General features: G+C 48.5%; 41 protein-coding genes and 1 riboswitch (2 of these 42 running past the window's edge). Of the genes, 16 read left to right on the forward strand and 25 right to left on the reverse strand.

Features of this window, described 5'->3' with window-relative positions:
* The 7 genes from B7990_RS11180 to B7990_RS11210 form a co-directional block, all read right to left on the reverse strand.
* Positions 1-334, reverse strand: partial view of a hypothetical protein gene (locus B7990_RS11180; RefSeq protein ID WP_088641025.1) — the start only. Its footprint begins 374 nt before the window's first position; 334 of the gene's 708 nt are visible here — the first part of the coding sequence; its start codon is at positions 332-334; its stop codon lies off the left edge, out of view.
* Positions 335-348: 14 nt separating this feature from the next.
* Positions 349-1,743 (reverse strand): restriction endonuclease subunit S, encoded by a 1,395-nt coding sequence (locus B7990_RS11185; protein WP_088641026.1) that lies wholly within the window; start codon positions 1,741-1,743, stop codon positions 349-351.
* A gap of 124 nt (positions 1,744-1,867) precedes the next feature.
* A complete protein-coding gene (locus B7990_RS11190; RefSeq protein WP_088641027.1) occupies positions 1,868-4,318 on the reverse strand; it encodes a class I SAM-dependent DNA methyltransferase in 2,451 nt (816 codons plus the stop codon).
* Positions 4,319-4,564: 246 nt separating this feature from the next.
* Entirely contained in the window at positions 4,565-5,266 is a 702-nt protein-coding gene (locus B7990_RS11195; RefSeq protein WP_088641028.1) for a hypothetical protein, read from the reverse strand.
* Positions 5,267-5,337: 71 nt separating this feature from the next.
* Complete coding sequence (locus B7990_RS11200) at positions 5,338-7,473, reverse strand: ATP-dependent RecD-like DNA helicase (protein ID WP_088641029.1); 2,136 nt, start codon at positions 7,471-7,473, stop codon at positions 5,338-5,340.
* A gap of 1 nt (position 7,474) precedes the next feature.
* On the reverse strand, positions 7,475-11,287 hold the full coding sequence (locus tag B7990_RS11205) for a UvrD-helicase domain-containing protein (RefSeq protein WP_088641030.1): 3,813 nt from the start codon (positions 11,285-11,287) through the stop codon (positions 7,475-7,477).
* A gap of 2 nt (positions 11,288-11,289) precedes the next feature.
* Positions 11,290-14,964, reverse strand: a complete 3,675-nt coding sequence (locus B7990_RS11210) for an exodeoxyribonuclease V subunit gamma (RefSeq protein WP_088641031.1) — start codon at positions 14,962-14,964, stop codon at positions 11,290-11,292.
* Between the two features lie 99 nt (positions 14,965-15,063).
* On the opposite strand from B7990_RS11210, the gene B7990_RS11215 reads away from it, so the two are divergent.
* Positions 15,064-19,563, forward strand: a complete 4,500-nt coding sequence (locus tag B7990_RS11215) for a response regulator (protein ID WP_088641032.1) — start codon at positions 15,064-15,066, stop codon at positions 19,561-19,563.
* Here the strand turns inward: B7990_RS11215 and B7990_RS11220 are convergent.
* Positions 19,556-19,909, reverse strand: coding sequence for a hypothetical protein (locus B7990_RS11220; RefSeq protein ID WP_088641033.1), 354 nt, complete (start codon positions 19,907-19,909; stop codon positions 19,556-19,558). The genes B7990_RS11215 and B7990_RS11220 overlap by 8 nt on opposite strands.
* Positions 19,910-20,030: 121 nt before the next feature.
* Here B7990_RS11220 and B7990_RS11225 point away from each other — a divergent pair, with 121 nt between their 5' ends.
* Genes B7990_RS11225 through B7990_RS11240 form a run of 4 tightly spaced genes read left to right on the forward strand, consistent with a single transcriptional unit; the run spans position 20,031 to position 27,843 of the window.
* Positions 20,031-21,161, forward strand: a complete 1,131-nt coding sequence (locus tag B7990_RS11225) for a DNA recombination protein RmuC (protein ID WP_088641034.1) — start codon at positions 20,031-20,033, stop codon at positions 21,159-21,161.
* Between the two features lie 52 nt (positions 21,162-21,213).
* On the forward strand, positions 21,214-22,545 hold the full coding sequence (sbcD, locus tag B7990_RS11230; protein WP_088641035.1) for an exonuclease subunit SbcD: 1,332 nt from the start codon (positions 21,214-21,216) through the stop codon (positions 22,543-22,545).
* Positions 22,546-22,554: 9 nt separating this feature from the next.
* Positions 22,555-26,142, forward strand: a complete 3,588-nt coding sequence (locus B7990_RS11235) for an AAA family ATPase (RefSeq protein WP_088641036.1) — start codon at positions 22,555-22,557, stop codon at positions 26,140-26,142.
* A gap of 54 nt (positions 26,143-26,196) precedes the next feature.
* A complete protein-coding gene (locus B7990_RS11240; RefSeq protein WP_088641037.1) occupies positions 26,197-27,843 on the forward strand; it encodes a hypothetical protein in 1,647 nt (548 codons plus the stop codon).
* A gap of 77 nt (positions 27,844-27,920) precedes the next feature.
* On the opposite strand, the gene B7990_RS11245 is transcribed toward B7990_RS11240, so the two are convergent.
* The 9 genes from B7990_RS11245 to hisE all read right to left on the reverse strand — a co-directional run bounded on the left by B7990_RS11245 (position 27,921) and on the right by hisE (position 34,767).
* A complete protein-coding gene (locus tag B7990_RS11245) occupies positions 27,921-28,538 on the reverse strand; it encodes an OmpA family protein (protein WP_088641038.1) in 618 nt (205 codons plus the stop codon).
* Between the two features lie 167 nt (positions 28,539-28,705).
* A complete protein-coding gene (gene pyrC / locus B7990_RS11250) occupies positions 28,706-29,707 on the reverse strand; it encodes a dihydroorotase (RefSeq protein WP_088641039.1) in 1,002 nt (333 codons plus the stop codon).
* An 8-nt stretch (positions 29,708-29,715) separates the two neighbouring features.
* On the reverse strand, positions 29,716-30,549 hold the full coding sequence (locus tag B7990_RS11255) for an ABC transporter ATP-binding protein (protein ID WP_088641040.1): 834 nt from the start codon (positions 30,547-30,549) through the stop codon (positions 29,716-29,718).
* Between the two features lie 3 nt (positions 30,550-30,552).
* On the reverse strand, positions 30,553-31,431 hold the full coding sequence (locus B7990_RS11260; protein WP_254917503.1) for an ABC transporter permease: 879 nt from the start codon (positions 31,429-31,431) through the stop codon (positions 30,553-30,555).
* Positions 31,412-32,065 carry a ribosome biogenesis GTP-binding protein YihA/YsxC gene (gene yihA / locus B7990_RS11265; RefSeq protein ID WP_088641041.1) on the reverse strand — a complete coding sequence of 218 codons (654 nt, stop codon included), beginning with the start codon at positions 32,063-32,065 and terminating at the stop codon, positions 31,412-31,414. Before yihA ends, B7990_RS11260 begins: the two co-directional genes overlap by 20 nt.
* Positions 32,062-32,700 (reverse strand): recombination mediator RecR, encoded by a 639-nt coding sequence (gene recR / locus B7990_RS11270; protein ID WP_254917504.1) that lies wholly within the window; start codon positions 32,698-32,700, stop codon positions 32,062-32,064. Before recR ends, yihA begins: the two co-directional genes overlap by 4 nt.
* Entirely contained in the window at positions 32,655-33,518 is an 864-nt protein-coding gene (locus tag B7990_RS11275; protein ID WP_088641042.1) for an EAL and HDOD domain-containing protein, read from the reverse strand. Before B7990_RS11275 ends, recR begins: the two co-directional genes overlap by 46 nt.
* 152 nt (positions 33,519-33,670) lie before the next feature.
* On the reverse strand, positions 33,671-34,510 hold the full coding sequence (gene hisG / locus B7990_RS11280) for an ATP phosphoribosyltransferase (RefSeq protein ID WP_088641043.1): 840 nt from the start codon (positions 34,508-34,510) through the stop codon (positions 33,671-33,673).
* Positions 34,507-34,767 carry a phosphoribosyl-ATP diphosphatase gene (gene hisE / locus B7990_RS11285; RefSeq protein ID WP_014545870.1) on the reverse strand — a complete coding sequence of 87 codons (261 nt, stop codon included), beginning with the start codon at positions 34,765-34,767 and terminating at the stop codon, positions 34,507-34,509. The genes hisG and hisE overlap by 4 nt, the downstream gene beginning before the upstream one ends.
* Before the next feature lie 252 nt (positions 34,768-35,019).
* On the opposite strand from hisE, the gene B7990_RS11290 reads away from it, so the two are divergent.
* A complete protein-coding gene (locus B7990_RS11290) occupies positions 35,020-36,648 on the forward strand; it encodes a hypothetical protein (protein WP_088641044.1) in 1,629 nt (542 codons plus the stop codon).
* An 88-nt stretch (positions 36,649-36,736) separates the two neighbouring features.
* Entirely contained in the window at positions 36,737-37,951 is a 1,215-nt protein-coding gene (locus B7990_RS11295; RefSeq protein WP_088641045.1) for a hypothetical protein, read from the forward strand.
* 72 nt (positions 37,952-38,023) lie between these two features.
* Here the strand turns inward: B7990_RS11295 and B7990_RS11300 are convergent, their stop codons facing one another.
* From B7990_RS11300 to B7990_RS11320, 5 genes are all read right to left on the reverse strand, one after another.
* Positions 38,024-38,845, reverse strand: coding sequence for a tRNA (guanosine(46)-N(7))-methyltransferase TrmB (locus B7990_RS11300; protein WP_088641046.1), 822 nt, complete (start codon positions 38,843-38,845; stop codon positions 38,024-38,026).
* Entirely contained in the window at positions 38,845-40,122 is a 1,278-nt protein-coding gene (locus B7990_RS11305) for a carboxypeptidase-like regulatory domain-containing protein (protein ID WP_254917505.1), read from the reverse strand. Before B7990_RS11305 ends, B7990_RS11300 begins: the two co-directional genes overlap by 1 nt.
* 29 nt (positions 40,123-40,151) lie before the next feature.
* Positions 40,152-41,018 (reverse strand): TIGR02147 family protein, encoded by an 867-nt coding sequence (locus B7990_RS11310; protein ID WP_088641048.1) that lies wholly within the window; start codon positions 41,016-41,018, stop codon positions 40,152-40,154.
* A 160-nt stretch (positions 41,019-41,178) separates the two neighbouring features.
* Positions 41,179-42,045 carry a patatin family protein gene (locus B7990_RS11315; protein WP_088641049.1) on the reverse strand — a complete coding sequence of 289 codons (867 nt, stop codon included), beginning with the start codon at positions 42,043-42,045 and terminating at the stop codon, positions 41,179-41,181.
* A gap of 66 nt (positions 42,046-42,111) precedes the next feature.
* Positions 42,112-42,660 carry an NUDIX domain-containing protein gene (locus tag B7990_RS11320; RefSeq protein WP_088641050.1) on the reverse strand — a complete coding sequence of 183 codons (549 nt, stop codon included), beginning with the start codon at positions 42,658-42,660 and terminating at the stop codon, positions 42,112-42,114.
* Between the two features lie 201 nt (positions 42,661-42,861).
* On the opposite strand from B7990_RS11320, the gene B7990_RS11325 reads away from it, so the two are divergent.
* Positions 42,862-44,526: a putative transporter gene (locus B7990_RS11325; protein WP_088641051.1), complete on the forward strand. Its 1,665-nt coding sequence runs from the start codon at positions 42,862-42,864 to the stop codon at positions 44,524-44,526.
* Positions 44,527-44,711: 185 nt separating this feature from the next.
* On the opposite strand, the gene B7990_RS11330 is transcribed toward B7990_RS11325, so the two are convergent.
* On the reverse strand, positions 44,712-45,710 hold the full coding sequence (locus B7990_RS11330; protein WP_088641052.1) for a bile acid:sodium symporter family protein: 999 nt from the start codon (positions 45,708-45,710) through the stop codon (positions 44,712-44,714).
* 121 nt (positions 45,711-45,831) lie between these two features.
* The gene (locus B7990_RS11335) at positions 45,832-47,109 is read right to left on the reverse strand and encodes an O-acetylhomoserine aminocarboxypropyltransferase/cysteine synthase family protein (protein WP_088641081.1); all 1,278 of its coding nucleotides are present in this window, start codon (positions 47,107-47,109) and stop codon (positions 45,832-45,834) included.
* 309 nt (positions 47,110-47,418) lie between these two features.
* Between B7990_RS11335 and B7990_RS11340 the strand changes: the two genes are divergently transcribed.
* The 7 genes from B7990_RS11340 (at position 47,419) to B7990_RS11370 (ending at position 55,596) form a co-directional block, all read left to right on the forward strand.
* Positions 47,419-48,003, forward strand: a complete 585-nt coding sequence (locus B7990_RS11340) for a hypothetical protein (RefSeq protein WP_088641053.1) — start codon at positions 47,419-47,421, stop codon at positions 48,001-48,003.
* A gap of 119 nt (positions 48,004-48,122) precedes the next feature.
* Positions 48,123-49,235: a hypothetical protein gene (locus B7990_RS11345; protein WP_141099271.1), complete on the forward strand. Its 1,113-nt coding sequence runs from the start codon at positions 48,123-48,125 to the stop codon at positions 49,233-49,235.
* Between the two features lie 56 nt (positions 49,236-49,291).
* Positions 49,292-50,254, forward strand: coding sequence for a DMT family transporter (locus B7990_RS11350; protein WP_088641082.1), 963 nt, complete (start codon positions 49,292-49,294; stop codon positions 50,252-50,254).
* Positions 50,255-50,350: 96 nt separating this feature from the next.
* Positions 50,351-50,544, forward strand: a riboswitch (cobalamin riboswitch).
* A gap of 65 nt (positions 50,545-50,609) precedes the next feature.
* Positions 50,610-52,655 (forward strand): TonB-dependent receptor, encoded by a 2,046-nt coding sequence (locus B7990_RS11355; RefSeq protein WP_176407301.1) that lies wholly within the window; start codon positions 50,610-50,612, stop codon positions 52,653-52,655.
* Positions 52,656-52,721: 66 nt separating this feature from the next.
* Positions 52,722-53,783 carry a hypothetical protein gene (locus B7990_RS11360; RefSeq protein ID WP_088641056.1) on the forward strand — a complete coding sequence of 354 codons (1,062 nt, stop codon included), beginning with the start codon at positions 52,722-52,724 and terminating at the stop codon, positions 53,781-53,783.
* Positions 53,784-53,980: 197 nt separating this feature from the next.
* Positions 53,981-54,718 carry a hypothetical protein gene (locus tag B7990_RS11365; RefSeq protein WP_088641057.1) on the forward strand — a complete coding sequence of 246 codons (738 nt, stop codon included), beginning with the start codon at positions 53,981-53,983 and terminating at the stop codon, positions 54,716-54,718.
* Between the two features lie 26 nt (positions 54,719-54,744).
* Positions 54,745-55,596 (forward strand): fibrobacter succinogenes major paralogous domain-containing protein, encoded by an 852-nt coding sequence (locus tag B7990_RS11370; protein WP_176407303.1) that lies wholly within the window; start codon positions 54,745-54,747, stop codon positions 55,594-55,596.
* 12 nt (positions 55,597-55,608) lie between these two features.
* On the opposite strand, the gene B7990_RS11375 is transcribed toward B7990_RS11370, so the two are convergent.
* On the reverse strand, positions 55,609-56,748 hold the full coding sequence (locus B7990_RS11375; protein WP_088641059.1) for a sigma-54-dependent Fis family transcriptional regulator: 1,140 nt from the start codon (positions 56,746-56,748) through the stop codon (positions 55,609-55,611).
* Positions 56,749-57,114: 366 nt separating this feature from the next.
* Between B7990_RS11375 and B7990_RS11380 the strand changes: the two genes are divergently transcribed.
* Positions 57,115-57,671, forward strand: the 5' portion of a protein-coding gene (locus tag B7990_RS11380; protein ID WP_173468109.1) for a glutamine synthetase III. Its footprint extends 1,501 nt past the window's final position; the window shows 557 of its 2,058 coding nt (coding positions 1-557); its start codon is at positions 57,115-57,117; its stop codon lies beyond the right edge, outside the window.

Consider the following 57,671-nt stretch of genomic DNA (forward strand, 5'->3'; position numbering starts at 1 on the left):
CTTTTTTTGAAGGGTATTTCAATTTGATTTCTTGTATTAACTTTGCTCCTTCATATTTGCTATTGAGAAATTTACCTACTCCTCTAATGTCGCATAATATTATATCATATGCGGCAACATCGTTTACGCTATCTAAATCTTTCTTTTCTTCCATTTGATATCCATACTTTCTTAACGCCTCTATCAAAACAAAACCAGAGTCATCAATAACAAGAATGTTTGTATTCCGCCTCATTTCAGGAATTTTCTTTACATCTACAATTGTTTTTTGTGGTAACCCATCAATTGTATATGGAATATGGTATAAATTAATCTTTTTCAATAAATCACACATGTTTATCTCCTTTTTTATAAAAGTCTGATTTTTCCGGTGAGGAGTTGTTGCATCATGCCGGTTTTGAGTTTGCGGTATTTTGCGAGTTTGGTTTCGAGGGCCGAGATTTCGGTGTCCATGTCGCTGAGGACGTTTGCGATGGCAGTTTGTTCGGCGAGCGACGGCAATAAAATCAAAATCTTACGCAATTTACTAATACTTGTTCTTTGCCTTGTACTTCCTTGCGTATTATCTGAAATCTGCTTCAAGTATGCATCTGATTTAGAAGTATAAACAAAATACTTTGAATTCAGTTTTTCATTTGCTGTTATACGAATTACATCTGAGCCGAGAACATATTGTTTTTCTTTTTTAGGACAAATAATTGCACGCCCCGCAGGCATCATTTTTGCAACAAGTATTGACTCTTCTTTTGGTACGATACAACGAGCGATTGTTTTCGCATGTTCAAAAGTCGTATATTTCGTATTTTCATCTTCCCATCCATTTTCTCCAATGTTGGAAAGTTGAATAATTCTGGTCTGAGGATCGGATGTATAGTGTTCTTTTTTCAGATTACTGCCAAAAGGGCCATCTGCCATATCCTTCGCTAATTCACTAACAGGAACAAATTCCCAATCGCTCGGTATCATTCCGAGTTCGGTCATTTTGTAGCCACTGGATTCTTCGACTTCGCGCTTTGCGCTTCGCTCAGAATGACACTCCTTTCGTCTTTCGTCTGTAGGGTGTGAGCCCGTTCTTTCGTCTGAGCCGAATCCGGGGAGGCGTTTCTCGCCGGTGAGGAGTTGTTGCATTGCGCCTTGTTTGATGTTTTTCTTTTTGGCGATGAGTTTTTCAAGGTTCGCGATTAGGGAGTCAACGTCGGAGAGGGCGTTTGCAATGCGTTGTTGTTCTTCGATTTTCGATGGTAAAGGAATCGTATAATTTCTAATATCGGCAGGGCTAATATGAGGAATAGCCGAGTTTGTTTTTAACGAATCAATATATGCGATAAAATTGTTTGATGATATAAAATAAAAAAGATACGATATCGGTTGTTTTGAATTTTTCACTCTTAATCGAGCGACTCGCTGAACTAATAAATTACCACTTTCATTTTTATGTATGATTGCAGAATTTTTTCCAACTTTAGAGCCATCCATTCCTATGACTAAATCGTCTTCACGTAGTGCGTATTCTCTTAATGACTCTATATTCCCAGAATAGAAACGATCAATATCATCCGAGTGTCTAATTTGACCTTCCGTAATATTAACCCCTCTAAGTAATCTTACATTTCCATTTTCAAGGATTGTATTTCCAGGAAATGGGAAACCCGTTAGCACATTTGTAAGTTGACCAACAGACTTTACTTCCCAATCGCTCGGTATCATCCCGACTTCAGTCTGTTTGAATTTCGTTTCTTTCATAAATTAAGCCCTAGATCCTTCGACTCCGTTACACTCCGCTCAGGATGACACCAAGAAACACCGGTCACTTCGGCAAGCTCAGTGACCTTTTCTTTCGTCATTCTTCTTTCATCTCTTGTCTTGATCATACCTCAAATCCCATTTCTTTGAGGTGGTTCTTGACTTTGGTTTCGTAGTCGGCGACGGATGCTTCGAGGTCAGGGAGCGTGTTTTCGTAGCGGTCGGCGAGTTCGGTCACGCGGGTTGCAATCTTGTGGCTGGTGGTGTCGTAAAGGCTTTTGATTCCTTCAAAGATGTCAAAGCTCCACTTCTGTTTTACGAGCAGGTCCTTGATTTCTTTTTCGGTGAGTTCGGCATACTTGTTCTTGACGGATTCGTCCAGCGCCTTGTTCAGTTCCTTGACAACGCCTGCCTGATTTTTCGCGGTGGTGGCAAGTTCGGTGTATTTGGCAAGCACATCGAATTCTTCGCCGGTCGTTTTCTGCTTTTTCAGTTCCTTCAGCTTGGCGGCAATTTTCTTTGCGTCCAGGTCTTCGCTTTCTTCCTTCACGTAGTCGGCCAGCACGCTGCCTTCGCCGCTGTTTTCTTCCACGAATTCTTCGAGTCTGGATTCGCTTTCGGCGACAACTTGTCCGGCACGCTCGATTTCGGCTTGTTCCTTGGCAAAGTAAACGCGTTCGATGACGGTCTTGGGCAAAAGTTTGCCTTCCCAGCCGATTTCCTTGGGCTCGGCCTTTTTCTTGCCGTCGTCCTTTTTGGATTCTTTCTTGAAAATTTTCACGATTTCGGCACCGGCCATGTAGCCGTCGTACTTGAGCACGAAAACGTCGTCGCTCATGGTCTCTTGCCAGTAGGCGAGCAACACCTGGTAAACGTCGTAAAAGTCCACGAGTTCAATGTGGCGGAATTCGTCTATCAGCGATTCCGAAAGTTCTATGATAAACTTCTTCACATCTACCGTGCCGTCGATGTTCATCAACTTCTTGGAAGACTTCTTGAGCCATGCGTCAAAGGCATTGTCAATCTGTTCGGCGTAGGCCTTGAATTCTTCGTCGTTGAAGATTGCGCTGCGGATTTCGTCTTTTTCTACCTTGAGCTGGTAATAGCCCGCACGGAATTTCTTGAAGAGTTTGCTCTTGAGGCCCGGGAAAATATCCCAGTAGCGTTTTAAGGAATCCACGTCGCCCGCGGGGATGCCGCCGTTCAAATGGGCGTCAATGGACTGCTCGTCTTCGGCGTCGCCGCTGTCGATGTAACGCGGGATGTTCAGGTTGTAGCCGTTCTTGACCTTGATTTCTTCCATCGGGACAAAGCGCGCGTACTTGGGGTCGTCTTCGATGCGGTTCACGAAGGTCTGCACAATCTTGTGGATGTCGCGTTCGCGCAGGCGGTTCTTGGGGCCGTCTTTCACAAAGTCGTGGCTTGCGTCAATCATGAATATGCCGCCGCCCATCCCCTGGCGTTCGGCAGCGTCTTCCTTGTCCATCACGATGATGCAGGCGGGAATGCCCGTGCCGTAGAAAAGGTTCGCGGGGAGCCCGATAATGCCCTTGATGTAGCCGCGGTCGATGATGTTTTTGCGGAGGGTTTCTTCGGCGTTGCCACGGAAAAGCACGCCGTGGGGCAAAATCACTGCCGCCTTGCCGGTGGGCTTGAGCGACTTGAGAATGTGCAAAAGCCAAGCGTAATCGCCGTTCTTTTCGGGCGGGCGATCGTCATAGCCGTCGAAGCGGCCAAATTCCTGCAAGCCGTCGGTCCAGTTCTTGAGCGAGAACGGAGGATTCGCGACCACAAAGTCGAAACGTTTCAGTGCGCCGTTGTCCAGGTATTGCGGGTTCGAGAACGTGTTGCCCGACTTGATTTCGCCACTTGCCTTGTTGTGAAGAACCAGGTTCATTTTTGCAAGGCCCGCCGTCGTGGTTTCTTTTTCCTGACCGTAAATGGCGATGTCGAAGGGAGCCTCGTCGGCTGCGCGAATGAGGAGCGAGCCCGAACCGCATGCGGGGTCGTAAATGGTGGTGTTTCTGTTCTTGACTTTCCCAAGGCCGATGACTTTCGCCAAGATGCGGCTCACTTCTGCCGGGGTGTAGAACTGCCCCTTGCTCTTGCCGCTTTCGGTGGCGAAGTTGCGCATCAGGTATTCGTAGGCATCGCCCAGAATGTCGTCGCCGCCCGCCTTGTTGTTGCTGAAATTGAATTCCGGGCGTTCAAAGATAGATACAAGGCCGGTCAAGGTATCGACCATGTCCTTGCCGTTACCGAACTTGGAATTGTCGAAGAACTTTGCGTTGTCGATGACGCCTGTTAGGTTGTTCGCTTCGGCGAGTTTCGCGATGGCCTTGTCCATCTTTTCGCCAATGTCCTTGTTGTTCTTGAGCGCGACGAGGTCGTCAAAACTACCGCCTGCCGGGACGTTGATATCGGCGTATTTTTGCCCCTTGAATTTGTCGGTCACGTACTTCACAAAAAGGAGCGTCAGAATGTAGTCCTTGTACTGGCTTGCGTCCATGCCGCCGCGCAGTTTGTCACAAGATTCCCAGAGAGAAGAGTAGAGTTCGTTCTTCTTGATAGCCATATAATAAACAGAATGTCGTTAAAGGGGCGGATCAATCGTTTTTGCGAGATGATGCGTTAAGCGAAATATATAATTATAATGGAATGTAAAAATGCAGCTTAGAAAAAATTCGCCCGCATGTGTGCGGGCGATGTGCTATCTAGAAATAACTGGACCCTTCACTTCGTTCAGGGTGACGAGAAGTTGTTCAAGTCTGGGACGAGAACGCCTTCGCGTCAGGATGACGAGAGCGGGGTGACGCTTTAATTACTTCTTCTTTGCGGTGCTCTTTTTCGGAGCGGTGAAGTAGTTCTTCATGAATTGTTCGAATTCTTCGTCTTCGATTTTGTGCATTACGGAGAGTTTGTCGAAAATCCAGCAGAGCTGTTCGTCAGTTTGGATGGCGACGTAACCATCTTTGCGGAAAACTTTGAGTTTCAAGAGGCCGCTGTCCCAACGGTTTGAAAGTTTGAAGTCTTCGAGCAGGCGAGACTGTTCCTTGCAGATTGCGAGTTTGTCTGCAAATGAATAAATCGGGGCGTAGATGTTTGGGTTGCAGAGGTGTAAAAGTCCGTTACGGGCATTTGCGGGGTTCTTGGCGAACTTCTTGGAGGCAAAGTCTTCGAGCTGTTCCTTGATTTCGGCGACGGTCTTGCCGCGCGTGGCTGCCGGGAGGGTGGAGAACTGGTTCAGGATGCCCTGCAAAAAGCTCAAGTCCCAGTTTTTGGAGGACGTGCCGGTGCCTGCTTTCCAGAGGCCTGCGTTGCCTTTGCCGGTGTTCGCGATGGCGTAGAGGGCGAGAGCCTGTGGGGCGAATTCGTCGTTGGCCGGTGCTGCGGGGATGGCTTCGACGGTTTCGCCGAGGAAATTCTCTGCGAGGAACTGGTCGAATGCGTCGTAGATTTCTTCTTTGCCCGGGACTTTAAAACGGGGGGCGCCATTTGCTTTGAGTTCTTTGATTGTTGCCATTTTTCTTCCTTTATTTTTTTCTTACTTAAATATACACAGAAATGTGGGCGCAGGTACAAAGAATTGTAAAACTATAGCGAAATTCCCGTGTCGCGCTCGCTGACTGTGGTGACTGCGGCTTTGAATGTGTCGTCGCTTGCGATGATGGTGACGCTCTCCTTGGCGCGGGTGATGCCTGTGTATATGATTTGGTTGGTGAGCAGGGGGTGGCCGATTTTTGTCGGCAGGAACATGGTGACGTGTTTGTACTCGGAGCCTTGCGACTTGTGGATGGTGATGGCAAACGCGGTGGTGATGGAATCTTCGGGGAGGACCGAGAGCGGGTAGAAGACGAAGTCGTCGCGGGTTCTTTCGCTGCCTTGGGGTGGCGCTTTTTTGAGCATGAGGCAGGGCGTGTTGCCGTCGAAGACGACGATTCCCGTGTCGCCGTTGTAAAGCTTAAACATTTCTTGGTTGCGCGTGATGATGAGGAGTTGGCCCGGGAAGTAGCCTGAGTCATCCCATTGGACGGTTTCGCCTTGCGATTTCTTTTTGGCGCGCCAGAGGCTCTTGATTTTGGAACAAACTTTTTTGTTGATGTTTTCGATGCCGCGGAGGCCACGTCGCTCGGCACAGAGGATTCGCTTTGTCAGCGAAAGTTGCCAGATTTGGTTGCGTCGAGCGGTTTCGCTGAGGTCGGGGTCGTCTGCTTCGGTGCCGGTGCGTTGCGGATTGATTTGTTCGGCAAGTTCGGGGAGCTTGGCAAAATCGCGGGACCATTCGGCGATGAACGATTCGATGCGCTTGTCTTCTTCTTTTTTTGTAAGCGGGGTGTTGTCGGTTTCGATCCTTCTGTAGAAAACTTTGTCTTTGAAGGTCGCTGCACTTTCGTTTGCAATGTCGCTGTTTTCGTCGAGGTTGCGCGCATTCCCAATTTCGTCGGAATCGTGTACGAATTTGTGCGGGACGAACTTGTTGTTGTCCTTGCTCTCGGCGACTTCCTTGATTTCTGCGGCGAGCTTACCGATGTTTGAACGATCGTCAAATCGGTTGGATTCGTTGAGCTTGACGGAAAAATCCTTGCCGGATTGCACTTTCAAGATTTCGCCGAGGACGGCGCCGGAATCAACAGATGGGAGCTGGAACGGGTCGCCGAGAATGAATATGCGTGCGCCTTCGGGGATAGCTTCGAGAAGTGCTGCGAACATTTCGATGTCGATCATGCTCGCTTCGTCAATGACGAAGATGGAATTTTTTGGAAATTGCTCTTCGTGATTGTACATGAAGCCGCCCGTGCTTTTGGAAAATCGGAGCAGGCGGTGGATAGTGCTGCTTTCGGGTTCGTTCAGCTTGCGGAAAATGCGCTCGTTGTCGGTCTTTTGTTCGTCGCGGATTCTGGCGAGACCGTCGATAAGGCTTTCGCGCATGCGATCGGCGGCTTTGCCGCTCGGGGCGGCGAGATAGATGTTCCAGTCGAGCATTTCGCTGTGGCTTGCGAGTAGATTCCACAGAATGTAAAGAACGACGGTGGTCTTGCCGGTGCCCGGGCCGCCTGTGATAACGAGGTTTTCGGATTGCCCGCGAATGATGGCTTCTGCTTGGCGCTTCTTGATGGTGAAGGGTTTGTCGCCGAAAGGATTACAGATGCTTGCAATTTTTTCGGTGCACTGCGCGATTTCTTCTTCGCTTGGCTTGCTTCCGTTTTTGAACAAGATATTCGCCGCTTTTTCAATCACGCATTTGGCGTCGAAATGCTTGGTGAAATAAAGGTGCGTACCGCTTTCGCGCTTGGCGAGAATGAATGGCTTGCTCAAAGAATCTTCGGCGGATGCGGTGTCGGTTTCGCGGCTTTCCATGATGGCGGAAAAGTCGTTTGTCAAAATATCTTGAATGCCACCTGTGATGATGCTTGCGAAATCGCTTGCGGTTGCAAATGCGTTTTCGTCGATGTCTTCTTCGGCGGTGCTAATGCGGAGCATTACGAGACCGTTCCATTTGCGAGTCCACATATCCGTGAACTTCGATGCTTCCAGCGGAACGCGTGTGTTTCCGTCGTCGAGGAGCGACATGCTGAGTGTCAGGAATTTTTGTGTATGGAGCGAAATGTCGTTCTTGATTTCAAAAAGCAAATGGAGCAAGTGCTTGTCAAGCGGAACGAGTCCGCGCATTTCGATAAGCGCGTCAATGAATTCGTCAATTGATTCTGTAGCGAGTATTTTCTTGTCCATTTTAGTTTTCCTCCTTAACGATGGAGGGCTTGCTCATGAGACCTTTCACTTTTTGATAGGCGCTTGCAAGGTCGGTAAAACTGTTCCAAGTTTGTGCGTAAATGCCCTTGGGTGTGCCACCTTCGGTGCCGCGAATAAACGCGTAATAGATACCGCCAAAGTGCTTTTCAAAAATTTCAGATTCGCTCAAGTTCTCGGCTGTACCTTCGCCGTAGAACTGCTTAAGCCATTGAATCAGACAATAGCTGTAAAGTACGCGCTGGATGGAGTAATCGTTATCGACTTTTTCCTTGAGTGCATCGGGCGTGTAGTTGTTGTTCTCTAGCATGTCCGATTTCCAGTCGAGAATGGAATAGTACTTTTGACCGTTTATAGTGCGGACGAAAAGCAAGTCGATGAAGCCTTTGCAGAAACGCTTGAGAATGTCGCCGCTTTCGGCGCGTTTTTCATCGCTTGCGTTATTTTCAGAGTTTGCGCGATTCTCGTTATGGGAGTTCGCCAGAATCTCGTCAGTGGCGTTCTGGTTGAACTGTACTTCGGGTTTGTGGTCGCTTAGTGGAATGTCAACCAGCGCGAACGTTTGCGGCGCATCTTGTTTGGCGTTCCCTGCGGAATCTTGCTCTGTGTATTGCACGGAATTGCCCGCGATTTCTGGCAGCCTTGCGTTCAACGTATTCCACGTGTAGCGTGTGGCGATATCAATCCAGGCGTCGCGATGATTCCAGATGGGGAGCGATTCGCGCTTGAATTCTTCTTCGATGATGTTTCTCGTTTGCGGATTCGCGAGCGCATCTTCGAGCGTCTTGTTTTCTAGACCGAACTGCTGGAACTTGGTGCATTCGAAAATGCGGTGGAGCGCGTTACCGGCATGTGAACCGCGCGGGAACTTGTGTGCACTTTCGTTCAAATGCGTCTGGTAATCAAGCGAAGCATCGGCTGTGATGGTGCAGTTGACAGCTGCGGTATCAATGTCGCGAATCTGGACTGTTGACGTACGCGCTGTTGCGATTTCTTCGCCCTCGCGATTCGTGCGGTTGCCATCATCGGCGTCTACAGGCGAATCCGCTTTGCCCGAAAGTGAGCTGTAAGAATACTGCATGATGCTTGCGTCGGCGAGCTTGTTTTGCAAATTTGCCATGGCGCATTTTTGTTGGATGATGTTGTCTCGAATTTCGTCAGCGCTTAATGCTTTCCCGATTTCGGAATTTTCATTGAGCGGTTTTAAAATGCGCTCCTTGACGGTTTCGCTGAGCTGTTGCGGATTCCAGTTTTCTATTTTCGGTAAAATCGTCGTCAGATCCGATGCGTTTTCGATGAGACCATTGATGGAACTTTCAAGGAATGCGTATTCCGGCTTGACTCCTTTGGTGTTTTTCCATTTCTCGTAACGCGGCAACATGAGAATCGAAGATGCACGTGTGAAATCGACGTAGAAGAGTCGCTTCCATTCTTCAAGTTCTTCGAGTTCGCGTGTGGTCTTAGCGTGTTCACTGAAGCCAAGACGAATTTCATCGTTGTCATGATAAAGGAACGGTCCTGTTGCGGGGCGCTTGCCCTTGAAACCTGCGACAGAAATCACGACAGGGAATTCAAGGCCTTTCGAGGCGTGAATCGTCATGACTTGCACGGCGTCGTAATCGCTGCTTTTTTCGACGAGGTTGCCGTCTTCATCATCGGCGTTTTCGCTGTAGCTTGCGAGCGCTTCCAAGTGGCGCACAAGATCTTCGATGGAACAGTTGTGATTATAAAGATATTCGATGGCGTAATTGCCGATTTGGCGGAGCCTTGCCAAATTTTGCAATCTCGAAATTTCGGTCAAGCGTTCTTCGACTTGCGTGTCGCTGTAAATGCGTTCGAGCATTTCGGCGTAACGGCGCTTTTGTGCCAGTTCCGTCCATGCGTTTAATTTTTGTCGCACGGGATTGTTCGGGTCGTCGAACGCTTTGCTTTCGGCGTAGTGTATGTCCTGGCGTACAATCCTGAAAAAGTCCGTGATAAGCGCTTCGCTTAAAAGGCGCCTGTTCCATGCCGAAAAATCAGGTGCGTTGATTGCCTTGAAAATGGCGATCCATTCGGCGCATTCACGGCAACTGAAAAGATTGCTGTCTTTGTAACGGCTGAACGGAACGCCAGCAGAACGCATCGCATCTTCGATGGCGTCCATTTCACCACGGCTGCGGGCGAGGATGGCAAAGTCCTTGAAGGTCACGTTTCGGTATTGTGTGCAGTCTTCTTTTTTGAAAACTTGCAATACGGTTTTGCCATCGACAAAAGTGCACCAGTCAATGATTTTTTGAACGGCGGCGCGTGCAAAATCGACTTCGTTGATATCTTGTTCGCTAATCCAGATGGGAGCTACTTCATTGTTGTTAATCTTAGGCGGAGCCTTGATTTGCTTTTCGTTTTGCGGCGGGAGCGATGGCTCAAAATCGACGAGTTTTGTCGCCCCTTCGTTCGGTGTGAAAAAATTGCCTTTGAAAAGTTCGTTACAACCGTTGATGATTCCCGTGGTGGACCTGAAATTTGTCTGTAGCGACATGCCGTTTTTGATTTCGTGAATCGCTTTTTGATAGACGTTCACGTCGGCACTCTGGAAACTGTAAATAGATTGCTTGGGATCGCCCACGACAAAAATCTTGTCGAAAATAGCGCTGAAAATATCCCATTGCAATTGGTTTGTGTCCTGAAATTCGTCAATGATGGCGTATGTGTATTGTGCGCGGAGCCTGCTCTTGAGCAAGGAATCGCCCTTGCTCGTGTCAAGCGCTGCGCGGTGCACCGAGAGAATCATGTCGTTGAACGACTGGCATTTCTTTTCGGTCTTGTGCTTTTGCCATTCGTCAAAAACGGTGGCTGCTTGCGGAATCAAGAAATTGTTCAGCAAAACGCTATTGATGGAAGGGAGCAATTCTTTTAACGATTTGAATGTCAAAAAAGCTTCGTAAGCGTCGGACGGCCAAGTTGTCCGAATAAAATCGCTATCCTTGAATGAAACGCCAGAAAAGAGCGTCTTGTCTTTTTCCCAAAGCTTGAGCGCATTTAAAAAATCGCTGATGCAATTTTTAGATGTTTTGCCAAATTTTTCAGACGGGTGCTTTTCGAGTGTCGAAAAAGCGTCTTGGAAAATGGCAATGTTGAGAATGTCGTCAAATGTTTTTGCAACGGCAATGGTGCGGATGTCGTCATCGCTTAAAGCCGTATCTCCGAATGTGATTTGCTCTGGCTTGTCGAGAGGAATGATTTCGCAGTCGCCTTCACTACCGCGATAGACGTTGACGATATTTTCGAGGCTAGTTGCAACTTTGTTCGCGATGGACTGCGCAGAATCGGTCTTGAGCAAAAACTGGAAATCGCTATTGTCGCTCCACTTGTCGCGAATGAACTGTTCAACGAGATCGTGAACTTCGCTATCGTCAATCATCGACATGTCAAATGGTCTGCCTGCATCGTAGGCGTATTCCTTGAGCGCTTTTTGGCAGAACGAATGGATTGTGAAAATGGCGGCGTTGTCTACATCTTGGTAAGCCTTGGAAAACAGCGCAAGCGTAGCGTCGTTGAGTTCTTTTTCGGTTTCGTTTGTCTTGTCGAGCTTGCGGCTTACAAGGACTTCGTCAATTTTTTTGCGGATGCGGTCTTTGAGCTCGCCGGCCGCCTTCTCGGTGTACGTGACGATGAGGATTTTCTTGAGCGGTGTGCCAAGGCTGATAAGCTTTGCGACCATCAACTGGATGGTGTACGTTTTGCCAGTGCCTGCGGAGGCTTCAATGAAAAGGCTTTTGGAAGGATCAAATTTTTGGAGACTGAAATTTTCCATGATTATGCCTTCCTTTTCTTTGCGTTTTCGGTGACTGTAATTTGCATGAGGCTGCGCATTTTCTTTATCGCCTCACTCCACTGGTATGTAAAGTTGTTGGCTTCAAAACCGACATCGGTGATGGGATCGAATAGGGACTTTTTGTCGAAATATTTCCAGCAGTCTAAAAGCTTGTCCTTGAATGCGCGGATATTTGTAATGCCTGGCGTGTCGAGTAAACTGGCGGGAACGGCCTTGGAATAGGGACGCTCTGTTTCGTTACCGAATGCTGCGGTATAGATTTCTTGCAAAGTCTCTGTTGCCTTTTGCGGTGTCATGGAGACTGTCGCTGTTGTCGGTTCTGCGGTAGAGTCGGTGTTGTAAATGGAAATTTTTACAGTTTGTTCTGCATTGGCATCAATAGAGCCTGCTCTTTGTGCAATGACGGCTAGCGCCTTGACGTAAGGCGATAAGAACTTGTCCAAAGTCGTCTTGCTGTAAGACGAAGAAACGGTAATCATCTCGGAAATGTTGTCGAGATTTTCGCTATTGCACCAGTCGAGCGTTCCCGAAAGAGTCCACTTGCTATCGGCGCTGCGGTCGATTTGAATGTCCTGGATTTTTGCTTGATAGCTCCAGGATTCCTTGATTTGCGAAACGAGATTTTCGCCCATTTTTGCAAGGATCAAGTTCTTTTGCGATTCCATTTCGGCGAGAAGCTTTTCACCGAAGATGCCGTCGGGCATGTTGCCCTTGAGCGCGGATTCCTTCTTGAATTTTTCAAGCTCTTCGGACTTGTGCGAAAGTTCTGCGGCAACCATCATCTTGAGAAGTTCGCTCTTTTGCAGAGGCTCGAAATGAATCGGCTCGAACAGTTCCTTTTCCGGATCGTCAGATTCGGAGGCGGCGAGCATCTGGCTGATGCGGAATTCGAACGGGTCTTTCAAGAAATCGCTGAGCATGTAAAGCGGGACGCGTTCGGGCAATTTGACAGCGACGTTTTCGTCGGCGGTTTGCATCGCGCCAGTTGCAGGGTTCACGTGTGCAAATCCGTCTTGCATCATGTTCAAAAATGCGCGCTTGTTGCGGAGGCTCTTTTGCGTGAAAAGTTCCGTAAAGTCTCGAGTCTCGTCGAGCGAAATCTTTTTTTCGGGCCACGCTTCGGAAAGTCCGATTTTTTCGGCGGGCGCGATGTTCTGATCGCGATTAATGGCATTGACCAAAAACTTGCGGATGTCATTCACGACGGAGGTCGGGTAAAGTTCAGCGTCCTTGCGGATGTCCTGATTTACGTAGCTCACGTGGAAACTTTCGCTTGTGCTCATGAGCTGGCAGAGGAACGCGTAACGGCGCTTGGCGATAGGCGAATCGTCGCCCGGCCACGGGCGGCAAGACTTGCGGAGGTCTAGTGTGTTGTGCTGTTTTGCGCCTGGGAAGTTCATGGAATCGCCACCGATAAAGAACAAGTGCTTTACAGGGATAATGCGGTTCGGGATGAAGTTCATGAACGTGACGCCGTTGACGAAAAGCGTTCCGCAACTGTAAGCAGATGACTGTGCGGCGGTGAGAAGCGTCTGCTTGACGACTTTCCACGAGATGCTTTCAAGTCCCGCGTCCATCTGGTTGCGGAGACCTTCGATGGCCTGCATCACGTTGTTGACGATAATCGTTTCGCTGGCGAAGCCATCGGGCGCGCCGGACATCGTGATCCATTCGCTGATGAAGTCACTGAGCTTGTCGAGGTCCGCGACTTGCCCGGCCTTTCCGAAATCCATCCACTTCTTGAGCGATTCGATGCATTCTACGAACTTGCAAAGTGAGCGGTTGTCGCTTGTCGCCATGTCGGCATACGGCATGAGCGTTTCGCTAGAATCTCCGTGTGAAAATACAACGGGATTCTTCGTCATTTTTGCAAGGAGCAAACGGCGAACGCCGCCGAGCCAGTCCTCTTTTTTGTGCTCGCGGTCGCGATAGACGTTCGTCTCTTCAATCCAGCTTTCCCAATTGTTTACATCGTCTTCGCTGATGTGGCGCGTCTGCTGTACGACCGGATTGCGCAAAAGAGCAAAGAATGTCGGGCGTGTAATGGTGCCCTGTTCCAAAATCGAGAACAAGTTGTCCAGTACGTTTTCGGTCTGTGAACTTCTGGCGGGTGAATCGACAATGGCAAACGGAATGTGCAAAAATCCATCCTTGTCGTTTTCGCTGGCGTACTTTTTCTTTTCGGGAGTCTGGTCAAAAATCGTCTTGATGGCCGTGCGGTAATCGTCCAGTGCGGGCGATACGACGAGAATGTCGCTCACGCGAGCGCCTTCTTGCATGAGCTTGCAGATGCTCGTGTGGAGCGCTTCGATTTCGCGAATCTTGGTCGGCGCTGCGGTCACATCTAGGCTAAAGTCTTTCGCCTTGCAATCGCTTGCGGTAAAGTCTGGCAATGTGTTGATGCGGTTTGCAATCGCGTACTGCACCTTGTGCAAAAGCGTATCGTGCGGGAGTTCGCTTGCATCGCTAATCTCGTTGGCGGATGAGTCTCCGCGACCGCTCGTGCTGAAGTCGAAATCGTAATTGGCGGCTTGGCACCAGAGCTTGATGTTGTCGCGTCCGGAACGTCCCCAGTTGCAGAGCAGCGTGTTTTCGGATTCTGCTTCTGCGCTTGTGTATTCGGGGATGTCATCGACATCGTTGCTTTCGCCCGCATCCGAAATCCCAACGGACATTTTTTCGCGGACCTTGTCGATGTCCCCATTTTTGTCGCTCCACTGTCCACTGCGTGAAATCCAGTTTCGGTGAATCGTTGCGTTTTGCCTGTGAACGGTTGAAGTGTCTTCCCAGAATTCCATACAGGGATTCTGGATGTAGGCGTAAACGTCGTGCGTCTCGGCGTACTTCTGCAAAATTACGCGGTAAAACTGGCCCATGCCTCCGAGGCCAAAAATGAATAGCGGCGTGTTGCCTGTGTGTTCCGTGTGGAATTGAACATTGCCATTTTTGTCGTGGCATGCAATGTAGAGGTACGGGATCGTCATGTATTCCGTGCGTTCGATTCCCTTGCGCTTTGCTTCGTTCTCGAAGACTTCGGAAAGCAGCGAAGGCTTCCCTTCGTGGGCGTGGAAAATGGCGGAGTACAGCTTGCGCTGCCAGGCTTCACGCTTTGCAATGTCGTGGTTTGATATTCCAAAAAAGTCATCCAATTGACCTTGCTTCCACTTGTCGAGAATGCCCGGTGCAGACTTTCCGTCGGTGCCGCGAATGAAATCGCTCGGCCTGCTTGTCTCGTATTCCAAGAACAGCGAAGCCATCTTGCTTGCAAAATCGAAAAGATGCGTCTCGTCGAGCGCTCCGTCGATCACCAGGTAACGCGTGACTTCATCGTCCATCAGCATGTAGTTCGGCGTACCGTTTGTCTCCTTGACGAGGTGCGCGAGAATCACGTTCCGAAGCATATCGGAATTCAGCTTTTGCTTGTGCGGGTCATCGCCAATGAGAATTTCCATGAGGAAACGGTCAATCATCATCGAATTGAACCCGACGAGGGACTTTTTTTTCTGTACCCATTTTAGCCTGAACCATTGTTCCAGTTTCGGGTCCGGGAACAGGACTGCCGGGGCTTCAAACGGGTTTGTCCATGCTTTGGATACCGCCTCGATCAGTTCGTCGGCGAGGTTTTCTAGGTTCAGCGCAAATTTCAGGTAAAGCATGGCTACAATATATTAATCTGTGACACGAATCGCATGTTTTTGATGGATTCATTTTAATTTTGGGGATTTTTCATATATTTTGATGGAGACGGGGCAAGCATGATAAAAAAAGATATAAACCAACAATCTTGGATCGAAAAAAGTAACGCAATTATTGAATCGATTGCGGATGAGTTTGATTGTGTTTGCTATGTGGACTTGTCTAAAAGTCCTGAAGAAGATGATGTTGAAATCTTTCATGCCAGTCAGTTTCTCGTGGCTCGAGTTCCCGCTCTCCGTGGAGAGCGCAATCTCCGTAAGCGTTTAAAACTCATTTGTGATAATTTCGTTTGCTCCGAAGATCGTGATGATTTTCGTGAACGAACCCGTCGCGAAGTGATTACGCAAAATCTTGAAAAAGCCACTCAATATATAGTCCCGTTTAGATGTGAACTGGATGGTGCCGAAGTTTATTTTCAGATGAACTTCTTCGCTGACCGCGACAAGTCCGGCAAGTTTAAGGGCTTTACTTTAAGACTGCGCAATGTGGACCGCGATATCCGTTCCAAGCAGCGTTACGAACTCGAACGCCACCTCAATGAAAATATCGTCATGAAGTTTGGCGAAAAGGTGGAATCCGTTTTTGTCTTCAATCCGACAAAGAACACGTTCAGGACTTTGTATTGCAAGGATGAACTCAAAGGTCTTTTTCCGGTCGAAGGTAAGCTCGATGGAATTGGTGGGCTTGTTGTCATGGACGTCATTCATCCCGCTGATCGTGAGATGATGATGAAAGGCCTTGATATAAACAATGTCCTTGACCGCCTTTCTCGTGAGCATAGTTTCCGCTACCTGTTCCGTGATATTGCTCTTGGTTATGCTCGATGGTACGAAGCGCGCGTGATGCGCTTTGATATTGGTGACGATAATGAATTTTTGGTGGGCTTTGTCAACAAGAACGATGAAGTCATCAATAAAAAAATTAACGAAAAAGTCAGTGAAGAATTTGCAAATATTGACCTTATCAACCTGGAAGAGGATATCATACAGGTTATTCGCAGGTCAAAGTATTACAATGGCGTAAAAGAAAAGGATATTATTCCTTTTGAAGTCGGCTTCAAGAACGCGTCAGCATTTGTTCATGAGGAATTCAGGGAACAGTGGAATGAGTTTGGAAGTATTGAAAACTTGAAACGTATTTTTGCGACTACAGATAGCCGGGAAATTGTTTTCAAGCATTTGACGGGTGACGGCTCGTATTTTTGGTGCCGCAACGTGTTTCGTGTCCTGGATAGGATTGATGGTGTCCCGGTAACGCTTGTCATGACGGCCACGGTTGTGGATAGGGACCAGTCCGAAAAGCTCAGCTTGAACGAAAAGCTCGTGCAGCAGAAAAAGGAACTTGAACGAAACCTTTCGATCATTGATGTCTTGGCGTCTGAATATTCGTCGGTTATGTATGTCAATCTTTTGACCGAGGAAATGATCCCGTATTCGATGAATGAAATTTCAAGACCTTATTACGAAATAATGAAGAAGAACGGCATTAAGTATATTGATGCCTATTTGCGTTTTGTAAATGAACGGGTCTATGATGCGGATAAGGAGAAGATGCTTGAGGCTGGCAATGTCAGCAATATCAAGGCATTCCTGAAGAATAACAAAACATATGTGGTCCTGTTCCGTTCGGAATCGTCGGGACATATGCGCTACAGTGAAATGAAGTTTGTGAAGGTCGGCGCTGACAACGAGGAACCGAAAGCAATAATTGTGGCCTTTGCAAACCGCGATGATGAAGTGAGTACCCGCTTTGTGCATGACAAGATCATGGCGGAGTACGAGGCGATTCTCCTTTGTGATCTGTCGAATGATTCTGCGCGTGAAATTTTGCCTTCGAATAAGGTGGACTTTGGCAACGAGCAACAGCGCAATACATGCTCCTATCGCGCAAGCCGAATGGTGCAGATTGTCGATAGCGAATACAAGGAAGAATGGATGAGCCTTGCAAGCCCGCAATATATCCAGCGCCTTCTTGCGCACGATGATCGTCGGGAACTGCTTTTTAAGGCGTCGATTTTCAAAAATCCGTGGGTGAGTTTTGTCATGCAGGTCGTGGAACGCCGCAATGGCGTTGCGACTCTCGTGATTATGACTTTTGCTGCGGTGGACAAGAAACGCGCCGAGAAAATCCAGCTGAACAAGAAAATTGCGGAACAGAAAGAGGAACTGGAACGTAACATTTCCATCATCGAAGCGCTTTCCGCAGAATACACGTCAGTGTACTATATTGATCTTGATTCCGAACAGATAACGCCTTATTCCATGAACAAGGCGACTGCAAATTCGTTTGGTGAAACATTTAAGCAAAATGTCAAATATTCCTTGGCGTACTCCGTGTATGTCGATAAGTTTGTGAGCGGAATCTACAAGAACCGAATGCTCCAGGCGGGTTCCATTAAGAATATCCGGGAACAGCTTGCCAATCGCAAAAGCTTTAACACGATGTACGTGAACTTCCTCAATCGCTATTGCGAGATGAAGTTTGTGAAAGTCGGCGATTCCGATCACCCCCAATATGTGGCGCTCGGCTTTGCAGATAAGGATGATATTCTTCGCAAGGAAATCCAGCAGCAGTCTGTAATCCAGGGCCTTGCCGAAGACTTTGACTTGGTCTGCTATGTCGATACCGTTTCCATGCACGAGAATGTTTATCGCTGTACGGATGTTTTCCCGCGGATCATCAGGAATTGGCAGGAGATTCAGGGTTTCAATAAAAGGTTGAATTTTATTAAGAATGAATTTGTTTGTGAAGACGATCGGGACCAGTTCTACGCATCGACGCGCCGTGAAATCATTCTTGAAAATTTGAAGAACAAGAATGCCTATTATGTGAATTTCAAGGCGAATGTCTTTGACCATGTTGAATACTGGCAAATAAAGTTTGTGCTGACGGCGACGAATCCTGTGCAGATTGTCGCTGGCTTCCATAGTGTTGACGAGGAAACCCGCAAGCAGAAAAAGGATAAGGAGGCTTTGGAGCAGGCCCTTCGGATGGCTAATTCTGCAAGCCGCGCGAAGACGACATTCCTCAACAACATGAGCCATGATATTCGTACGCCGATGAATGCCATCATTGGTTTTACGGGCCTTGCTGCAGAGCATATTGACAACAAGGAACAGGTTGCAGATTATCTTGCGAAAATTGAGCAGTCTTCGGAGCATTTGCTGTCGCTTATCAATGATGTCCTGGATATGAGCCGCATTGAATCGGGCAAGATGAATATTACGGACCGTCCAGAACGTCTTGCGGACATAATCCATACGCTCAAGGGGATTGTTCTTTCGGATGTTCGCGCTCGGCAGCAACAGTTCTTTATTGAACTTGAAAACATTAGCAACGAGATGATCATGTGCGATAAGCTGCGCTTGAATCAGGTGTTGCTGAATGTTGTCTCGAATGCCATCAAGTATACGCCTCAAAAAGGTGTCATCTCAATGAATGTCAAGGAGGTTCCTGCTGAACCGGGTTATGGAATTTACGAGTTCCTTGTAAAGGATAATGGTATCGGCATGAGTGAAAATTTCCTGAAGCAGATTTTTGCGCCGTTTACCCGTGTGAATTCTTCGACGGTAAGCGGTATTCAGGGAACAGGCCTTGGCATGTCCATCACGAAAAATATTGTCGATATGATGGGCGGTACGATCCGCATTTTGAGCAAGGAAAATGTTGGCACCGAAGTCATTATGACTTTTAAATTTAAGCTTTGCGATGAACCCAATAGAATTGCTGCTTGCAAAAAGTTCAGGGGCTTGCATTGCCTGATCGTAAACGATCGGCCGAGTGTCTGTAGAACGGTTGATACCGCCGTGAAGCTTGAAGAGTTGCGGTATGACTTGTGCTCCTCTGAAGATGAGGCCCTGGCTTATATAGAAAAATCGAGAGCCTTGAACGATGAATACCGTCTGTTCCTGATTGACTGGAATGTGCAGGGGATGAAGAGCATTCAAATTGCACGGAATATTCGGAAGCTCGTAGAATCTAGAATCCCGATTGTTGTGCTTACTTCGTATGACTGGCTGGATATCGAAAAAGAAGCGCTTGAAGCTGGTGTGACGTCGTTCTTTGCAAAGCCTTTGTTCCCGTCGGATTTGCAGCAGATGCTTGAACGGTTCTGCGGAAATGTACCGGGGAATGTTGCTGAGTCGGAACAGTTGATTTCGCTGCCCAAATCGTTTGATTTTACTGGCCGCAAGGTGATGATTGTCGAGGATAATGTGCTCAATCGGGAAATTGCTACGGAAATCTTGGAAGACCGCGGCGTAGAAGTCACTGCGGTGGAACGTGGCGACTTGGCTGTTGAAAAATTGCGTTTCTCGACAAATAAGTATGACGCTGTCCTGATGGATATTCAGATGCCTGGTATTGACGGTTACGAGGCGACCCGCCAGATCCGCAAGCTGAAAAATAACGATGTCGCAAATGTGCCGATCATTGCGATGACTGCAAATGCGTTTGATGAGGATAAACGTGCCGCGATGGAGGCGGGCATGAACGACCATGTGGCAAAACCCGTGGATGTCAATGCCCTCTGCGCCACCCTCGCGAAATTCTTTAAATAAGCTTTTGAATGCCGTTGTCGAACTCGACCTTAAACCACTTTTCTTCGATGATTTCGTAATCAGAACCGCCATTAAAGACGTTCGCGTTTCCGTAGACTTCGTAGCCTTTGCGCATGGAAACAGGGCACACGAATTTTATGGATAGCTGCTTGCAGACTTCCTTGACGTCTTCTTCCGAGATGTTTTGACAGTCGGTGCTGTTGCAGAGCCTTGCGCTGATCTGCTTATTGAACTTGCGGAGCAAAAACGTGTAGCTCTTGAACGTGAATTCGGAGGATTCTTTTTCTTTGGCAAGGGCGTCCTCGCTACAAGAAATTGAACCTATGACGCTGTATTCGTAATCCATCGTCTATAAAGATAATAAAAAAGCCTGCTTTCGTTTTAGATCGATTGGGTGTATGCGAATATTTTTACTTCTTGTCAAAAACAGACATTATCTATTTGTATATTTGCAATGAGGTAAAAAGATGGATATTTCTTTGATTGTTGCGGCTGTTGCTGTTATTGCCTTTGCGTTTGGTGCGTTGGCGGGGGCGCTTGTGATGCACAAAGTAGGGCGCTCGGTGCATGATGATCGCGAAGCTCTGTTCAATGCTGAACTTTCTGCGATGAAGTCTCAGTTTGAGGCGGTGTCGGCACGGCTCCTCAAGGAACGCAGTGAAGAATTTAAAGGAGAAAACCGTGAGCACATGGAAATGATCACGAAGCCTTTGTTCAAGGAACTCGACAACATGCGCGAAATGCTTGGCCGCGCGAAAGAAGGCAATGACAAGAATATAGCGGAGCTGAATGGCGCTATCAAGACGATGGTGGAACAGTCCAGAAAACTCGGGCTTGATGCCGAAAACTTGGCCGATGCGCTCAAGAACCGTGGCAAGGTGCAAGGCGACTGGGGCGAGGTGGTGCTTTCGAATATTTTAAGCGATAGCGGTCTGCGTGAAAATCAGGAATATTTTGTGCAAAAGAGCTACACTGACGAAAATGGGCGCGAGTTGCGCCCGGATGTGGTTGTGAAGTGCTCCGACGGTTCGAATGTCATAGTCGATTCGAAGGTCTCGCTGACAGCTTATTCGGAATACGTCTCGGCGGAAAATGACGAGGCTCGTGACGCGGCATGCAAGGAGAACTTGGCAAGCATCATGAAGCATGTCGATGAGCTTGCTGAAAAGAACTACCCGAAGGTCGTGCCGCATGCGGTACCGTATGTGCTCATGTTTGTGCCGAACGAAGGAAGCTATATTCTTGCGGTGAACAAGGACCCTGCCATTGCACAAAAGGCGTATCGCAAGGGCGTACTGATTATCAATCCGACAAATCTGATGCTTGCGCTGAACTTGATTTTGCTGACCTGGCAGAATACGCGCCAGGAAGAAAATTGCGTAAATATCATGAAGACAGCCGAAGGGCTTTACGAAAAGTTCTGCGGTTTTACGGACAACTTTGTAAAGGTTGGACGTCAGTTAAATACGGTGCAGACGGCTTATGCCGATGCGCTTGGGCAGCTGAAGGACGGCAAGGGCAATATTCTAAGCCGTTTTGAAACGATGAAGCAACTAGGGATCGCAAGCGCCAAGACAGTGAATGAAAAGTTGAAATAATATATTGGGCGATTTAAAAAAGTATCTTTGTCTTGAGTAGAGGCGTTTTTACATGAAATTTATCCATACCGCAGACTGGCATCTTGGCAATACGATGCATGACATTGACCGCGCAGAAGAAACGGGCGCATTTTTTAATTGGCTGAAATGTGAAATTGAATCTGCCGGTGCGCAGGCCCTTGTCATTGCGGGCGATATCTTTGATGTGGTAAATCCTTCGAACATTGCAAAGACGCAATATTACCGTTTTTTGGCATCGCTCTTGAATACTCGCTGTACCAATGTGATTGTCGTGGGCGGCAATCATGATTCCGGAACGCTTCTCGATGCGCCGGCGGGCATTCTTGATGCGCTGAACATAAAAGTTGTGGGTTCCATTAACAATCGCAAGGTTGAAGATCTGGTGATAGAACTCAAGGATGGCGGCGGCGATATCATTGGCATTTGCTGTGCCGTGCCGTTCATGCGCAATCTGGAACTGGAACAGTTTTATAAGGCGAGCGGGCAACGCGGATCTGGCGAAAGCGCCGATGCTGTATCTGACGAGGATTTACTGAAGCGCCTTTATGCAGATGCGTACCGTTGTGCACTTGAGTTGCGTGGCGATCGTAACATCCCGATTATTGCAACGGGGCATTTGTACGCATCGAAACTTTCAGGTCGCGAAAACGATGGGAGTGAATCTGCTGCGGAACTTGCAAATGTTGAAAATGTAGCGCTTCCTGAAAATTCTGTTGACGATGGCGTTCGCGAAGTGATTGGAACACTTGGCAATGTCGATGTTTCGACGTTCCCGGACGGGCTCGATTATGTGGCGCTGGGGCATATCCATTATACGTCAATGGTCGCCAAGAATCCGAAAGTGCGCTATTCGGGTTCTCCGTTCGTGATGGGCTTTGATGAATCGTATTGCAAACGCTATGTTCTTTGCGTTGATGCTCAACCGAATGTACCCCCGGCTGTCGAAAAAGTTTTGGTGCCGCAGACGATGCGGTTTGAACAGTTCAAGGGAAACGTGGAATCGCTCAAGCGCGACTTGCGCAATCTTGAAAAGGAACTGCTTCAAAATCCGGTGGAAACGTACGTTGATTTGCTTTTGACCTCTGGCGATTTTGTGAGCCTGAATGAAGCGCTCGAAGCCGAAGAAGCCGGCAAGCATTTTGTGGTCAAGCGCCACCGCATTTCGCGTGATGTTTTGCGCAGCGCGAATGCGTTTGATGAATGCGTGGAATCGACAAAGCAATACACGAAAGAAGATTATTTCAGAATGCTAATCGCCTCGAATGCAGAAGAAAGTGACGATTCCGAAGTTGTGAAAAGCCAGTACGACAAGTTTATTGGTCTGTTTAACGAAGCTGTGGCGAAAGCGCATGAGAACGCATAAGAGGGACCGATGAAGATTAAGAAGATCGAGTTTTGCAATATTAATTCCCTTGCGGGCGAATGGACGATTGATTTTGAATCTCCTGATTTTGCAAATAGCGGCATGTTCTGCATTTCGGGCCCGACAGGTTCTGGAAAGACCTCGATTCTTGATGCAATTTGCCTTGGACTTTACGGCAAGACGCCGCGCTTGGGCGCCATCGTTGGTGATTCCAACGAGGTGATGACCTATGGTTCCAAGAGCTGCTATGCAAAGGTAATTTTTGAATGTGGCGGAAACATTTATTCGGCGCACTGGAGCCAGCACCGCTCTTCGAGAACGAATAAGCTGCAAAAGTATTCCTGGGCGCTCTCGAATGAAACGACGCACACCGTAGAAGCGTCTTTTTCAAAGCAGTCTGAAATTGAATCGACGATGACGCGCGTAATCGGGCTTGACTTTGGACAGTTCACCAAGTCCATGATGCTTGCGCAAGGCGAATTCAACAAGTTCTTGAAATGCAATGAAAATGAACGTGCTGCCATTCTCGAAAAGCTGACGGGCGATAGCATTTACAGAAAAATTGCCGTCGCCGTTCACGATTTGTACGCAAACGCCAATAAGGCTGTCGAAGATGTTGAAAACAAGATGGGTGCGGTCGCCTTGCTGAGTGAAGAAGAACTTGCTGAACTGAATTCAAAAATTGAGACAGCCTCGTCGCAAAAAGAATCGCTTGCTCTTGATGAAAAACGCTTTGGCGATATTTGCATTTGGTTCGAGAATCTGCACAACATTGAATCGCTTTTGCAAAAGGCGAAAGGCGGGCTAGAAATTGCCGAACGCGAAAAGGCGGGATTCGAGCCGAATCGCGAAAGGCTCGAACGCGCCTTGTGCGCGCAGGAAGTTGAATCGTCGTATGCCGAATTCAATTCCGTGCGCGGAAATCTTGAACGCATGAAAACGCAACTCGGCGAATGCAATGGTAAGCTCCCGGTTGCTGGAGCCAATCTCGAAAAAGCTTCGAAGGATAGCGGTGAAAAACAGGCTTCGTTCGAAAAGTGCAAAGCGGACTATTCTGCGAGTGAAACCCTCTGGCAGCAGGTTTCTACGTTGGATGGCGATATTCGAAATGCCCGTGCGCAGTTGAAAAATGCAGAGACGGATGCTACGAAAGTTGAATCGGAAATTGTGGCGATTCAAGCGAGAATCAAGGAGTTCGGCCTTAGAATTTCTGAAAATGAAACGGCGCTAAAGAGAGTCGAATCGTATATCGCAGAAAACGGCAAGGACGAAACGATTGATGGATTGCTTTCGCTCCTGAAATCGCAGGTTGCGGAATGGAAAGCCGAAAAATCGACGGTTGCCGAAGCTTTGCGAAAGCTTGAATCTCAAAAAAATGCATTGCAAGAGTTTGACGGTGCTTGCGAACGGCAAAAGCAGAAACTGGGCGCATTGCGAAATTACCTGACGGAGCACCAGATTGATGCGGATCTTGTGAACCTTTTGCCCGAATTGAACGGCTATGCCAACGATGTGGAACGTCACCACAATGAATCGTCGCGTTTGCAGGGCGAGATTGAATCTAGACAGGCTGAAACCTCAAACCTCTCTGGCGAACGTGAAAAAATGCAAGCGAGTTTAGCGGCGCTCCTGAACGAAAAGGAGACCGTTATTCAAAGCGACATCCCGGTTGTTGTTGCGGAACTTCGCCGTACCCTGAAACCGGGCGAGCCTTGCCCTGTTTGCGGTTCGCGGGAACACCTGTCGTGCGAGGATTCGGCGGCGATTGAAAATGGCGCTGACCGCCTAAACGATTTTGCAGATAAGTTGCGTAAAATCAATGGCGAAATGGAAAAAGTCCAGCGCTTGCTAGATGGCCTGGCTGCACGTGAGCAGAACCTCAATGATGCGCTTTGTGAGCTTGCCGAAAGACAGAAAGTCGAAAAGGCTGCGGAAGCGTCTGCGATTAAGCTTTTGGATTTCAGGCTTGAACCGTGGCGAATCTCGGCGAATCTCGAAAGCGCGAATCTCGAAAACGACAAGGCGAATTTTGAAAATGCGACTCCTGAAAACATTCGCGGAATTTTGCAGAACTTGCAGACGCTTAAGACAACGTATCTGCAAAAAAAGGAAAGCGCGGATGACTTGCAGAACAAGGTCAACAATGATGTGGTTGATCGAGCAAAGCTTGCGGGCGAGTTGAGCATCGTCGAAGATGCGGTCAAGAAATCGCAGGACAAATCGCAAAGCCTTTCGCAGAAAATCGAAGCTTCGCTTTCGCCGTGGTTCCCGGATATCCACATGGAAGATGTGGATGATTCGCTTCTCGAACTTGAAAAGAAGAATACCTGGTGGAAAAAGGCGCAGGAGAAAAAAGTCAGGGTTGAAGGCGAATTGGAAAAAGACCGCTCAGGTGTGGATCAGCACAAGGAACATCTTGAACAGGCGCAGTCGAGACTCGATGAATCCAAGCGCAAGCTAGACGGCCTTCGTGAAAATCTCGCCACGCTCGAAAAGAACCGCAAGGAACTCTTTGGCGAAAAATCTGTGGACGACGAACGTCACAAGGCGAGAACTTTGCGGGATTCTGCTGAACGTATGGCCAATGATGCCCGCCGCCTAGAACAGCAAATGCGCGAAGCGAAAATTGCGCTTGACAATTCCATCGCAGAACTGAACCGCCACATTGCAGATGTTGAACCGAAACTTGCAGAACTTCACAAACAGTTCCTCGATAATCTCGCATCGAAATCTTTTGCAGACGAACAGGAATTCTTGGCATCAAAGCTCCCGGAATCGGAACGCAAAATGCTCCAGCAAAAGCAAAAGTCTGTGGACGATAACTTGACAACGGCGCAAACGTCGGTCAAGAATTTTAAGGACCAGCTGGCAGAACATTTGCAGAAGCGCAACTTCGAGGAATCCGAAGATGCGGCAAAGCAGAATTGCGATGATGCGAAATCCAAGCTGAACGAATGCACCGTCAATCTTGCGACCTGGATAGCGCAGAAAAATAGCGATGTGCAGCAACGCCGAAAGTTTAGCGATATGCAGGCGGAACTTTCTCTACTCAAGTCCAAGCGAAACGACTGGGAACAGATGCAGCGCTGGTTTAACGGCAACAGGCTCGATACAGGCAACGGCGATGTGTTTGTCAAGTTTATCCAGACCATCACGCTCCGCAATTTGCTGAAAATTGCAAACGGCTATTTGCGCGACATGTTCCCGCGTTACGAGATGGTGACTGAACCCAATACGCTCAACATCCAGCTCGTGGACCATGACAATAGCGATGCTGTTCGCCCGATCGACAACATCTCCGGTGGCGAAGGATTCCTCGTGAGCCTCTCCTTGGCGCTTGGAATTTCGACGCTCGCGAGTCGCAATGTGCGCATCGATTCCATGTTCCTTGATGAAGGCTTTGGAACGCTTGATGCCAAGATGCTCCAGGAAACGGTCATCGTGCTCCAGAAAATGCAGCAGGAGAAAGGCAAGCTCCTGGGAGTCATTACGCATGTTGATTTGGTCAAGAGCGAACTGCCCACACATATTGAGGTCACTCCTTGCGGAGGACGGAGCGTTCTCTCTGGCGCGGGTGTCGTATCATCCCGGCCTTAAGCCGGAAACTGTGAAATTAACTATAATATATTTGAATTTGTCGGGAGCATTTTTATGAATTTTAATGGTTTGATTAAAGGCGCTTGGTCGAATGGCATCGCCAAGAAGCTCTTGATTTTGCTTGGCTTGTCCTTGATTATTTTTGTCGTGGGCGTTTTGCTTGGCTCATGGGTGCTTGGCGAAAAGACGCTTGGCTGGAAGGGGTTCCTGTCTGGCTACGTTGTTTTTGCGGTGCTCTTTATCAGCGTCATCATCAATGTTTTCAAGAATACGTCCGAGTCTATGCGCGAGGGGAAAAAACATGTTGATGTGCGTGGCCATGTGCTTGTGCTTGGCGCAGGACACCAGCTCAAAAGTATCTTGCGTGTGCTCAAGGGCGATAAGCGCCCGGTTGTTGTCGTGAGCCGCCGTGATATCGATGGGCATTTTATCCATTACAAAAAGGATTACGAAAACGAAGAGGATTTGCTCTTTGCTGGGGCGCTCCTGGCGGATCAGATTCTTGTGATTGGCGAAGACGGCCCGGAACGCGATTCCCGGAATTTACATTGCATCGAGGTGCTGCGAAACATCACGGAAAAAGCTCCGCGCGACATCCATTGCCATCTGTTGTTGAGTGAACCGTCGTCTTCTGAAATCTTGTGGTATTTGAAGGCGCCTGAACAGAGCAAGGGCCATTTGCTTGTCGATGTTTTTAATGAATATGAATTCATGTCGGAACAGTTGCTTGTGGGCACGGATTTTTTGCCGGCTATCCGCGAGCCGGAAAATGAACGCTTGCATGTGGTGCTGATTGGCACTGGGCCGATTGCGCAGGCGGTTGCCTTTGAGGTCGCGAATATTTGCCATTATCCGAATTACAGCCGCACGAATTTAAAGACCTGCATCACGTTCGTCGATGAAGATTGCGAAAAGTGGGTGGACCGCCTTGTGGTTTCGCGCATGGGGCTTTTCAGGCTCTCGAAGTACACCTATGTCGATGCGAATGGTAACAAAGTAACTCACGAGCCGGAGACTGCGCGTGGCGACTATCTCGATGTGGAATGGAACTTTGTCGATGCCTACTGCGAAGCGGACTTGGCACGTAACTTTATTGCAGCCGTCGCCGCAAGCCCCAAGGAACGCCTTGTCGTGTGCATCTGTAAGGAAGACGCTTCCAAGGCTATTTCGACGCTTGTGCATTTACCACGTGCCGTTTATGACAATGCCGACATTGCCGTCTATTGGCGCGAAGCGAATGACGATATCATCAAGCGCATCAACGAAAGCGGGATGTATGGCTATGTGCGCATCATGGGTGACATTGATGAAATGAAGGAGTTTGTGCATTCCAAGCGTGTAGAACGCGGGCAGCGCGCAAACTACGTCCGCGAACGCCACCTGAATCCCGATACGCGTGATACCGAAGAGAAAATGTGGTATCGCTTGAGCGAGGCGGATAAGACCTCCGCCATTTACTGTGCGAACGCACTCCCGCTCCGCAAGCGTTGCTTTGAAATTTTGGGCGATGACTACCTCATCCGCGAAGCGGAACATCGCCGTTGGATGATGTCCATGCTCTTGATGGGGTACCGCTCGGGGCCTACCGATGAACGCACGTTTACGCGTCACGATATCATCCCGTTCGAGCGCTTGCCGGAAGATCAAAAGTCAAAAGATTCGTACATTCTCGAGAATGCCGAATACATTATGAACGGTTAGTTTGCAACAAAAAAGCCTCCGCTTTTGCGGAGGCCTTTTCAAATACTTGCACGTTTATGTCTGTGCAATCCTGAGAGTTACTGGATGCGGATGTTCACGCGGCGGTATTCTTCTCTGGAACCGTACTTGAACTTCTTGAACATGCGCTTGCCATACCACTTGGCCGTGATCTTGGAAGCCGGGATGTACTTCGAGAATTCAGCCTTGACGGTTTCAGCACGGCGCTGAGAGAGTTCGTCGTTGTAAGCGACAGAGCCGAGGTCGCAGGTGTAGCCTTCTACGAGGAGAGATGCTGCATCGACGTTGGTCTGGGCGAACTTGGAACCGAGTGTAGCGATGACTGCACGGCCTTCGCTGCTGAGTTCGGCACTGGCGAGTTCGAACATACTGCTTACGTTCGGGAATTCGATTGAGGTGGCCTGGCCGTTTTCAACCTTGGCGAATGCGTCGTTGAGGAATGCTTCTACTTCGCTGTTGGTGGTCAAGAATACCTGAGAGTTGTTCTTGGCGGCTGCAAACTTGGAGAAGTCAAACGGTGCCGGCTGTTCTGGTTCCGGTGCCGGGGCTTCGACCTTGGCCGGTTCCGGCTGCTTGACCGGAGCTGCCTTTTCAGATTTCTTGTCGCCGCAGGCAACGAGCACAGCAAGCGAGATGGCGACCGGAAGAATACGACCAATTGTTTTTACCAGATTCATTATAAAACCTCCGATTGAAAAGTGGTATAATCCTTGGATCGCTTTTTAATATAAGTAAAAAAAGCTGAAGAGGTAATTTTTTTTTATTTGTACAAAAAAAATTCGCCTTTTTAGACGAATTTTTATATGAAATTTGGGCGTCTTGTTAGAAAAAGTAGCCTAAAACGTTATTTAAGTTTCCATTCGAGCGTTTGTCCGGCCGCAAGCGGTACGACGCCGTTTACGACGGCAGGGACGGTCCACGATTCCTTGACAACTTCAATTTGCTTTGTTGTACGCGGGAGGTGGTAGAAGTCTGCGCCGAATCCTGCGATGAAGTTTGGAAGCTTGTCGAGGGCGCCAACGCGGTCAAATTCCTGCACCAGAAGCGGGATGGCGACCGGTGCGCTGTAGACGCCTGCGGCGCCGCACGGGCATTCCTTTTTGCCCTGCTGGTGCGGGGCGGAATCGGTACCGAGGAAGAACTTCGGGTTTCCGCTGAAGGCGGCTTCGCGGATGGCTGCACGGTCTTCCGGGCGCTTCGGGAGCGGTTTGCAGAAGTGGTGCGGGCGGAGCGCGTCACCGACGATATCGTCGAGAGTCATCATCAGGTGGTGTACCGTGAATGTGGCGGCGACGTTTGCGGGGAGGCGCTTTACGGCTTCCACAGATTTTGCGCTGCTCAAGTGCTCAAAGACGATGCGGAGCTTCGGGAACTTTTCGGCGAGCGTTTCGACGCGCTTGATGAAGGCTGGTTCGCGGTCCAGGCAGAACTCGCCCGGCTCTTCGCCGTGTACACAAAGTACGAGGCCGAGTTTTTCCATCATCGCGACAACCGGGAAAACAGCTTCGAAATCGCTGATGCCGTCTGCGCTGTTGGTTGTCACGCCTGCGGGGTAGTACTTGCCTGCGACAACGCCAACGGCCATCATGTCCTTCAAGTCCTGTTCCGTGTAGTTCGGGTTCAGCTTGAACGTCATGAGCGGCTCGAAGTCCGGGCGCACCGGAGCGGCGGCTTCGAGAATCTGCTTCTTGTATTCTGCAATGGCTTTTGCGCTTGTCATCGCGGGGACTGTGTTCGGCATGATGATGGCGCGGCCAAACTGGGCTGCGAGATCGCGGACGTAACCGGGCATAAATTCGCCCTGGCGCAGGTGCGCATGAAAATCGTCTGGTAATGGAAGGAACATAACTGTAATCAGGTGTTGGGTGAAACGGATTGAAGATCGCGGAACTGGTCTTTGGAAATTTCGCTGTCCGAACGGAGCCAGTAGTCAAAGGAGTGCGGCTCGGTGAGCTTTTTCTGGTGTAAGAATACGAGGTTGCAGTCCAGTTCCTTTGCAATCATGAGGTCGTGCGTGACGATGATGATGGATGTCTTGAACATCGTTCGCATGTTGTCGATCAACGGCAAGAGGTTTCTGCGGTTGTAGTTGTCGAGGCCTGCGGTCGGTTCGTCCATGAGCAAGAGCTTTGGGTCCATTGCCCACGACCTTGCGATGGCGACGCGCTTTTGCATGCCCACGCTGAGTTCATGCGGGTACATGTATGCGAAGTTGCGGACGCGCATCAGGTCCATGGCCATGTTGACCTTCTTCGTGATTTCTCCTTCGGAACCCATCTTGTGGTAGCGAAGTGGTAATGCGATGTTGTCTACAACTTTTAGGTTTGAAATCAGTGCTGCATTCTGGAGCACGTAACCCACCTGGCGCTTAGCGACTTCAAGTGCGGTGAGTCTTTCTGACGGAATGTATTCGCCAAAATAATAGATGTGCCCCTTGAGCGGACGCGCAAGCCCAGCGATCATGCGGAGGATGGCGCTCTTTCCTTTGCCGGAGGGGCCTGCAATGCAAATCGTCTCGCCAAGTTTTAGCGTGAGGTTTGCCCCTGCGATGAGCTGGTAGTCCTTGTTGCTTTCGCTGGCCTTAATATTCTCGAAATAGCTGACAGCCCTTGGGATCGAAAACATCGTTCCCGACAATTCGTTGGTAGAGAGGTAAACATCTTCAAGTCTGAGGGCTTCGTCTAGCATATTTTAGATAATTGCTGAAAGGTTCTGCATATAATCGTTAACGAAGTACATCAAGAATAAGGCGTCAGTAAAAACGATATAGAGGAAGGACATGATGACCGAGCGGGATGTGGCCTTGGGGACTTGGCGGATATCACGCTTGATGTTCAGCGCCTGGTAGCATGCGTTGATCGTAATGATGATGCCGAATACGAGCGGCTTTATGATTGCAAAAACGAAGTCCGGGACGGTAAGCGCCTTGATAATTTCGGTAGAGAGGATGCTCCATGTGATTTGCAGGTTGGACAAGTTTCCAGTAACGAAGACGATTCCTTTCGTGACGAGGAACCCTGCACCGATAGCGCATGCGCTAAAGATGATGTTCATGATGATCATGGCGATGGTTCCGCCGATAACGCTTGGCATGACAAGGTAACGGATTGGGTTAATGCCCATGGTCGCAAGAGCGTCAACTTCGGAATCGATAACCATGCTGCCAATGTAGGTGGTCAGGGAGGATCCTGTACGGCCTGCAATGAGGAACGCCGTGAAGATGGGACTCAGTTCGCGGATGATGATCACCACGATGAGGGTACCGATGTTGTTTGAAAAGCCCATCTTGCCCATGAGGGAGAATAGGTAGATAATGACAACGGTTCCGAACAACGTGGCTACAGCAAAGAGCGGCGGAAAAATTTCAACGCCGGTGAAGAACGTCTGCAAGATGATGTTGCGAGAGTCGCTCTTGAAGTTATGGCTTTTGTCGAAAAGGGATGCAACTGTGCGGAGAAACAGGGCGACGAGTTGTCCCATTCTTCTTTTCAAGATGAATATCCCGAGCGTATGGAATAAACGCCCGACGGGAGTCATCTTTTGCCAGTTCTTAAGTTGCGTCTTTTCCATTATCGCTATGTATTGCCTCTAGGATTTCGGTCCAGAGTTCGTCGAGTCCTGTTTTCTTGAGCGAACTGACGCAAAGCGGCTTTTGGTCGAGGTCCAGGCGCTGCTGGATGTCCCTGAGTCCCTTGGCGAGTTCGGACTGGTTCACCTTGTCACGCTTGCTTGCGACAACCAGCACGGGGCAGCCCGTGGCTCGGATGCTTTCGACGGTCTCGATGTCGATCGGCGTTCCTCCGTGGCGGATATCTACGAGGTAGATGAGCCCTTTGAGGTCCTTGCACTTCTCGACGTATTCACGAATAAAGTCGGACATCTGGTCGCGCTTCGCATTGTTGACTTTGGCGAACCCTACACCTGGTAAATCTACAAGAAAAAACTCGTCATTGACTTTAAAAAAATTCAATTCGCGCGTTTTTCCGGGGGTCGAACTGATTTTCACGAGCTTTTTCTGGCCCATGAGGGTGTTCATGAGCGAGGACTTGCCTACGTTGGAGCGTCCGAGGAACGCAATTTGCGGAAGGTGTTCTTCGGGGAGGCCTTTGAGACTCACGGCGGCCTTGACAAACTTTGCCGAACGGACTGTGTAACCGCCAACTTCGACGGGAGCCTGGTGGACGATTTTTTCTTTTGTACTCATAAGGATACTCTCCCTTCGAATGCGCGAAGCATGGTGACTTCGTCGATGAATTCCAGGTCACTGCCCATCGGGATGCCGCGGGCAAGGCGGGTGCGCTTGACGTTGACGCCGGCGAGCATGCGGTCGATCATGAGCGCGGTACTGTCGGCTTCGGGGCTAGAACCCAAGGCAAGGACAAGTTCTTCGATGTTTTCTGCTTTGATGCGTTCCACGAGTTGCGGCAGGTGGAGTGCTTCGGGGCCGATGCCGTCGAGCGGTGAAATTACGCCGCCAAGGACAAAGTAAAGGCCCTTGTGCACGGAGGATCGTTCAAACGGCAGAATGTCCGAATTCTTTTCGACAACGCAAATGGACTTGGCGCCTTCGCGGGCTCTGCATGTGGGGCAGATGTCTTCGTCGGTGAAGGCGTGGCAGCGCGGACACGGGTGGACCTTTTCGGCAGCCTGCATCAGGCTATCGGCAAACCGTTCGACATCGCCTTTCTTGCGTGAAAGCATATGATAGGCGAGGCGGCGGGCCGTCTTTAGTCCAATTCCCGGGAGGGAGGCGAATTCAGAAATCAGGTTTTCCAGACTTTGCGGTTCTACGTTCATGAGCGGGTGTCCAAATGTGCGTACAGCATGATCGTCAGCCATTCCTGGATGTGCTTCATGCCGACCCAGACGATGGCGCCTTTGACGTTTTCGATGACGGGCTTGTTGCGAATGTCGGAATTCACGAATTGCAAAAGGTTCGCCGAAATGTCCGGGTGCTTGTCGAATTCATCACAGAGGCTTTCGAGCGTCGGGCGTGTGCGCAAGAGCTTGATGATCTCTAGGATAGCGGCCGATGTCGCGTCGATCTTTTGGCCTGTTACGATTTCGGGTTTTGCAAAATAGAATCCCTGGAAGTAATCGTAGCCGATGTCCTTGCAGTGCCTGTATGTCGGTTCGTCTTCGACTTTTTCGGCGAGCAGCTTGATATTTCTTGCCTTGAAGAACTGCGATGCTTTCGCGATGTCCTCAGGCGAGTTATCGACCAGGTCCATCTTGACGTAGGAGACGTATTCAAACAGCGGTTCAAAGCGGCGGATGTATTCGTCGCTCATGATAAAGTCATCGAGTGCAAGCTCGAAACCGAAAGACTTGTGGCGCTGAATGGCTCGGATGAGATTTTCGTCTACGGCGACGTCTTCAAGAATCTCGAGGACGAAACGGTCGGGGTTCAAAAGCCCGAACAAGTTGTCGAGAAGAATCTCGCGACTGCAGTTGATGAACGCCTTACTCTCACCGACGAGGCGTGTAAGCCCGATGCTGTTCAAAATGTTCTCGAGCACCTGGGCGGTCGCCTGCAAGTCGCTAGCAATTATTGCGGTATCGCTGCTTGGCGAGTCCCGGAATAGCAATTCGTACGCGAAGATTTTTCCATCGCGGTCGAGAATCGGTTGACGTGCCAAGTAAGCGAGAGATTGCATGGGCAGTTGGGGGTGTGGGGTATGGGCTCGGTCGCCCTATCGCGTAGCTCAAGGGCTCCCTTTGAGGTATGAGCACATTCACCCAAAGGTGCGTAGCACCGTCCTCAGAGCGGAGCGAGCTCAAAGCGAGTTTACGAGCGACCTCATAGCTCTTAAATTCTAGCGCTTTCTATGCCGAACAGGAGGATGCTACGGGCGCCTGCGTCCCAGAGCTTGTCCATGATGGCGTTGGCTTCTTCGCGCGGCACCATGGCCTTCACGGAGTACCATTCGCGACCGTGGAGCTTTGTGACCGTCGGGGCGTCGAGACCCGGAGTCATTTCGCATGCCTTGGCCAAGAGTTCGGAGGGGCAGTCGTACTCGATCATCATGTACGTCTGGGCGACGAGCTTGCCCTGGATGCGACGGATGAGCGTGTTGACTTCTTCGAGTTCGGTCTTCTGCGGGTTGCAGAAAATGGCGGCGTTACTGCGGAAGAGCGGTTCGCCGATAATGCGGAGGCCGGCCTGCTTTAAGGTCGTGCCTGTTTCGACAACGTCCACGATGGCGTTTGCAACACCGAGGCTTACGGAGATTTCGACGGCGCCTTCGAGCACCACGAAGTCCATCTTCTTCTTGTAGTAGCTTTCTACGATGTTCGGGAAGCTCGTTGCAATTGTTGCGTCCTTGAGTTCTGCAAGGCTCTGGATCGGGCTTTCGTTCGGCACTGCAGCGCAGAGCTTGGAAGCGCCAAAGGGCAAGTCCAAGACCTTCACGGCCGGGCTTTTTGCTTCGGCGTTGAAGTCGATACCCGTGATGCCAGCGTCGATGATGCCGCGACCCACGTACATCGGGATGTCGCTCGGACGGAGGAAGAAGAATTCGATACCGTTCTTGGAATCGATCTGGGTCAAAGTCTTGTAGGGCTTCGATGCCTTGTAACCGCAGGCCTTGAGGAGTTCCTGGGTCGGTTCAAAGAGCATGCCCTTGTTGGGGAGAGCTACCTTAATCATAGTTTAGCGTACACTTCTTCGAGGGTGAGACCTTTTTCTGCCATCATGACGGCAACATAGTAGAGCACTTGAGAAAGTTCGAGGCACTGGGCGTCGCGCGATTCAAAGCGAGCTGCCATCCAGCTTTCGGCGGCTTCTTCGACGAGCTTCTTGCCGATGCCGTGCGGACCCTTCTTGAAGAGTTCCGTGGTGCCCTTGCCTTCCGGCATGTCTTTCTTGCGCTGGCAGGCCAGTGCGTACATTTCTTCAAACGTCATAATTAGACCTCTTTAGTTTTACACGCCCAAAGATAAAAATTTTAATTAGCTTCGCTTGTGAAGCTCTGCTTTTTGAACGCAAAAATGTACGTCATGCGGGCGGGGCCCCAGCTCGGAGTTGCGAAGGCCGCACGGGCCCCTCCCTGCACCCTCCCCATCCTTGGCCGACGCTTTTATTCTCACGATGACAAATATTCATTTTTAATAACTAGTTGATCTTCTCACGTTTCGTATTTTATTTATATTCTCACTATGAGTTGGTTTGATCGTTCGGTATTTGGGGTGAGCCTGTTCGGGGCTTGTGTGTTCTCTGCGTCTTTGGCGTGGGCAGAAACATCATCTGAAGAAAACATCGTGATGGAAAAAATCATCTACACCGGTGATATGCTTCCAGCGCGCACTCCAAGCGGAATGTCTAAAATCCGTTCCAGCAACGATGCCGAGGTGTTTTCGTCTGGTGAGCGTTATTTCCCGGTGATGCTTGTATCGACGGCCGACTACAAGGCTCTGGATTCATCGTTTATCTCGCGCTTGTTCAATGAAGAGGGCTTTAAGGATAATGGAGTCTATGGCAGTGTACGGGATTATTTTGTTGCAAGTTCTGCCGGACAGTTTAAGCCAACGTATGATATTTACCCCATAACGCTCCCTAAGAATTTTAGCAGTTATGCTAGCGATAGCGCTCTGATTTTACCTTCGCTGGATATCCTTATTGAACGGGACGATTTTAAATCCCGGGCCGTGAAGTACGAAAGCGTAATTCCGTTTGTTATTTTGCACCCCTTGTCCAGGGAAAAGGCGATTTCATATAATTCGAGCTTGTTTAACCATCAGTACAAACTACAATATAGCGCAAAACGGGTCTATTCGAAAAATGGCTATAAGTTTAACAGCTATGCGTTTGTCTCGCAGAAAGCAGAAAGCAAGGCTTCTTCGACAAGTACAAAGGATGTCAACATGCTTGGCACTTTTGTCCATGAATTTAGCCATGTGATTGGACTTCAGGACCTGTACAGCAACGATGCGAACGGTTACGCGACTATTGGACCGTTGCCCTATGACGTCATGGCGCTTGGGCTTCGCAATTGGGGTGGCTGCTATCCTCCGACATTTTCCTCGTTCGAGCGTGAGGCGGTGGGTTGGCTCAAGCCCACAGAAATTCTGAATCGCGATACCGTCTATGAACTCAGAAATATTTCTGGAATGCAGGCGTATGCCGTATCCAACCCGAATCATCCCGATGAGTATTTTCTCATTGAATACCGCCCAGCGGTTGGATTCGATTCGAAAATTGGGAACTCGACTTACAGCGGTAAGCAGGGCAAGAACGGCGTTATGATCTGGTACATTGACTATGACTTCGACGCCTTTTTCAGCAATGACCCGAACGGAGATGTAAACCACCAGCGCGTTGAAGTGCGCTCTGTGCTTAGCAAAGACCAGGAATCTTTTGCTAAGTTCAACTTTGTCAACAAAAATGGCAAAGCTTCTATTGATGGCATTTTCAATGTGGTCTTCGACGGAAACGACCGCGTGTGCTTTACGGTGAACCCTTCCAGGAGTCTAGACAAGTGTCCCGAAAAGATTGCGGAGTCGTCGAGTTCTGTAGCTTCGAGTTCATCGGGAACCGTGAAATTGCCTACAGAAAAAACAGTATCCCCAATGCAGATGCGCGTTGATGGTAAAAAGTTGGATGTCGAGGTCTTCCAGGAAGGCAAGAAAAACCTTCGTTTTTACGATGCGCTTGGAAACTTGATCGGTTCGCATTCCTTTGAAGAACATTTGGCGTCGATCGATATTTCTGGGTGGAATCGTCCCGTATTTGTGCAACTCGATGTCAATGGAATACTGTTGCTTTCAAAACGAGTCTTGCGCCGCTAAACTTTCTCTATCCTCCAAAGAGGAGTTAATTATATTTTAAATGTTGAATAGATACCTAGCCGTGGTGCATTAGCAGGATGAGGAATTGATGAAGAACATTTATTTGTTGGGGAGCGCGTTTGCTCTTGCGTTGCTTGGATGTGCATTTACAAGAGGCGACAGCGTCTCTAAGGCGGAAAATTTTCAGGGTAAAACAGGCATTATAGGCGTGTTCCGTCAGCCTGCCTATTACTGTGGCGAAGGTATTCCGCATACAATGACGCTTGGCGGCAAGTCCATCATCGTGAAGCCGGCCTTTAGCAGCGAGCAGGAAAATGTGTTCTTCAGCGAAATGAAGCCCGGTGTGGCAACACTTACGGAATACAATTACACATGCGGCGAAAACGAAAACAAGATGGCGCTTGATACGGCTGGTGCCGGGAACGAGCGCTTCCCGACGTCGGTTGTGATTCCCGAAAAGGGATTCTGCAAGGTTGTCATCTCCTTTATGGAAGGCGACAAGCTTTTCTCGTATAACGGCGAAATTTTGAGCGAACAGTTTGCAAAGGCTGATGTTGCCGTGAATACCGATAGCATCCCGTATTGCGAAATTCGCGACAACAGGGGTAAAAAGGTTTCGATGGCGAACCGCGATTCCATTTTGGATGTGAAATTTGCGGCTGCGGTGAAGGATGCGTCGGAAGCGCTGGAAGAAGAGAAGTTTACGATTGTGACGCTGGATGAGTACAGTGACAAGGTCACCTGGAATGGCGACAAATCCAGGCTGCTCGTGGTGACGCTCACGTCGGACCCGGAAACTTATAAGGATGGCGAACTTGTCAAGTCCGATAGCGTAGTCTGGGCCGTGAGTGAAAAGGAACTTTTGACTTGGTTCCAGGATCATAAGGACGGAGTTCGCAACTGGGATTTGAGATTCAAGCAGCTGTTTGGCGAACCTAGAACTTCCAAGGCGACGCACATGGCTTTCTTGTGGGTGAAACCTGAAGACCTGATGCGCCCTGCTTATGTGCCCGACGTAAAAGCCTTCGATATGCGCACTGCGTTTGAAGGGGAACTGAGTAACGATGCCGAAATCTCGGAACGCATGATGTGGTTCAAGAACTGGTTTGACGCCCGTGCTTCTAAAATTTATACAGGACCGGATGCCCGTCCGTGGACGCGTTTAGGTTATACGTACGACTGGGGCAGCAAGGGCGACAAGTATGGGCTTACGGAATTTATTGTAGTGCCCGGAGCTTCGATGGATGTGCGCTTTACGCGTAACCTGAAGTTCATTGCCAACTGGATGAAGGACCGTAAGTAAGTTACTAGTTAATAGTTGTTAGTTACTAGTGATTCAAGAAATGAAATTCTCTAGTAACTAGTAACTTGAAACTCATAACTGTGGCAACGCCACAAGCACTCGCCACAGCTTTTGGCGGGCTTCTTTGTACTTGCGTTCGAATGCCGTTTCAGGATTCTCGGGGTCGAAACTTTCGCACTTAATTGTCATTCCCGCTGTATCTGTCATTCCGGCCGGAGCCTGTGCTGAGCGAAGTCGAGGTAAGCGGGAATCACCTTTTGCGATTGCGTCGGCAGACATCGCGCGTTCTTCGTATGCAATCCTTGTGGCTTCGGCAAATTCCCGGGCGTAGATTTCCCAGTTCGTACGGAGTTCTATTGTTTTTCCGAGCGCAAGGAGCGTCGGGAATATCGGGTGCATGTGGAAGCGTCTCGTGGCCTCGCTTTGCTTGGGCCACGGGTTCGGGTAATAAACAGCATGGTACGGAATAGTCCACTGGCCCGATCTGACGCGCTCCAGGGCGAGCCGCCAAAAGTCTAAGAGTTCAGCGCGGATCCAGAACGCGTTTGCAGGGACTTCTTCGCCCGCTGTTTGCGATGGGTTCCCGGCCTTGTTCAGGCGGGCGTAGGACTTGTCTATCCCGATGACGGGAATGCCCGGAAAGCGGCGAGCGATGTGGATCGTGCTTTCGCCTGTCCCGCAGCCAGAATCTAGAATGACCGCTTGCGGCGCAATCCTATGGGTGTCATTTCCTGCATAAAACATCCGCACGAATTCTTCGACTTCCGCAAATGCTTCTCGTGTGTGGTCTGCGATAGGGCGCAAAAAAGTTGTCCGCACGTACTTGCGGACAACTTCTTCAAGATCTTTGTGCAGAGCTTCCTGGTTCGATGTTACAGAATTTGCGCCTGGCATTATTCCTTTGTTTTCCAGATGTTGAGCAAGTCCTTGCCGATGAATTCGAGATTGTCAAAGTGGAATTCTGCATCGCTATGGAATACAAATGCAAGCGAGCTTACGTTTTTGCGGTCAATCTCGTTCGGGAAAAGGTCGGAGAATGCAAGCTTGTACTTTGTCTTGGTCTCAGCAAGTGTAATGGTGTAATTTCCGGCAGTATATGTAAGTACTCCTGGTGGCGGATTTTCTGGCTTGCGATTTTCGTCGGATATCTGGATTTCTGCGGTGCCTTTTCCCCAGGCTTCAAAAGCGATGGAGTCTACAGAACTCAAGTCATAAGTCCGAGATAGGTTGCCGATAGCCATGCTGACGCAAAGCCAGGACTGTTTAACCAGCGTTGTATCCGGGAATCCAAAGGTGAAGTTGACTTCCTTGCCTCCGTTTTCTGAATCCTGGATGCCAAGATTAAACGGGTGACCCGACACAAATATTGGAAGTTCTGGAATTATTTTGAAATCGTACAGGCTGGGGTATGTGCTTATATTCCACATGCCGTCCAAAGCGCTGGTTGCATATTCGGGAGCAATAAGGTTGATATTGTCTCCGTCTTCGAAATCGTCGATGAGGAGAGTCTCGTTTTGAGATTCGGGAGCCTTTGGCTTGAGAGTCGTAATCGAGTCGCCGGCGTCCGTTTCGACAGAAATCTTTACCGTGTCCGTTACGCTTTCTGGAATGAACACCATGTTGATGGTGCCTGCCGGGAGTCCAAAGACCTGGAACTTGCCGTTCGTGATGGCGGCAGAATGGTCAAGACCACGGAACTTGACAAAGCCGTTCATGTTCTTAAAGCTTTCGCTGCTGGAATCGTCAATAAAGTCGGCAATCGAGCCGCCGATGAAGACGGATTTCTGCAAGCTCTGTTTACCCAGGTCGATGTCGTTCACTGTATCCTTGACATTGACAGGGAGCTGGAGCGAAAGTGCGGAATCGTCAATGATGGCTTCCATCGTGTAGTTGCCAACGGCGACTTTTTCAATGGTCACGATGCCGCTGTCGTTTGTGACCGCCGTGTAGCCTTCACCGTCGAGACTGTTTTGCTCGACGAGCTTCACTTGGGCGTGTGCGGCAGGTGCATTTGCAATAAGGATCTGTGCGGTGATAGCATTACCGGCTTCTGTGCCGCTCGGTCCGCCACCTGCAACCTTGTCAGAACCGCAGGCGCAAAGCGAGAACCCGATTGCAAGCGGGGCAATCAGCGAAAGCATGCGTCTGTACTTGTTCTGTTTCAATTCCATACCCTTAATATATAATTTCTTTCTGAAAATCATTTGGCACCTCCGTTGTTTTCGGGCGAGGTAGGGCCTGTTGCCGGGTCGTCCACCTTGTCGGAGAGGGGGTACATGGCGATGTTCAGTGCGTAAACGCGGTCGGCGCGTTCGCTCTTGCGGGCAAATTGCAAAAGCCCGCGGCGAAATTCTTCGATCTTGTGCTTGATTTCGGGCAGGTCGGATTCATCAGCGGTAAATACCACGCTCGAAATGTCGCGCTCTTCGGGCTTGTGGCGGTCGAGCGATTCTTGCGCAAGTTCCATCGTGTGTCTGTGAAAACTGCGGACTGCGGAACTCTTGACTTCGCCGCCGGTGCTGATGATCTGGTCGGTGATATTCCAGCCGCCAGTGCCGTCTGGAACGACGAGTCCAAGCTGCTTCAAGATGCCGAGCGCGTTGCGGGCGTCATCCTGCGAAATAGGCGGGTTCAAGTGCTTGCCGAGGCCAGCGATATCGCTCGTGTCCTTCGTAATGCCGATGAGGGCGCGGAGGGCCGCGCATGCCCAGCTGCCAAAGTAGGCAAGTTCCGGTTCCGAAAGCACACGCGTTTCAAGCGAGCGGAGTTCCAGGAGCTTGTAGTAAAGCTCGGAGAGCGTCTGCTTCGCCTTGGTCTTGTTGAACCTGTAAAGGGTTTTGAAATACTCTGCCCTTCGATCGTCTAGGCCGCAAATTCTGATGAACACGGGGAGTGTGCTCTCGTTCAGATGGCCTTCTTTTTGGAAAACACGAACAAGCCAGGCCGGGTCCACGCCGGTTTTCTGGCCGAGATAGCGGTACGATGTGAACGGGTTGTCTTTCTTGGTCTCGACAAACCAGTCTTTGAGGTACTCTCGATATTCCAGATAGTCTAATACTTCGGGCATACCCTATAATCTATATTATTATAGGGACGTGTTGCGAAAACGTGTTGAGAAACCGTGCTTCGCGTTGTAAAATTTTCAACGAGCGTTGTAAATTGCCGTTTTTTCGCTAAAAAAGGCTATTCAGAAGCGTCATCCCGAGCGAAGTCGTGGGATCCAGTGACTATCCCTCTAAAAACTTCAGCAAATCCGGTATTTTATTGTGCGCGTCTTCCTTGCCGAGCTCGTAAAGTTCCGCAATTTTCTTCTTGTTGCTCTCGATGTCCGAAATCTTGATGAGGCGGCTTGGGCGGTAGATGAAGACCTTGCCCTCAGATTCGAGTTTGGCCAGTTTGTCCAGCGCCTGGTTGTAGCGGATATGGCGCGTGGCGACCGCTTCGACGAATTTCGGGTAATGGCGGAATACAAGCTTGACGAGCGGGAGCGCCTTGTTGATCTTTTTGCGGTAGCCGAGCGGGCGCGTAAGGATCACCACGGCGCGTTCGAAACCGCTTTTGAACATGGGTTCGAACGGGATGCTGTCGGCAACGCCGCCGTCCAAGAATTTTCTCCCGTGAATCTCGACGATCTTGCTCAAAATTGGGAGGCTTGCCGATGCGCGGATGCTATTCATGTCGTCTTCGTTGCGGTAGTCCAGAATGCGCGGGTATTCGGCAAGACCTGTCTCGACATCTGTCATGCAGACACGGAATTCGGTCTCTTGGCATTGGGCTGCGAACTTGTCAAATTCAAACGGGTCAATTTTATACGGAATCTGCTTGTAGCAGTAGTCAAAAGCAAAGTAGTCGCCCGTGAAAAGCAGATTCCTGAAGCTCATGTATCGCGGACTCTTGGAATGTACGGTATCGACGCGAAAATTGCGACCGATTTGCCCCGAAAGAAAACTGCACAGGTGCGTGGCGCCTGCAGAGGTGCCGCATGCCCCACCAAACTTGATTTCTTTGTCGGCGAGTACGTCAAGAATGCCGCCGGCATACGACCCGCGTAAACCGCCGCCCTCGACAACGATAGCTGTGTTTTTGTACTTCATAAAATTAACCCGAACCTGATTTATTAATCTACATTAATTAGTTTGGCTTTTAAACAACTTTTAAACTTATTTTTGCGTAATTTGTATTGACTGTATCCAAGCGTAATCTTTGGGGTGGTCCACAAATTTTTCGGGATTTTGGGTGTGCATGGCCAAAAATTCTTCGCGCGTCATCAAAATGAAGTCATCCACTTCGCCTGGCTGCGGAACAAGTTTTTTCACCTCTTCGTCAGATAGTGTTATTTTGTACGTGTCGTAATATTCGTTGTCGAAATACGTTCCGTTGTTCAGGATGTTCTCGTGGGTCGCTTCGAAAAGGTATTCCAGATCTTCGGGACGCTTGGTGACGCCCATTTCCTCGCGGAGTTCACGGACGCCGGCGTGACGGCTTTCGTCGCCTGCCGAAATGTGCCCTGCGCAGCTCGTGTCGAGTAGGTTTGGGTTGTTTTCCTTGAGGTGGCTCCGAAGCTGAAAGACAATTCTACCGTCGGGTGCAAATGCCCAGATGTGGACGGTGCGGTGCCAGAGACCCTTCGCATGGACTTCTGTTCGACCGCGGGAATACCCCGCCGGAGTCCCGTCGCTATTCAAAATGTCAATCATCTCTTCTGCCATGTTCGCCACCTGTGGTTTGAGGAATTGTTGAAGAATATAGCAATGTTCCCTGAAAAAGTATTATATTACCTATAGCAGGGGAGCAATGCTCAGAATGATAAATATTTATCATTTTTTATGATTAATCTAATATGAATAATCTATTAGTCATTATTAATCTCCTATGCTACATTTGGGTGCGAAAAAAAGAAGGTGTATAAAATGGACTGGCTAATTGACCTGTTTGCAAAGCCCTCCGTAGGGCAACAAGTACTCGCGCTATCCTTGACGGCTGCCATTGGCATCATGCTGGGCAAGGTCAAGGTGAAAGGCGTGAGCCTTGGGGGAGCTGGCGCTCTTTTCGTAGGAATCCTTCTCGGTCATATCGGAATGCGAATCGAGCCCAGCGTTCTCCATTTTATGCAGGAATTCGGTCTCATTCTCTTTGTCTATACAATCGGTATGCAGGTAGGCCCGGGCTTTATTGACTCCATAAAGCGACACGGTCTGGTGCTCAATATTCTTGCAGTGAGCATTGTCCTCCTGGGTGTACTTGCTACCGTTCTTATTTACTTCACGACGAACATGCACGATAACGTGCCGGTGCTGATCGGCATGCTTTGCGGTGCCGTGACGAACACTCCGTCGCTCGGTGCTGCAAATTCGGCGCTTTCGGCGGCTGGCGTGGACGCTTCACTCACGGGTGTTGGCTATGCGGTGGCTTACCCGTTCGGCGTGATTGGCATTATCCTCGTGATGATTCTTGTGCGCATTTTCTTTAGGCAAAAGCCGGACACCGCTGCTGCAGAATACCAGAAAGAAATTGCGGAACAGTCCAAGGAAATCGTCTCTTGCACACTCCGTGTGGACAATGCAAATCTTGTGGGCTGCAAGATCAAGGACATTCCGGGGCTTACTTCTTCGGGTGCCGTGGTGACGCGCCATGCTCGCGACCAGGTGATTAACATGCCGAAGGGCGATATGACGCTTGAACTCCATGACTTGGTGCATGTCGTCGGGATGCCGGACGCGATTGAAAGCTTGCAGAAGATTATTGGCGAAAAGCAGGAAACTCCGATTACGCTCCAGAAGTCGAATCTGGCAGTCAAGACGATTCTCGTGACGAACAAGAAAATTCTTGGCAAGAGCATCCAGCAGCTTGCGCTCAACGACCGCTTTGGCGTGACCGTGAGCCGCGTGACGCGAGGCGGATTCAAGTTTACCGGGCGCCTCGATATTCGCGTGAAGTTTGCAGATAAGTTGCTCGTGGTCGGTACGCCGGAAAGCATTGCCGCTGCAGCAAAGGAACTGGGTGACTCGCTCACTGCGCTTGACCATCCGGAAATTCTCCCCGCATTCCTCGGGATTTTCCTCGGCGTGATTGTCGGAAGCATCCCGCTTGCGATTCCTGGAATGCCGACCCCACTCAAGCTCGGCCTTGCTGGTGGTCCTTTGATTGTCGCGATTATCCTTAGCCGCAAGCGTAAGATTGGCCCGCTTAACTTCTTCATGGCGAACAGCGCAAACCTCATGCTGCGTGAACTCGGCATTACGATATTCCTCAGCTGCGTTGGTCTCAATGCCGGTATCAAGTTCTTCGATGTGCTCTTGAATGGCGACGGATTCTACTACATGGCGCTCTCGGCAATTATCACGTTCTTCCCGCTGATGATTGTGGCGATTGTTGGCAAGGCGGTGTTCAAGGTCAATTACCTCTCGCTTTGCGGTGTGCTTGCTGGTGCAACGACAGACCCTCCGGCGCTTGCCTTTGCGAACGGCCTCAGCAGTTCTGAAGCGACGAACGTTGGTTACGCATCTGTTTACCCGCTTACGATGTTGCTCAGAATTTTAAGCGGTCAGGTGCTTGCGATACTCTTGATTTCGTGATGAAATAAGCACCGTTTTTAAGTTCTTTTTTGTTTTTCCTGATGAATCAAAGGGCGGCCCGGAAGGGTCGCCCTTTTCGAACTTGTCATTTTTGAGCTGTCATCCTTCGTTAGGAGGATCCATACAGCTTTGATTATGCTTGCCTAAACTATTATTTCCCGTCTTTACGTTTGCGAGATGATTTATTAAGCTTGGACTTTTTTCTTGTCCATGTGCGCATAGATGCCGGCGAGGATTGTTCCGCTGATGGAATGGTAGGCGCAGCTGATGGCGCACGGCACGACGCAGAGGGCCGCTTCCGGGTGAAGGGCTAGATTCTCCGGGTTCGCAAAGAATGCTCCTGCGAGGACGGTTGCCATGCCTGCGTTCTGCACACCGACTTCGATGGAAATGGTGCGCTTCTTGGCGGTGTTGAATTTAAACAAACGACCGACGCTGTAGCCGAGCACGTAACCGAGGGCGTTATGCAAGAACACGACGGCGAGTACGAGCGCGATAAGGCCCATGCCGTTTGTCAAAAGCTGCGGACGCACGGTGACGATGACGCCGCCGACGATTAATGCGAGGCCGATAACGCTCACAGCGGGCATATTTGCTTGGAATTCCTTGAAACCTGCGCGTTTGCCGAAGAAGTAGTTGCAGGTGAAGCCGATTGCGATCGGGAAAACGGTCACGTAAAGGATGTTGAGGAACATGCCGACGGCGTTCACTTCGATGCTCGTGTCGGCAAGCCAAAGGACCAAAAGCGGAGTCATGAGCGGGGCGAGAAGCGTACTTGCCATTGTCATGCTCACGGAATATGTCACGTCGCCTTTAGCCAAGAAACTCATGACGTTGCTCGAAACGCCACCTGGGCAGCAACCGACGAGAATAATGCCGATAGCCAAATACGGGTCAAGTCCAAAAATCTTTGTGAGTGTAAATGCGACGAGCGGCATGATGGTGTACTGCGCGACGGCGCCGAGGAAAATGTCGGCGGGGCGTTTCATCAAGTTGCGGACGTCATCCATGGTAATGGTAAGGCCCATGCTGAGCATGATAATGCCGAGAATAATCGAGCTTGTGTTGCCGTGTACCCAGCCAAAAAGCGTGGGGATGAAAAACGCGATGACCGCACATGCGATAACGAAAAGCGATGTGTATGTCGATAAAAAGCGGCTAACAGCCTTGATTAAATTAAGCATTATTATATCCTTCTTTTTGAGGTGCCTCAAATATAGGCATATACGCGGGGCGTGGCTAGGTAATAAAAACACGGCACCGAATGCCGGTGCCGTTTTTTTTGGTGTATAGAAGTGTAAAAAATTAGACCTTGTCGAGAGCCTGCGTGAGGTCGGCGATAATGTCTTCGACATTTTCGATACCGACACTGAAACGGATGAGGTCCGGTGCAACGCCTGCTTCGATGAGCTGTTCGTCGCTGAGCTGACGGTGCGTGTGGCTTGCCGGGTGCAGCACACAGCTGCGGGCGTCGGCCACGTGGGTCACGATGCAGATCATCTTGAGGCTATCCATGAACTGGATGGACTTTTCACGACCGCCCTTGATGCCGAACGTGAGAACGCCGCACGGGAGGCCACCCTTGAACTGCTTCTGGGAGAGTTCATAGTACTTGTCGCCTTCGAGGCCAGCGTAGTTGACCCAAGCGACCTTCGGGTGATTTTTGAGGAACTTGGCGCAGGCGAGAGCGTTTTCGCAGTGGCGCGGCATGCGGAGGTGCAACGTTTCAAGACCCACGTTCAAGAGGAATGCGTTCTGCGGCGACTGAATGGAGCCAAAATCGCGCATGAGCTGTGCGGTTGCCTTCGTGATGTAAGCGCCCTTGCCGAAAGCCTTCGTATAGGCGAGGCCGTGGTAGCTCGGATCCGGTTCGGTGAGGCCCTTGAAACGGTCGTGGTTTGCTTCCCAGTCGAAGTTGCCGCTGTCAACGATGCAGCCACCGACTGCCATGGCGTGGCCATCCATGTACTTGGTCGTGGAGTGGGTCACGATGTCAACGCCGAATTCGATCGGACGGCAGAGAATCGGGGTCGGGAAGGTGTTGTCGACAATCATCGGAACGCCGTGCTTGTGGGCGAGATCAGCAAAGCGCTTGAGGTCCAAGACCTTGCCTGCCGGGTTTGCGACGGTTTCGCCGAAGACGCACTTGGTGTTCGGGCGGAAAGCCTTTTCGATTTCTTCGTCAGAAGCGTCCTGGTCCACGAACGTGCATTCAATGCCGAGCTTCTTCATGGTGACGGAGAAGAGGTTGCTTGTGCCGCCGTAAATAGCGGAAGTGCTGATGAAATGGTCGCCGGATTCGCAGATGTTGAAAACGGCGTAGAAGTTTGCGGCCTGACCGGAACTCGTGAGCATGGCGGCAACACCACCTTCGAGAGCGGCGATCTTGTTAGCGACGGCGTCGTTGGTCGGGTTCTGCAGACGGGTGTAGAAGTAGCCACTGGCCTTCAGGTCGAACAAGTCGGCCATGTCATTGGTGGTTTCGTACTTGAACGTGGTGCTCTGGTAGATGGGGAGAACGCGCGGTTCGCCGTTTTTCGGCTGCCAACCGCCCTGAATGCAAAGAGTTTCGATCTTGGACATTTTAGAATCCTTTTTTTGTGTGGTCGCCGTGGTGACCATATAATTTAATTATGGCTTGTAATATAGTTAGATTCTATAACGTGGTCTAGTAAAAAGAATCCCGAAAACAGCTGAAATTTAGAAAGTATGGGTGAAATTAGGGAAAAGTTATAGATGGTAATAACTTGAAACTATAGCTATCTAATCGATAAAGCGTTTTTTTGGGGTGTAGGATGAAAATGGTAAAAATTATTATCTTTGAATTAGGTTGTTCTTAGGAATGTGGTAATTTGGTGAAATTATCATAAAATAAATGAACAAAGGAGTTTTATGGTGGAATTTTTTAAGAAATACTCTAAAGATATCCGAATTGGTTTGGTTGTCGCAATTATAATGCTGGTACTGACAAAATTGGGTGGATATCTTTTGGAATTAGTGATGTTGGCTATACCAAAAATAGGAATTCCTATTTTTGATTTTTTTGTAAATTTGATTTACAAAAGTGCGGCTTCATATTCTTCATCATCGATGATATGGTTTTTTACCGCAATATTTTTTAGTGTTTTTTTTCTTGTTGCTTTTTATATTGCGATGAGGCCTTTTAAAAAGGACGTTGGGGAACAATTGTATGAGTCTGTTGTGCCATGTAAAGAAAGTAATTCTCGAAAAAATAAAGTGGTTCTTTTGATGTCCATTTCTTTTTTTGATTTTTTGCTAGGTCTATTTATTTTTGTCATTCCTGGTATGTATTATTCAAAATTTGAAAAAAATTTGATTGCTATACGACCATATATCGAAGAACAGGAATATAATCTTTTGAAATCAAAATGGGTGTTGATGAAAGGAAAAAATGATTATTTGATTATAGATGAAACGATTACAAATATTAAAAAGAAAAATAATTTAGAAAAATAAGAAAAATACGTTCAGGTATAGAAAAAATCGATTATGGATTATTCAATTGATGTTGATGAAAAAAAATTTGTTTTAGTGACGATATTTTAAATGATGAGTCACCATGTATTTTTGAAATAATGATGGATATTCCGCCAGTATATTATCTTTATAAATATCATAAAAATGATGACTATGAAAAAACGATTGAAATAACATCTTACTATTTTAATCGTATAAAGCTGATTTATTTGAAGCTAAAAGATGATCTATTTCATCTTGAAAAAAGTATTAATTCAAAATTTTTTCTTGCGTACAAAGAATGGTTTGAATTTTCTAAACAAATGATAAGGCGCTCTTTTGAAAATGAAGAAAGAAATTATGACGAAGTAGAACAAAAATTGAATGAAATTATTTCTTTAAGTGAAGACGATGAACTACAAAATATCATATGGCATAATTTTATGATATTTAAACAGCGGTTTTCTCTTCGTCATGATAATAATGGTTTAAGCATTTTTTCCTATTGGATGGCAAAAAAAGTTAACGATTTTATTTTCAAGCAAAATGAGAACCATGTAAATTTATTACCATTTCTTGAAAAATCAACTTTATTTAGAAAATTATTAACGAAAACAACTATTACTAGTATTGCAAATTCTGTTCAAAATGCAATAAAAAATATAATAAATCATATTCCTAAGCTGAAAAGTCCAGAAAGTTTGTTTTATGATTTAAACAGATTGTTGAATGAATTATATCCAGATTATTCATTGTTGGAACGGTATCAAAATGATCGGGAAGGATGTTTTGCTATTGCAGTGAATTCGACTTGGAATATAGCGTATGCTTTAAGTGGTTCTAGAGATTTTGAACCTGCATTGGAAAATGTTTTTATTGAAATTGAATCTAAACTTTTTAATAACAATTGCGTGAGATGCTGTGTTACTGGTGAAATGCTTTTTTATATACCCCCTTTTTATACTCCAATTAAATTAAGAGATGATCAGGCCTATAAACCAAATCATTATTCATGTTGCGAAAGAAAAATTTTGGCAAATATAAAAGAAAATGATAATACATTCTTTGTTCGTTGGGCTCCTTGTGAAAAGTGTTGCCCTGCGTTGCTTAATCGTTATGAAAAAATATTTGCATATAATGAAAATTTTAAGGAAAGTAAAATTCATAAGAGAACAAAAGTTCAGGAATATAGAATACATTTGAAAAATATGTTTGTTAGTGAGAAGGCTTGATAGATGGGAAAAAATAGAAATAATTGTTATTAATTTTTTTTCTATTTTTCTTTCCGATGAAACCGGCTCCGATTAAAACTCCCGATTCTCTAGCAAGCACTTCGCGCGGCCTTGCTTTTTGGCATGCCCTTGCGATTGGGACGATTGCATTCTGGGGTACGAGTTTCGTGAGCACGAAGGTGCTCTTGAATCACGGATTCTCGGCGGTGCAGATTTTTACGTTGCGTTTTACGGTGACGTACTTGCTGCTGCTTGCGATGACTCATAAAAGGTTCCGTTGCGAAAACTGGAAGCACGAACTGATTTTGTGCTTGTGTGGGCTTACGGGTTGCACTCTTTACTTTTGGGCAGAGAATACGGCGCTTACGATTTCGCCGTCGAGCAATGTCTCGCTGATTGTCTGCACAAATCCGCTTTTGACGATGATTTTTGGCGGGCTCATTTACAAGAGCGAACGCCTTTGCAAGCGACAGATTCTCGGGTGTGTGATTACGTTTATCGGGATGGTGCTTGTTGTGTTGAATGGAAAGTTTATTCTGAAGCTTTCGCCGGTTGGCGATTTGCTTGCGTTCAGTTCGGCATGCATGTGGACGATTTATTCCTTGATTGTCCGACCGCTCAATGGAAAATACTCTACGCTTTTTATAACGCGAAAGATGTTTTTCTATGGCGCGCTCTCGTCAATAATCATTATGCTTGGCGAAACCGCGATTGCTCCAAACGAGGTGGGTGCGGGGCGGTTCCTCGGAGTCCCGTGGCAGAACTTTGCGGAGCCTGTCGTGTCGCTCAACTTCCTTTGCCTTACGGTGTTCTCGTCGCTGTTTGGGTACCTCATCTGGAATAAGGTACTAAAACAACTCGGAACGGTTTTGGCAAGCAATTATATATACGCGATTCCGCTGGTGACAATTATTACGGCGGTCATTGCTCTTGGGGAACGCATCACGTCGGTCGCGATTGCGGGTGCTGTTGCCATTGTTGCGGGCATGGTCCTTGCGGAATGGAAACCGCGAAAGTAAGGCCTCGTGAAAGGGCGATGCCCGTTCGGTGACGGGCATGACAAGTTTTGTTTACAGCGCCCTGAATTGTTTACTATATTTTTCATAGGTAATGCCTTATGCGGTAAAACGCTGTATCGTGTCACCGCTGATGCGATATAAGAGAATCCTGTGAAAGCCGGGAACGGTCTCGCCGCTGTAAGGGAGGACGAAACCAGCATAAACCAATGCTTGCCGCAAGGCGGGTGTGAAGGGGCTGGAAGTAGAGCGATCCCCGAGTCAGAAGAACTGTAAGGCACAACGGGCGCTTTGCGCCACGGGTTGTTAAACGGTGCGAAAGACATCGCTTTGCATAGCCACGCATTTGCGTGGGTGTTTGACTGCATGCTATCGTTCTGGCAGTCTCTTGGGCGTTCGCGTGTGCGCGGCCGTACTGCTTGCGAGCGTTTCTAGTTTTTCCGAAGAGTATATCCAAGATTTAGGCGAGTCCTCTGTTTACGAGACGACGAGTGTTGAAAAGCCTTTGCAGGCGTCATCGAGCTATGCCGAGGTTTTGTCCGAAGCGTGGGAAGGTCGTTCGCTTTCGGCAGCGGAAGTCTTGGCTTCTTTGCCGGGTGTGCAGTACACGCGCCAGGGCGGTGTCGGGAGTTTCCAGACCGTGAGCATCCGTGGAGTCTCGGCAAAGAACATTGTCGTTTGCATGGACGGAATCCCGCTGAACGATGCGTCGGGCGGTGCGGTTGATTTTGGAACGATTGACCTGAATCAGGTTGAAAAAATTGAAGTTTACAAAGACCGTGTGCCTGCGAAATTTGGCGGTCGCGGGATTGGCGGTGCCATTAACTTTGTGACGAAAGGTTCGAAGCCTGCTGAAGCTGTGCTCAAGCCGGAAGATAAAAAGTCGGGCCGTGTGCTTTTGAGCTACGGTAGCCACAACACGTGGGAAGCCTCGACGCAGTTGCTTTCGCGTTTGACGGATAGCGCTTCGGTGAGTGCGTCTTTGTCGGCGCGTCACAGCGATAACGATTACGAGTTTGAAAGCCAGAACGGAACTCAGTACGATCCGGATGATGACTATACGGATACGCGTAGAAATGCTGAATTTACTGAATATTCGGGGCTTTTCAAGGCTCGCGTTCTGCATGCAAGTGGTGTGTTCTCGACGTTGAATTTTAACTTTAGCCGTTCGGAAGGCGGTAATCCGGGTCGCGATGATTACCAGACGTCTGTCGCGGGCTACAAGGGCGAGTTTGCGCAGGCGACATACCGTGCGGAACTCCCGCAGTTGCTCGGTTGGCTCTGGCTTGAATTTTCGCTGACGGGAAAATTTGAAAAGGCCGTCTCGCATTCGTATTATCCGCTCGATCACTTGGGCTATGCTTCATCGGATTTTTTGAAGTATGGAGCGGCCGGCTATAGCCTTATTCCTGAAGTCCTTGCGAATTACTCTGGCGAAAAAATTGAAGCGAACTTGCGCTTGTCGCTGGATATGAGCTACTATTCGGGACGCGGTTCTTCGAAACCTTGGAACTTGACTCGCTACGCGACGACATCTTCGGGAGATGTTTCGTATAACATCCTAAAGACGCTTTCTGTGGGCGGCGAAGGTTCGGCTCTCTTTATTAAGGACGATATTCACGGCGGTGAATATGTTTCTCCTGTAATGACGAAAAAGTTGAAATCGGCTAAAGATCGCGATGTTTCTTTTGCGGGCCGTGGGTTTGTGCGGTATGATGCGCCTGATTCTAGATATGGTGGCAGCTTGAGCTTTGGACGCTTATTCCGTGCGCCGCAGCTGATGGAAATTTATGGTGTTTATCCTGGTATGGTCTCGAATCCGGATCTTCTTGATGAATCGGCTCTCCGTTTTGAGGTGGGCGGCTATTATATGATCCCTAAAAGCCAAACGGTTATTCGGGCCACGTATTTTCAGACGAGTGTAAAGAATGCGATTTGCTGGATCAATAGCGGAAATTTTCTGAAACCGTTGAATGTCGGCAAGTCGCATATTCGGGGCCTTGAAGCCGAATTAGAAAGCAAGCCTAAAAAGTGGTTTACTGCTATTTTACGTGCAACATTCCAAAAAACGGAAGACAAAAGCGAGGAACATTATTATAACGGAAAAATGCTCCCGTATGAGCCGGCGCGTTCGTACTATGCTGAGGCAAAATTTGATTTGCCGTACCATTTTGATTTTATTTGGACGTCGGAATACCGTACGAAGATTTTTGAAGATAGGACAAACCGCATAAAGCAACCTGCGGTGGATTTGCACCATCTTTCGCTAGGTTATAATCCCTTTAATAAAACCAGACTTGTATTTGCGTTGCGGAATATCACGGATGAAAAATATAGAAATGTATATACGCCGTTCCCTACTCCTGGACGAGAGTACAAATTAACATTAACACAGGGGTTTTAACCCCGCGCAGTGAAAACCTTGCAAAACATGTAATGCTTTTGCTGCGAAAACATAAAGAGGTAAACGATGAAAAAACTCCTTACACTTCTTGCAGGCTCTACGCTTGCGCTCTACATGCAGGGCTGCTCGGATAGCGGTACTTCTGCTAATGATGGTAATCCGTTTAAGGCTTCTGTCTATGTTTTCGGAAGCAACCGTTCGGATGCTGGTGAACTCCGCTGGATCGACGAAGATGGCGAAGTCTCTGAAGCCAAGGTTTCGCTCTATCAGGACTCTAGAATTTTCCCCATTGACGGAAAAATCTTTGTTCTTGAAGGTCTTTCTATAGATAACATTTCTGTTTTCGATCCTTCGAAGAACAAGGTCACGGCGCAGATTAAACTGGACGACTCATCGAATCCTGTTGATGTTGTAAAGGCAAACGATGATGAAGTTTGGGTTGCTCTTCAGAATGCTCCCAAGATTGTAAAGGTCTCCGTCGAAAAGAAGAAGGTAATAAATAAAATTAAGACGAAGGACTTCATTCAGGGTAAGGCGATTTCTCCGAACGTTGTTGATCTTGAAGTGACTGGCGACACCTTGATCGCCCTCTTCCAGCGTATGGATGAAAATTGGGGAACTCCTGCTCCGGGCCTCATTGCCTTGTATACGCTTGATGAAGGCAAGCTGCTTGACACCATTAGACTTGCTAAGTACAATCCGCAGACAATGGGCTTTGCTAAGGGCAAGCTTTATGTAGGCTCTATTGCTGGTTATTCGACCGAAGACAATGGCATTGAAGTCGTTGATCTGGCTAAGAAGAAGTCTTCTGTGGTTGTTGACGGTAAGAAACTTGGCGGTGGCGTTTTCTCGATGGCGCTTAATTCGGATGATGGCATTGCATATGTAGCCGTTTATGAAGCTTGGGGAACGATTACTCTTGCTCAAGTCAATCTTTCTGATAAGTCTATAAAGAAGATCAAGGGCATTTCCAATATCATTGGTTCTTTGGCCTATGATTCTGATGCCGAAACCTTGTACATTGGTAACGACGACTATTTTTATAGCTATAAGGGCGACAAGGTCGAGAAAATTGAAAATGCGGCAAAGGATGCTCTCCAGCCGTACGGCATTGCTATTTTGAAGTAATTGAAGGTGGCTCCGGTACTGTGGCCGGAGTGACTATGTGCTTAATTCGAGGCGGCTATTCCTAGCCGCCTTATTTTGTACGTTTTTTAGTTTTTGGAATGTTCGAAAGGCTGGAAAAGTGTTAAATTATGGATATGGCCAACCTAATTTTGGTGGGGCTATAGGTGGTTTTAGATTAGTGAGGAGGTTAAAATAGAATGAAAAAGTCCGTTATGTTTTTTTTAATAGCGTCGTTTTTATTGGCGTCCTGTGCGGATAGTGTTTCTGAAGATCAGACTTTTGGCAGTGTTCTTGTCGATAAGGAAGAAATTAGTGTAGATTCTCTGCTTCTAAGTCAAATAGCGGGATCGAAAAAAATAGATGGCGGTCTTTATGTGTCTTTTTTGAAGCCGAACTCAAAGAATTCTTTGGATACGGTGACTGTTTTGACTTCAGAAAATAAAGTTCTTTATTTGAAGGATAGTTCCTTCAATTATGTTGCTGCTTATGATTGTCGTAATTCTGACGCTAAATCAGATATCGCTGGTGGTTATGACACAATGTTTGTTAATTATGGTGAATCTAAAAAGATGAGCTATATACCATATCAAAAAATACCTTCCATAAACAAGCAACTTCTGAAAAGTGTGCTTTCGGTAATCTCCAAAGAAAAAGACCATGTTTTGTCAGATACGATAGTTTCAAGTTATAAATTAAAAGCAAAAAATTTTATAGATGGAATTGAATTTGTTGATGCGAGCGATTATCCTGAATATGTGGATGATCCTTGCCGTGGTCATATGGAATATCCAGAACCGTTGGAAAACTGGAAATATTATTTAGAGAATGTGAGTCGAATTACTTTGCCTAAGGATACGACTGTTGATTGGATTTTAGTATATACTGATCAATATGGCCGCAGTGATTCGTTGACGATAACAACGCAATTTAAATAGTTGTGTTTTTTTTGAAGGAGATGCAAATGAAAAGTCTCTATCGCGTTGCTTTGTTTTCCACTTTGATTCTTGTCGCTTGCGGTGATGATGACTCTGGCAATCCTTTTGTTGCGAATGAAGATTCGTCATCGTCATTTGTTTTACTGTCATCATCGTCATCCGTTGCTGAATCAAGTAGTTCTAATCATGAAGAAAAGAAAAAAAATCTTTCTTCATCCTCGGCTCCGATTGAAGATCTATTCAGCAGTAGCAGTGAAAGTGCTGTCAGCTCTTCAAGTGTCCAAAATGAAGAGTCTTCATCGTCTATAAAAGTGGATTGGCCGACGGATTCTATAATTGATGACCGCAATGGTCAGAAGTACAAAATTGTGAAGATTGATAGGCTATGGTGGTTTGCTCAGAATCTCAATTATGAAACTGAAAATAGCCATTGCTATAATGATTCTACGAAATATTGCGATAAGTATGGACGCCTTTATACGTGGGCTGCTGCTGTAGGCAAATCAGAAGAAGAATGCGGAGAAAGACATATTTGTAATCTTTCTTTGCCGGTGCAGGGCGTATGCCCTCCGGGTTGGCATGTTCCTTCAAATTATGAATGGAATGATTTGTTTGTTTTTGTTGGAGGTGACAAGGTTGCTGGCGAGGTCTTGAGGAATTCTAGTGAAGGTGGCTTCGCGTTGCTTTATGCTGGTCGAATTAATTTTGCGGGTGATTTTATTCAAGAAGGGCGGAGTGCATGTATATGGAGTTCTAATGAAGTAGGCGAAGATGATTCTTACTACGTGGATTTTTATTATACCTTTAGCAAAGTCTTTTTAAAGGATGCCGATAAGACGGACGGCTATTCTGTTCGCTGCGTGAAAGACGAATCGTAATTTTTGCAATTTCTAGTTCGAGGCGGCTATTCCTAGCCGCCTTATTTTGTATAGCATCATGCGCGGGCTTACGGAAAGGTCGCGGCCGGCGGCGCTCATGTTGCCGTCATGACGGCGGAGTGCTTCGCTTAAGATTTCACGCTCGTAGCTGTCCATCAGCGTGGCGAGCGGGCTGTTGCCTTCGGGGAGTACGGACGTTCCTGACGTGACGTCGGTTTGCAGCGTGGGCGGCAAATCGTAGGCGTTGATACAGACGTCTGTTGTCGCAAGGCATGCGTGCTCGATGCAGTTTTCGAGCTCGCGGACGTTACCGGGCCAATGGTAGCTCATGAGCATGTCGATGGCGGGCGAACTTAAACGCAAAATTTTCTTGCCGTATTTGTAATTCATCTTTTCGATGAAATGGTCTGCTAAAAGCAGAATGTCCGTCTTGCGCTGGATGAGCTCGGGGAGCGAAATCTGGAAAATGTTCAGGCGGTAGTAAAGGTCTTCGCGGAACGTGCCATGTTGCATCATGGCTTCGAGATTCTTGCCGGTGCTTGCGATGAGGCGCACGTTGCAGCGTTGCTCGATGTTGCTGCCGAGACGCTTGAAACTTTGTTCTTGAATAAATTGCAGAAGCTTGATTTGCGCGGGGAGTGGCAAGTCGGCAACTTCGTCTAGAAAGAGCGTGCCGCCGTTTGCTTGTTCGGCCTTGCCGATGTGGCGGTTGGTGGCGCCAGTGAAGGCTCCGCGTTCAAAGCCGAAAAGTTCGCTTTCAAAAGAGTTCGCGCCTTCGGTGAGGGCGTCGCAGTTGAGCGCTACGAATGGGGAATCTTTGCGTTCCGAAAGTTCATGGATGCTGCGGGCAACGTATTCCTTGCCGGTGCCTGCCTTGCCGCGGATAAGGACTGTTGCTGCGGTGGGGGCGATTTGGCGGACGAGCTTGCTCACTTCGCGCATTTCGCGCGTGTTCCCGATGAGTTCGCCTGGAATGCCTTCAATGACATTGCGGATTTTCTGGCATTCGATTTGGTGCTGCTCTTCGACGGTTTCGAAGTTCTTTTTTAAAATCCCGTGGATGCTCTCTAAAAGCTCGCCACGCTTGCGAACCTTTTGGATTTTCTCGACGATGGCCGCGAAAGTCGTGTTTTCAAGAGCTTCGATATCCATTTTGCTTTTCGGGGAATCTCTGTTGCTGCATCGGGCCGTTTTTGGCGACCCGACGCAGCTCTAGGAGAGATGAACGTGAATAATATAGTAATAAATTGCGTTCTTGTTTTACAAAAATGTAATAAAGTGATATATTTTTACAAAAATGTAATGAAATGGGGCGAAAATAGGCGATTTTGTACGGTGCAAAGGGGTAAAAGCATTGCTAACTTATAGTTCGTAAAACAAAAATCGTCCAATTTTACTGGATTTTTCGCCACAAGTGGCTCAGAATGACGGGTTGAACGAAAACATTAAGGGTAAAAAATGAACAATAGTCGTAATAAGGCCATCTACGATATCGCTACGGCGCCGGTGAGTGCTGTGATGCCTGCCGCTCCTGCGAATGTCGATTTCTATGGCGAAGACGTTTTCAATGCCGATGCCATGCGCACCTACCTCCCGAAGGATATTTGCGAGAAGTTGCTCGCAACAATCGACGAGGGCGTGGCTCTTGATCCGAGCATCGCTGGCGATGTCGCTCACGCTATGAAGCGCTGGGCAATGGATCGCGGCGCGACGCACTTTACGCATTGGTTCCAGCCTTTGACGGGGTCGACGGCCGAAAAGCACGACAGTTTTATTGAACCGTCTGGTGGCAAGGCCATTATGGCTTTCAGTGGCAAGAATTTGATTGTGGGCGAACCGGACGCTTCAAGCTTCCCGAGTGGTGGTTTGCGTTCTACGTTCGAAGCTCGCGGCTATACCGCTTGGGACCCGACTTCACCGGCTTTCATCAAGCGTCACGGCAATGGTGCTACGCTTTGCATCCCGACCGCATTCTGCAGCTACACCGGTGAAGCTCTCGACAAGAAGACTCCGCTTCTCCGCAGCTTGCAGGCTCTTTCCAAGTCGACTCGCCGCCTCATGACTTGCTTTAAGGC

It is taken from the genome of Fibrobacter sp. UWB4 (genome assembly GCF_002210345.1).
In the GTDB taxonomy this organism is placed as follows: Bacteria; Fibrobacterota; Fibrobacteria; order Fibrobacterales; family Fibrobacteraceae; genus Fibrobacter.

Bases quoted from the DNA above. Each gene is read 5' to 3' on its own strand.
- B7990_RS11185 (WP_088641026.1), bottom strand. From the start codon at position 1,743: ATGAAAGAAACGAAATTCAAACAGACTGAAGTCGGGATGATACCGAGC.
- B7990_RS11190 (WP_088641027.1), bottom strand. From the start codon at position 4,318: ATGGCTATCAAGAAGAACGAACTCTACTCTTCTCTCTGGGAATCTTGT.
- B7990_RS11195 (WP_088641028.1), bottom strand. From the start codon at position 5,266: ATGGCAACAATCAAAGAACTCAAAGCAAATGGCGCCCCCCGTTTTAAA.
- B7990_RS11200 (WP_088641029.1), bottom strand. From the start codon at position 7,473: ATGGACAAGAAAATACTCGCTACAGAATCAATTGACGAATTCATTGAC.
- B7990_RS11205 (WP_088641030.1), bottom strand. From the start codon at position 11,287: ATGGAAAATTTCAGTCTCCAAAAATTTGATCCTTCCAAAAGCCTTTTC.
- B7990_RS11210 (WP_088641031.1), bottom strand. From the start codon at position 14,964: ATGCTTTACCTGAAATTTGCGCTGAACCTAGAAAACCTCGCCGACGAA.
- B7990_RS11215 (WP_088641032.1), top strand. From the start codon at position 15,064: ATGATAAAAAAAGATATAAACCAACAATCTTGGATCGAAAAAAGTAAC.
- B7990_RS11220 (WP_088641033.1), bottom strand. From the start codon at position 19,909: ATGGATTACGAATACAGCGTCATAGGTTCAATTTCTTGTAGCGAGGAC.
- B7990_RS11225 (WP_088641034.1), top strand. From the start codon at position 20,031: ATGGATATTTCTTTGATTGTTGCGGCTGTTGCTGTTATTGCCTTTGCG.
- sbcD (WP_088641035.1), top strand. From the start codon at position 21,214: ATGAAATTTATCCATACCGCAGACTGGCATCTTGGCAATACGATGCAT.
- B7990_RS11235 (WP_088641036.1), top strand. From the start codon at position 22,555: ATGAAGATTAAGAAGATCGAGTTTTGCAATATTAATTCCCTTGCGGGC.
- B7990_RS11240 (WP_088641037.1), top strand. From the start codon at position 26,197: ATGAATTTTAATGGTTTGATTAAAGGCGCTTGGTCGAATGGCATCGCC.
- B7990_RS11245 (WP_088641038.1), bottom strand. From the start codon at position 28,538: ATGAATCTGGTAAAAACAATTGGTCGTATTCTTCCGGTCGCCATCTCG.
- pyrC (WP_088641039.1), bottom strand. From the start codon at position 29,707: ATGTTCCTTCCATTACCAGACGATTTTCATGCGCACCTGCGCCAGGGC.
- B7990_RS11255 (WP_088641040.1), bottom strand. From the start codon at position 30,549: ATGCTAGACGAAGCCCTCAGACTTGAAGATGTTTACCTCTCTACCAAC.
- B7990_RS11260 (WP_254917503.1), bottom strand. From the start codon at position 31,431: ATGGAAAAGACGCAACTTAAGAACTGGCAAAAGATGACTCCCGTCGGG.
- yihA (WP_088641041.1), bottom strand. From the start codon at position 32,065: ATGAGTACAAAAGAAAAAATCGTCCACCAGGCTCCCGTCGAAGTTGGC.
- recR (WP_254917504.1), bottom strand. From the start codon at position 32,700: ATGGCTGACGATCATGCTGTACGCACATTTGGACACCCGCTCATGAAC.
- B7990_RS11275 (WP_088641042.1), bottom strand. From the start codon at position 33,518: ATGCAATCTCTCGCTTACTTGGCACGTCAACCGATTCTCGACCGCGAT.
- hisG (WP_088641043.1), bottom strand. From the start codon at position 34,510: ATGATTAAGGTAGCTCTCCCCAACAAGGGCATGCTCTTTGAACCGACC.
- hisE (WP_014545870.1), bottom strand. From the start codon at position 34,767: ATGACGTTTGAAGAAATGTACGCACTGGCCTGCCAGCGCAAGAAAGAC.
- B7990_RS11290 (WP_088641044.1), top strand. From the start codon at position 35,020: ATGAGTTGGTTTGATCGTTCGGTATTTGGGGTGAGCCTGTTCGGGGCT.
- B7990_RS11295 (WP_088641045.1), top strand. From the start codon at position 36,737: ATGAAGAACATTTATTTGTTGGGGAGCGCGTTTGCTCTTGCGTTGCTT.
- B7990_RS11300 (WP_088641046.1), bottom strand. From the start codon at position 38,845: ATGCCAGGCGCAAATTCTGTAACATCGAACCAGGAAGCTCTGCACAAA.
- B7990_RS11305 (WP_254917505.1), bottom strand. From the start codon at position 40,122: ATGGAATTGAAACAGAACAAGTACAGACGCATGCTTTCGCTGATTGCC.
- B7990_RS11310 (WP_088641048.1), bottom strand. From the start codon at position 41,018: ATGCCCGAAGTATTAGACTATCTGGAATATCGAGAGTACCTCAAAGAC.
- B7990_RS11315 (WP_088641049.1), bottom strand. From the start codon at position 42,045: ATGAAGTACAAAAACACAGCTATCGTTGTCGAGGGCGGCGGTTTACGC.
- B7990_RS11320 (WP_088641050.1), bottom strand. From the start codon at position 42,660: ATGGCAGAAGAGATGATTGACATTTTGAATAGCGACGGGACTCCGGCG.
- B7990_RS11325 (WP_088641051.1), top strand. From the start codon at position 42,862: ATGGACTGGCTAATTGACCTGTTTGCAAAGCCCTCCGTAGGGCAACAA.
- B7990_RS11330 (WP_088641052.1), bottom strand. From the start codon at position 45,710: ATGCTTAATTTAATCAAGGCTGTTAGCCGCTTTTTATCGACATACACA.
- B7990_RS11335 (WP_088641081.1), bottom strand. From the start codon at position 47,109: ATGTCCAAGATCGAAACTCTTTGCATTCAGGGCGGTTGGCAGCCGAAA.
- B7990_RS11340 (WP_088641053.1), top strand. From the start codon at position 47,419: ATGGTGGAATTTTTTAAGAAATACTCTAAAGATATCCGAATTGGTTTG.
- B7990_RS11345 (WP_141099271.1), top strand. From the start codon at position 48,123: ATGATGGATATTCCGCCAGTATATTATCTTTATAAATATCATAAAAAT.
- B7990_RS11350 (WP_088641082.1), top strand. From the start codon at position 49,292: ATGAAACCGGCTCCGATTAAAACTCCCGATTCTCTAGCAAGCACTTCG.
- B7990_RS11360 (WP_088641056.1), top strand. From the start codon at position 52,722: ATGAAAAAACTCCTTACACTTCTTGCAGGCTCTACGCTTGCGCTCTAC.
- B7990_RS11365 (WP_088641057.1), top strand. From the start codon at position 53,981: ATGAAAAAGTCCGTTATGTTTTTTTTAATAGCGTCGTTTTTATTGGCG.
- B7990_RS11370 (WP_176407303.1), top strand. From the start codon at position 54,745: ATGAAAAGTCTCTATCGCGTTGCTTTGTTTTCCACTTTGATTCTTGTC.
- B7990_RS11375 (WP_088641059.1), bottom strand. From the start codon at position 56,748: ATGGATATCGAAGCTCTTGAAAACACGACTTTCGCGGCCATCGTCGAG.